This window comes from Chthonomonas sp. (assembly GCF_035294165.1).
Taxonomy (GTDB): domain Bacteria; phylum Armatimonadota; class Chthonomonadetes; order Chthonomonadales; family Chthonomonadaceae; genus Chthonomonas.
In genome coordinates this window covers 1-57,671 of sequence record NZ_DATGLN010000207.1, presented here as the reverse complement: position 1 = coordinate 57,671, position 57,671 = coordinate 1, and the positions used below count along the sequence as shown (strand labels likewise).

At 54.4% G+C, this 57,671-nt stretch carries 41 protein-coding genes (1 of these 41 running past the window's edge); 26 read left to right on the top strand and 15 right to left on the bottom strand.

The features are described 5' to 3' along the window. On the bottom strand, positions 1 to 361 hold the beginning of the coding sequence (locus VKV29_RS11405) for an aminotransferase class I/II-fold pyridoxal phosphate-dependent enzyme (RefSeq protein WP_324201433.1). 833 nt of this gene lie to the left of the window's left edge; 361 of the gene's 1,194 nt are visible here — the first part of the coding sequence; its start codon is at positions 359 to 361; its stop codon lies off the left edge, out of view. 272 nt (positions 362 to 633) lie between these two features. Between VKV29_RS11405 and VKV29_RS11400 the strand changes: the two genes are divergently transcribed. Both VKV29_RS11400 and VKV29_RS11395 read left to right on the top strand, forming a co-directional pair. Continuing rightward, positions 634 to 1,959, top strand: coding sequence for a sulfatase (locus VKV29_RS11400; RefSeq protein WP_324201432.1), 1,326 nt, complete (start codon positions 634 to 636; stop codon positions 1,957 to 1,959). Between the two features lie 76 nt (positions 1,960 to 2,035). Then, positions 2,036 to 4,462, top strand: a complete 2,427-nt coding sequence (locus VKV29_RS11395) for a hypothetical protein (protein WP_324201431.1) — start codon at positions 2,036 to 2,038, stop codon at positions 4,460 to 4,462. Here the strand turns inward: VKV29_RS11395 and VKV29_RS11390 are convergent. After that, positions 4,433 to 4,999: an HAD family hydrolase gene (locus tag VKV29_RS11390; protein ID WP_324201430.1), complete on the bottom strand. Its 567-nt coding sequence runs from the start codon at positions 4,997 to 4,999 to the stop codon at positions 4,433 to 4,435. The two genes, VKV29_RS11395 and VKV29_RS11390, sit on opposite strands and share 30 nt — an antisense overlap. A 240-nt stretch (positions 5,000 to 5,239) precedes the next feature. On the opposite strand from VKV29_RS11390, the gene VKV29_RS11385 reads away from it, so the two are divergent. The 4 genes from VKV29_RS11385 to VKV29_RS11370 all read left to right on the top strand — a co-directional run bounded on the left by VKV29_RS11385 (position 5,240) and on the right by VKV29_RS11370 (position 11,011). Beyond that, complete coding sequence (locus VKV29_RS11385) at positions 5,240 to 6,061, top strand: S-methyl-5'-thioadenosine phosphorylase (protein WP_324201429.1); 822 nt, start codon at positions 5,240 to 5,242, stop codon at positions 6,059 to 6,061. Positions 6,062 to 6,064: 3 nt separating this feature from the next. After that, positions 6,065 to 7,144 (top strand): S-methyl-5-thioribose-1-phosphate isomerase, encoded by a 1,080-nt coding sequence (gene mtnA, locus VKV29_RS11380; RefSeq protein ID WP_324201428.1) that lies wholly within the window; start codon positions 6,065 to 6,067, stop codon positions 7,142 to 7,144. A 68-nt stretch (positions 7,145 to 7,212) separates the two neighbouring features. Further along, positions 7,213 to 10,386, top strand: a complete 3,174-nt coding sequence (locus tag VKV29_RS11375; RefSeq protein WP_324201427.1) for a type ISP restriction/modification enzyme — start codon at positions 7,213 to 7,215, stop codon at positions 10,384 to 10,386. Positions 10,387 to 10,495: 109 nt separating this feature from the next. Continuing rightward, positions 10,496 to 11,011 (top strand): adenine phosphoribosyltransferase, encoded by a 516-nt coding sequence (locus VKV29_RS11370; RefSeq protein WP_324201426.1) that lies wholly within the window; start codon positions 10,496 to 10,498, stop codon positions 11,009 to 11,011. 183 nt (positions 11,012 to 11,194) lie between these two features. Here the strand turns inward: VKV29_RS11370 and VKV29_RS11365 are convergent, their stop codons facing one another. Genes VKV29_RS11365 through VKV29_RS11355 form a run of 3 tightly spaced genes read right to left on the bottom strand, consistent with a single transcriptional unit; the run spans position 11,195 to position 16,975 of the window. After that, positions 11,195 to 12,385 (bottom strand): D-galactonate dehydratase family protein, encoded by a 1,191-nt coding sequence (locus tag VKV29_RS11365; protein ID WP_324201425.1) that lies wholly within the window; start codon positions 12,383 to 12,385, stop codon positions 11,195 to 11,197. Between the two features lie 14 nt (positions 12,386 to 12,399). Next, positions 12,400 to 14,808: a glycoside hydrolase family 127 protein gene (locus VKV29_RS11360; RefSeq protein ID WP_324201424.1), complete on the bottom strand. Its 2,409-nt coding sequence runs from the start codon at positions 14,806 to 14,808 to the stop codon at positions 12,400 to 12,402. Continuing rightward, positions 14,747 to 16,975, bottom strand: a complete 2,229-nt coding sequence (locus tag VKV29_RS11355; RefSeq protein ID WP_324201423.1) for a glycoside hydrolase family 2 protein — start codon at positions 16,973 to 16,975, stop codon at positions 14,747 to 14,749. Before VKV29_RS11355 ends, VKV29_RS11360 begins: the two co-directional genes overlap by 62 nt. A 346-nt stretch (positions 16,976 to 17,321) precedes the next feature. Between VKV29_RS11355 and VKV29_RS11350 the strand changes: the two genes are divergently transcribed. The 4 genes from VKV29_RS11350 to VKV29_RS11335 all read left to right on the top strand — a co-directional run bounded on the left by VKV29_RS11350 (position 17,322) and on the right by VKV29_RS11335 (position 21,691). Further along, on the top strand, positions 17,322 to 17,963 hold the full coding sequence (locus VKV29_RS11350) for an anthrax toxin lethal factor-related metalloendopeptidase (RefSeq protein WP_324201422.1): 642 nt from the start codon (positions 17,322 to 17,324) through the stop codon (positions 17,961 to 17,963). Positions 17,964 to 18,069: 106 nt separating this feature from the next. Beyond that, on the top strand, positions 18,070 to 19,116 hold the full coding sequence (locus tag VKV29_RS11345) for a WD40 repeat domain-containing protein (protein WP_324201421.1): 1,047 nt from the start codon (positions 18,070 to 18,072) through the stop codon (positions 19,114 to 19,116). 5 nt (positions 19,117 to 19,121) lie between these two features. Further along, positions 19,122 to 19,907: a type III pantothenate kinase gene (locus VKV29_RS11340; protein ID WP_324201420.1), complete on the top strand. Its 786-nt coding sequence runs from the start codon at positions 19,122 to 19,124 to the stop codon at positions 19,905 to 19,907. A gap of 113 nt (positions 19,908 to 20,020) precedes the next feature. Then, positions 20,021 to 21,691, top strand: coding sequence for a glycoside hydrolase family 44 protein (locus VKV29_RS11335; RefSeq protein ID WP_324201419.1), 1,671 nt, complete (start codon positions 20,021 to 20,023; stop codon positions 21,689 to 21,691). 21 nt (positions 21,692 to 21,712) lie between these two features. On the opposite strand, the gene VKV29_RS11330 is transcribed toward VKV29_RS11335, so the two are convergent. The 4 genes from VKV29_RS11330 to VKV29_RS11315 form a co-directional block, all read right to left on the bottom strand. Further along, positions 21,713 to 24,292, bottom strand: coding sequence for a hypothetical protein (locus VKV29_RS11330; protein ID WP_324201418.1), 2,580 nt, complete (start codon positions 24,290 to 24,292; stop codon positions 21,713 to 21,715). Positions 24,293 to 24,323: 31 nt separating this feature from the next. Then, positions 24,324 to 24,686, bottom strand: a complete 363-nt coding sequence (locus tag VKV29_RS11325; protein ID WP_324201417.1) for an ASCH domain-containing protein — start codon at positions 24,684 to 24,686, stop codon at positions 24,324 to 24,326. A gap of 117 nt (positions 24,687 to 24,803) precedes the next feature. Continuing rightward, on the bottom strand, positions 24,804 to 26,657 hold the full coding sequence (gene argS / locus VKV29_RS11320; protein ID WP_324201416.1) for an arginine--tRNA ligase: 1,854 nt from the start codon (positions 26,655 to 26,657) through the stop codon (positions 24,804 to 24,806). Between the two features lie 42 nt (positions 26,658 to 26,699). Continuing rightward, entirely contained in the window at positions 26,700 to 27,935 is a 1,236-nt protein-coding gene (locus tag VKV29_RS11315; protein ID WP_324201415.1) for a DUF1385 domain-containing protein, read from the bottom strand. Between the two features lie 189 nt (positions 27,936 to 28,124). Between VKV29_RS11315 and VKV29_RS11310 the strand changes: the two genes are divergently transcribed. The 4 genes from VKV29_RS11310 to holA are packed head-to-tail and all read left to right on the top strand — an operon-like array spanning position 28,125 to position 33,727. Beyond that, positions 28,125 to 29,069: a MoxR family ATPase gene (locus VKV29_RS11310; RefSeq protein ID WP_324201414.1), complete on the top strand. Its 945-nt coding sequence runs from the start codon at positions 28,125 to 28,127 to the stop codon at positions 29,067 to 29,069. Positions 29,070 to 29,102: 33 nt separating this feature from the next. Continuing rightward, positions 29,103 to 30,365, top strand: coding sequence for a DUF58 domain-containing protein (locus VKV29_RS11305; protein WP_324201413.1), 1,263 nt, complete (start codon positions 29,103 to 29,105; stop codon positions 30,363 to 30,365). Continuing rightward, positions 30,334 to 32,568: a transglutaminase TgpA family protein gene (locus VKV29_RS11300; protein ID WP_324201412.1), complete on the top strand. Its 2,235-nt coding sequence runs from the start codon at positions 30,334 to 30,336 to the stop codon at positions 32,566 to 32,568. Before VKV29_RS11305 ends, VKV29_RS11300 begins: the two co-directional genes overlap by 32 nt. Positions 32,569 to 32,572: 4 nt before the next feature. Then, complete coding sequence (gene holA / locus VKV29_RS11295) at positions 32,573 to 33,727, top strand: DNA polymerase III subunit delta (RefSeq protein WP_324201411.1); 1,155 nt, start codon at positions 32,573 to 32,575, stop codon at positions 33,725 to 33,727. 33 nt (positions 33,728 to 33,760) lie between these two features. Here the strand turns inward: holA and rpsT are convergent, their stop codons facing one another. Together rpsT and VKV29_RS11285 are read right to left on the bottom strand one after the other, a co-directional pair. Then, the gene (gene rpsT, locus VKV29_RS11290; protein ID WP_324201410.1) at positions 33,761 to 34,051 is read right to left on the bottom strand and encodes a 30S ribosomal protein S20; all 291 of its coding nucleotides are present in this window, start codon (positions 34,049 to 34,051) and stop codon (positions 33,761 to 33,763) included. Between the two features lie 91 nt (positions 34,052 to 34,142). Continuing rightward, a complete protein-coding gene (locus VKV29_RS11285) occupies positions 34,143 to 36,302 on the bottom strand; it encodes a hypothetical protein (protein WP_324201409.1) in 2,160 nt (719 codons plus the stop codon). 178 nt (positions 36,303 to 36,480) lie between these two features. On the opposite strand from VKV29_RS11285, the gene VKV29_RS11280 reads away from it, so the two are divergent. The 5 genes from VKV29_RS11280 (at position 36,481) to VKV29_RS11260 (ending at position 44,419) form a co-directional block, all read left to right on the top strand. Further along, positions 36,481 to 37,461, top strand: coding sequence for an N-acetylglucosamine kinase (locus tag VKV29_RS11280; RefSeq protein ID WP_324201408.1), 981 nt, complete (start codon positions 36,481 to 36,483; stop codon positions 37,459 to 37,461). A gap of 80 nt (positions 37,462 to 37,541) precedes the next feature. Beyond that, complete coding sequence (locus VKV29_RS11275) at positions 37,542 to 39,176, top strand: Hsp70 family protein (RefSeq protein ID WP_324201407.1); 1,635 nt, start codon at positions 37,542 to 37,544, stop codon at positions 39,174 to 39,176. Positions 39,177 to 39,208: 32 nt separating this feature from the next. Beyond that, a complete protein-coding gene (locus VKV29_RS11270) occupies positions 39,209 to 40,993 on the top strand; it encodes a tetratricopeptide repeat protein (RefSeq protein WP_324201406.1) in 1,785 nt (594 codons plus the stop codon). 19 nt (positions 40,994 to 41,012) lie between these two features. After that, positions 41,013 to 41,969, top strand: coding sequence for a TIGR01777 family oxidoreductase (locus VKV29_RS11265; protein ID WP_324201405.1), 957 nt, complete (start codon positions 41,013 to 41,015; stop codon positions 41,967 to 41,969). 254 nt (positions 41,970 to 42,223) lie between these two features. Beyond that, positions 42,224 to 44,419, top strand: a complete 2,196-nt coding sequence (locus VKV29_RS11260; RefSeq protein ID WP_324201404.1) for a GH116 family glycosyl-hydrolase — start codon at positions 42,224 to 42,226, stop codon at positions 44,417 to 44,419. A 136-nt stretch (positions 44,420 to 44,555) separates the two neighbouring features. Here the strand turns inward: VKV29_RS11260 and VKV29_RS11255 are convergent, their stop codons facing one another. Then, the gene (locus VKV29_RS11255) at positions 44,556 to 45,704 is read right to left on the bottom strand and encodes a GntR family transcriptional regulator (RefSeq protein ID WP_324201403.1); all 1,149 of its coding nucleotides are present in this window, start codon (positions 45,702 to 45,704) and stop codon (positions 44,556 to 44,558) included. A gap of 274 nt (positions 45,705 to 45,978) precedes the next feature. Here VKV29_RS11255 and VKV29_RS11250 point away from each other — a divergent pair, with 274 nt between their 5' ends. The 6 genes from VKV29_RS11250 to VKV29_RS11225 all read left to right on the top strand — a co-directional run bounded on the left by VKV29_RS11250 (position 45,979) and on the right by VKV29_RS11225 (position 52,697). Then, complete coding sequence (locus tag VKV29_RS11250; protein ID WP_324201402.1) at positions 45,979 to 47,100, top strand: Zn-dependent alcohol dehydrogenase; 1,122 nt, start codon at positions 45,979 to 45,981, stop codon at positions 47,098 to 47,100. Positions 47,101 to 47,118: 18 nt separating this feature from the next. Then, entirely contained in the window at positions 47,119 to 48,228 is a 1,110-nt protein-coding gene (locus tag VKV29_RS11245; protein WP_324201401.1) for a DUF2252 family protein, read from the top strand. A 108-nt stretch (positions 48,229 to 48,336) separates the two neighbouring features. After that, positions 48,337 to 49,434 (top strand): 3-phosphoserine/phosphohydroxythreonine transaminase, encoded by a 1,098-nt coding sequence (serC, locus tag VKV29_RS11240; RefSeq protein ID WP_324201400.1) that lies wholly within the window; start codon positions 48,337 to 48,339, stop codon positions 49,432 to 49,434. A gap of 10 nt (positions 49,435 to 49,444) precedes the next feature. Next, complete coding sequence (pepV, locus tag VKV29_RS11235) at positions 49,445 to 50,845, top strand: dipeptidase PepV (RefSeq protein ID WP_324201399.1); 1,401 nt, start codon at positions 49,445 to 49,447, stop codon at positions 50,843 to 50,845. A gap of 210 nt (positions 50,846 to 51,055) precedes the next feature. Further along, positions 51,056 to 51,889, top strand: coding sequence for a phytanoyl-CoA dioxygenase family protein (locus VKV29_RS11230; RefSeq protein WP_324201398.1), 834 nt, complete (start codon positions 51,056 to 51,058; stop codon positions 51,887 to 51,889). A 28-nt stretch (positions 51,890 to 51,917) separates the two neighbouring features. Further along, a complete protein-coding gene (locus VKV29_RS11225; protein ID WP_324201397.1) occupies positions 51,918 to 52,697 on the top strand; it encodes a DUF1080 domain-containing protein in 780 nt (259 codons plus the stop codon). A gap of 84 nt (positions 52,698 to 52,781) precedes the next feature. On the opposite strand, the gene VKV29_RS11220 is transcribed toward VKV29_RS11225, so the two are convergent. From VKV29_RS11220 to cobA, 3 genes are all read right to left on the bottom strand, one after another. Then, positions 52,782 to 54,134, bottom strand: coding sequence for a GAF domain-containing sensor histidine kinase (locus tag VKV29_RS11220; protein WP_324201396.1), 1,353 nt, complete (start codon positions 54,132 to 54,134; stop codon positions 52,782 to 52,784). A gap of 136 nt (positions 54,135 to 54,270) precedes the next feature. After that, a complete protein-coding gene (gene hemB / locus VKV29_RS11215; protein WP_324201395.1) occupies positions 54,271 to 55,266 on the bottom strand; it encodes a porphobilinogen synthase in 996 nt (331 codons plus the stop codon). A gap of 4 nt (positions 55,267 to 55,270) precedes the next feature. After that, positions 55,271 to 56,863, bottom strand: a complete 1,593-nt coding sequence (gene cobA, locus VKV29_RS11210) for a uroporphyrinogen-III C-methyltransferase (RefSeq protein WP_324201394.1) — start codon at positions 56,861 to 56,863, stop codon at positions 55,271 to 55,273. 158 nt (positions 56,864 to 57,021) lie between these two features. Between cobA and VKV29_RS11205 the strand changes: the two genes are divergently transcribed. Next, on the top strand, positions 57,022 to 57,671 hold a 650-nt coding region (locus tag VKV29_RS11205), incomplete at its 3' end, for a hypothetical protein (RefSeq protein WP_324201393.1).

The following is a 57,671-nucleotide window of genomic DNA, read 5'->3' as shown; positions in this document are numbered from 1 at the left end:
CGGGGTTTATCAACACCCGCAACGCCAAATCCAGCGCTTCCGACACGCCAACCGTAATCAAGCACTCGCTTTCTGGGTCGTAACGCACACCATGTCGGCGCTCCAGCAAGGCGCAAATACCTTCCCGCAGCTTTGGCAAACCGCTGTTGCCCGTGTAAGAGGTGCGGCCTTCCTCAAGGGCACGGATACCGGCCTCACGAATAACCTGCGGAGTCACAAAATCCGGCTCGCCAACCCCCAAAGAGATTACCCCTTCCATCTGACTCGCGATATCAAAAAAGCGACGAATGCCAGAGGGTGGGCAACCGGCAATTACTCTATTCAACGGTCTTTTGGGTGATGTTCCACGCGCTACGGCCATTGCAATCTTCTGTCCCCTTAGGCGCCTGAACTGCTTTGCAGGCTACGGAACGCCTTTTGATGATGCCTACCAGACCTCGACGGGCTTTATCCTCTGCAAAGTATACCCGCTCATTTCGCCTATTTCGCACCAGTGTCTAACCTATCATGCAAAGTGTTGCAAAACCAACTTTTGGGTGCTAAATATTAGTACGAAGAAAAACCGCCTCAAGTGTTATAATGTAGGTGAATTTCAGCATATGGCGGCGTTGTGCCCCTCCCAATGAGAGATAAATGAACGTTCTCCTTATCGTCATAGACACCCTAAGAGCCGACCACCTTGGCTGCTATGGTTACCCACTCGCTACTTCGCCCAACATAGACCGACTCGCCGCACAAGGAGCCAGGTTTACCCATTGCTTCGCCCCCGGCATCCCCACAACACCCGCTCATACCACCATTTACACAGGCCTTCACCCCATTAGCCACAACATCGTTTGCCATGGTGGCCAAGTAGACCTCGATCGAAAAATTCCCGTTCTGCCCGAACTGCTCCAACAGGCTAACTATACTACCGCTGCCGTAGATAATCTTTACGATATAAAACCTTGGCTTGCTCGCGGCTATGAGTTCTACATTAACCCCAGCTTCCGTCATAAATTGCGTCTACTCGTATCATGTGAAGAGATCAACGCGCGGGCTATCCCTTGGCTGCGTCAACATAAAACAGAAACGTTCTTCCTCTTCCTCCACTATTGGGAGCCACATACCCCCTACCTCCCTCCCCAGCGCTATAGGATGTTTTACCCGTCGGATAAAGACCCTTTCTCAGGCCCCGATACGATGGAACCGGTAAGACGTCAGCCGATCTGGGGCATGTTTCATGACATCTGGTTTAAAAAATTAGGCCCTGTCCGTGACGTAAACTATATCTCTTCGCTCTATGATGCCGAAATACGCCATGTGGATGAAGGCATCGGTCAACTCCTAGATGCTCTTACCGAAGAAAACCTCGACCAAAACACCCTTGTTATCCTCACCGGGGACCATGGCGAAAGCCTTACCGAACACGACATCTACTTTGAACACCACGGACTCTACGATCAGACCATCCATGTCCCCCTCATCATGCGACATCCAAACTACATCAGGCCGAATACGGTTATTTCAGAGATGGTACAACACCTCGATATTGCACCCACAGTGCTCTCCGCCGTAGGGGCTAACCCGCCACCTCACATGGAAGGCAAAAGCTTTTGGCAACCCCTCATCGAAAACCGCCCTTTTCAAGGATGGGATCGCATCATTAGTTGCGAAAACACATGGCAATCGAAATGGGCACTTCGTACCCGCGACCGCAAGCTGATCCTTGCCCGTCGTCCCGACCGGCATGGCATGCCGCCCATCGAGCTGTACGATCTCGCTCAAGACCCAGCAGAATCTCGGAATTTGGCCGACTCCCACGCCGATGAAGCTCATGCCCTGCAAGAGGAATTAGAGTGCTGGATATCCCAAGAACTGGCGCGAATTGGCCGTACAGAAGACCCACTACTTGCTCAACCTATCTCTCTAGGTCAAAAATGGGATGCCTGGGTACGGATCGGCCAAGAGACCCGGTAGCTGGTCACTACTTTCTGCCTCTTTCGTAAAGAATATGTCATAATGTGGCTGTCGCTGTGTTCCCCCTATATGCCCTATGCCTATCGCCGTATCCTTAGCACTGATCAAGATTTGGGCCTTATTCTCACCCTTACAGAATCAACCCCCTGTAAGCTCCGCTACACCACCTCCTTCCGCCTTCGTCCGCCCACCATCAGCGCCGCCTCAACAATCCTTTCAAATTCACCTAGAAGGCCCCTTCAACATCAGTCCGGATGGCGTCTACCATGTCAGCGGCGGCATCTCTATTAACTATCTCGGTACCACCATCAGCGCAGATAGAATGGATGGAAGTTTTAAAAACGGCTTCCTCTTCAGCGGCAATGCGCGTATCGAACGAAATGGAATAGTTGCTACAGCCGATACCATCTTCTTCTATCCCCCCGATGGAAGCTTCCGACTAGGCAACCCACATGGCATGCTTACCCCATCCCTGTTCAGCGGAAATATCTACTCGCCTATCTTTATAAAGGGCCAGACACTTGAAGGCAACCAGTCCGGTTACCTATTTGGCCAAAGTCTCTCGGCCACCACCTGCACCCAGCCCACCCCGCACTATCAACTGCAGATAAGCTCGGCGGAGCTAGTGCCCTACCAAAAGCTAACGCTCCGAAAGGTAAGCATCTTCTTTTTTGGGGTGAAACTCATTACGCTGCCAGAACTTGTAATTCCCCTCAATCAACGTCTTCCAAAACGCCCGCGCACCAACTACCTTCCGGAGTTCGGTCAAAATATAGACGAGGGCTACTTCGCCCGCTTCCCTTACGCCTTCGCAGAAGGACGGGATGCCGCCGGCCTCTTCCGCCTCGACATCACACAAAAGCGCGGTATTGGCTATCGCTTCGAACAAGAGTATCTCGCCGGCAAGCAGACCCCACAAACATCGCCGACAAGCGGAGCCTACTCGGCAGATAACGGCGTGTTCGTCTCTGCCTACGGCTACGGCACCATAGGCAACCGTCTTCCGCGGCTCGGAACCGGACTCGGCCCGACTAATGGTGGGCTTTTTACTCTTCAAGGCTACCTATCCCAAGGCTTCAACACCAACTTCAGCGCAAGCTTCAAACACCAGCAGAACATCGGCAGCAACAACCGCTTTGCTATCGACTCGGAACTGCAACGCAATAGCTACGCCTTTGGCTCGGGCACCATTCGCTACGACACCCAAACCACCCGCTTCGATTTTAACCACACCGACCCTCTGCACGGCACGGATGGCGACCTTACACTTAATCTCGCCACCAGCTTCTCACCCGGTTTCTTTAGCCGTCAACTTACCGGCAGCCTTAAACAAGACTTTCTCTTCGGCTCCTCCGGCAGCACACATAATAGTCTGTCCTTCGACTTAGAGCTTTCCGATCTTCTCTCCGGTGGCTCGGGCTTTTCCTCAAAATCGGAACGACTTGATGAAAACTTCAGCTATCAACATGACGCGCGTGAGTACGCTCTCTCTCTGGTGGCAAACGGTTCTACCCCCATTGGTACCCAAACAGGGGGCTCGTTCGGTGTGCTGCAAAAGCTGCCGGAGCTTAAAATGGACTTCAATACATACCGTTTCCGAGGGGGGTGGCTACGAAAACTGCCGCTAACTCTCGATTTGGGTGTAGGGCAGTACTCCGAACCCGGCTCCGAAGTGAATACCGATCGCGTGCTTTTAGGCCTCAACACACAGCCCATTACTCTTCTAACGGGACGAACCGAACTCACAACGGCCCTCGGTTTCGAGCAACGCTTCTACGGCGATGGAGCCGCCGAATATCGCCTCCACGACGACATGCATCTACGCCAACACATTGCGGGCCGCTCCGGCTTCGACATAGATTACGTCTACGATCAGCCGGAAGGGGCTACCCCTTTCTACTTCGACCAACTGCGACGCTCCCATTATCTCTCTTTCGATGGTGGCTACCTGGATGACCCTCATTTCCAATTCACAGCGCGAGTCGGCTACGATCTCACCCACACGCCGGGTACCCTGCCCTGGCAATCGCTCTCTACACGCCTTATGTGGCGCCCAACTCCCTCGGTTCGCTTTGATGCAACCCAGGTCTACGACCCGAATCGCGGGCGCTTCTTTGCCCTCGTCAACCAGCTAAGCCTACGCGGAAAAAACGATTTCGGTCTCGACATCCTCGCCAACATAGACCCACAGCAACCGGGACTTCGACGTAAAATTACCCAACTGAACACCCAATTCTCTATCCCTATCGGGCGCTCGTGGCGCATTAACGGCCTCTACCTCTACAGTGGTCTAACGGGGAGCTTCACCGGACAAAACCTCCAAATCATCCACGACTGGGATTGTCTCGAGATGAGCCTAACCTACACCAATAACGTCGGCGGCTTCCGCCCGGAATGCGCCTTCTATCTCTCTATTCGCATCACCGCCTTCCCCTTCTTCCGCGCCTTCGGCTATGGCCCCGCCGGTCAGGCTCTAGGAACCGGTATCGGTAGCCTCTACTGAAAGTATCCATTCGACGGCGTTCCATAGATCGGCACAGACACATTCGGGTTGCGGTGCGGGAAAGCGACAAGGCTCGTAAGCCCGCGTGTGTCCACTTAAAACCAGCACGGTCCGACATCCTACCGACGCCCCGGCGGCAATGTCCTTCGGTGAATCCCCTATCATGTAGCTTCGATGCAGATCAATATCGTGCTCCGCGGCAGCGCGTAAGAGCATCCCCGGAGCCGGTTTGCGACAGGAGCATCCCTCCTCCGGACGATGAGGGCAGAAATATACCGCATCTATCCTTCCTCCCTCCAAGGCGACTTCCGACTGTAACCGTGTATGAACTTCTGCCAAATCGTCTAAGGTCATCAATCCTCGCCCAACGGCAGATTGATTGGTTACAATCATCACTCTAAAGTTCGCTCGATTCAACCGTTCTATAGCCTCGCCCACCCTCGGCAACATCCTCAGCAACTCGGGACGGGTCACGTAGTCGCCTCCCTCCACGCTCAGCACCCCATCCCTATCCAGAAAAACCGCTCTTGTTATCACTGTGCTCCCTCTCTTCTAGTGCAAAACCGATGAACTGCTGAATCTTACCGTCATGAAACGATTTTCGGTCAACGCACCGCCTCTTCGCATGCTTCGACGCTTCAGAAAAGAGCACCGAGTCGAATCCATTCCCCAACACCCTGCAATCCCCATTCCCCCAAAAGTTTGTCGTGAGCGGGTAAAATAGACGCCGTCTACTATTCTTCATCCCATAGATTTAGAGGAGCTTTTTACTGTAGGATGCCTTCTGATAACACAACCCCTACCGCGGAGATCGGGGTCTTCGGCGGCAGCGGTTTTTACTCTCTCTTTGACAAGGTAGAGGAGATCGCTGTGGATACTCCGTTCGGCCCTCCAAGCGATAGTATCTTCCTTGCCACCCTCTCGGATCGTCGAGTAGCCTTTCTTCCGCGACATGGGCGCCACCATACCATTCCTCCACACGCCATCAACTATCGGGCGAATATATGGGCGATGAAACGACTTGGCGTACGCTTTCTCATCAGCCCTTGTGCTGCCGGCAGCTTGCAAAGCCACATTAAACCCGGCGACTTCGTGGTGTGCGATCAGTATGTAGATCGTACCCGTAACCGGAAAGATACCTTCTACGACGGTCCAGAGGTATATCATGTCTCAAGCGCCGATCCCTATTGCCCTCATCTGCGCAAACTTGCTATCGAGGTCATCCGAGAACAAGGTATCCCCGTCCATGAGCGCGGAACGGTGGTGGTCATTCAAGGCCCTCGCTTCTCCACAAAAGCCGAAAGTCGCTGGTTCACTCAAGCCGGATGGGAAGTGATTAACATGACCCAATATCCGGAAGCCTACTTGGCTCTCGAACAAAATATCGCCGTGGTGAATATCTCCCTTATTACAGACTACGATAGCGGCCTAGTGGCCGAAGGTGAGGTAGCACCGGTGACCCAAAAGGAAGTCTACGAAACCTTTCTGAAAAACGCGGAACGCATCAAGAAAGTTGTCAAGGAGTTGGTGCAGAGAATTCCGCTCGATCTAGACAGCCCTTGTCATCACGCGCTAGATCATGCCAAAGTTGAGGCTTGAACGATGTCGGCACAACGGCTCGGAACAACTCTGCAAACGGTGGACTGGCGCGAGGGACGCCTAGTTTTAATAGACCAAAACGCCCTTCCCCATCGCCTTACGTACATTACCTACACCGATTGGCGGGATGTTGTAGAGGCCATTCGCACTATGGTCGTTCGAGGTGCCCCCGCCATCGGTTGCACGGCCGCCTTAGGCATGGCGCTCGGTGCACAAAATAGTCCCCCGTTCGATACCGGCGACGCGCTCCTCGCTCACCTCGACACGATGGCTCAAGCGTTTCGTTCGGCTCGCCCAACCGCGGTGAACCTTTTTTGGGCTGTAGACCGCATTCTTGCCGTCGCACGCGAGGCTTCTGATAGTGCGGAACATATCCGTCAGGCCGTTCTAGATGAAGCCCTTCGCATGCTTGAGGAGGATATCCAAGTTAATAGACGCCTCGGCTATCATGGCGCCCAACTCCTTCCCCAGCACGCCAGTGTGCTTACCCACTGCAATGCCGGCGCTCTCGCTACGGTGGGCTACGGCACCGCCCTCGGAGTCGTTCGGGCTGCTGTGGAACTAGGCAAAACGGTGGAGGTTTTTGCCGATGAAACGCGACCGCGCCTGCAAGGAATGAAGCTCACCGCCTGGGAGTTGGCTCAGGATTCGATTCCTGTTACCATCATTGCCGACAATATGGCCGCCGTGCTCATGCGAGAAGGAAAGATTGACTGCGTGATCGTCGGGGCCGACCGCATCGCCGCCAATGGGGATACGGCCAACAAAATCGGTACCTACGGCCTTGCCGTCCTCGCGCACTATCACGGCGTTCCGTTCTACGTGGCTGCGCCCGTTTCCACCTTCGATCTCCGCCTCCCCTCAGGAAACCTTATTCCCATCGAGCAGCGAGACCCGCAAGAGGTTACCCACATTCAAGGAAATCGCATCGCCCCAGAGGGCGTCCCAGCGCTAAACCCGGCCTTTGATGTTACCCCCGCCGAGCTTATCCACGCCTTCATCACCGAAATTGGCGTTCTCTATCCACCCTTCGATTCTCTCCACGAACGCCTCACCAACGATTCGAACTCATATGAGCCTTAAACGAACGATTCCTCCGAGGGCTTGTAAGCGCCCCCTCCGCTTAACCTCCTTCCGATGGGAGCGTTGCCATGGACGATAACCGCTCCTTATTCGAAGACTACCTGCAGCAACTGGCCAAAGTGGCCGCCCAAGGCGATGCCCGTGAAGAGAGCTTCTACTTCGCCCTTCAGGCCATGCTAGAGGCCTTTGCGCAAACAATCCATCGAGACGTGGTAGTGACCGCGCTTCCTCGCCCCACAGACGCGGGAAACCCCGACTTTCGTGTTTGGGATGGAAGCCAACATATCATCGGCTATATAGAGGCGAAGCGACCAACGGAGGAACACCTCGACAAAATCGAGAATTCAGGCCAACTTGAGCGCTACCGGGCAACGTTTCCGAACCTCATTCTCACGAATTTTCTTGAGTTCCGCCTCTACAGAGACGGTAAAAAGGTAGAGACAGCCCTTCTCGCGCGCCCTGCGGTTCTCAATACGTTGCGCATAGCGCCTCCTACAGAAAATCCAGCGTCTCTCTACGCGCTACTTGAACGCTTTTTCAGTTTTGTCACCCCCAAAGTCTATAGTGCCGCATCTCTCGCGGCGGAGTTGGCCAAACGAACTCGTTTCCTACGAACTGTTGCCGAAGAACAGCTCAAACGGGAAGAAGCGGCTCCCGGCGAACTGTACAGCTTCTACGAGGCGTTCAAAACCTTCCTCATTGCCGACCTAACACCGGAAGCTTTTGCCGACCTGTTCGCCCAAACGATTACCTACGGACTTTTTGCAGCAAGAACACGCACCACGGATAACTTCCAGCGTCGTTCCGCAGCCGAACATATCCCTCATACCATAGGCGTCTTACGCAAGCTGTTTCAATTTATCTCCTCGGCCGACCCTCCGACCGAACTGATCTGGTGCGTAGATGACATCGTGGAGGTTCTCTCGGTCGCCGATGTCAACGAGATACTCGACCGCTATTACCAAGAAGGCAAAGGCAACGACCCTATCATCCACTTCTACGAAACCTTCCTTTCAGAATACGACCCTCAGGAGCGAGAGCGCCGCGGCGTCTACTACACCCCTGAACCGGTTGTTTCTTACATTGTTCGTTCGCTTCACGGGCTGCTTAAAGACCGTCTCCAAGAGCCTGAAGGCTTGGCCTCAAACAATATCACTCTGCTAGACCCTGCCGCAGGAACGATGACGTTTGTCGCCCAGGCTACTCAGCAGGCCGTCTCCGAGTTTCAAGAAAGGTACGGAGCCGGCGCCCTTACCGATTTCATTCGGAACCATATCCTAAAAAACTTCTTTGCATTCGAGTTAATGATGGCCCCCTACGCCGTCGGCCACCTCAAAATGAACTTCCTTCTTAAAGAGCTTGGTTACATCCTTTCTAACGACGAGCGCGTGCGTTTTTATCTTACAAATGCTCTGGATATTGAAGAGCTTGAGACAAGCCGACTTCCCTTCTTCTCCGCCCTCGCCGCCGAATCGCAGCAGGCGCTCGAGATCAAGAAGCAGACCCCCATTCTCGTCATTCTCGGAAACCCACCCTATTCCGGTGAGTCGACCAATCAAGGAGCATGGATAAGAAGCCTCATTGAAGCCTACAAACAGGTGGACGGGCGGCCTCTTGGAGAGAAAAACCCCAAATGGCTACAGGACGATTATGTTAAATTCTTGCGTTTCGCCCAGTGGAAAATCGAGCAGGCCGGCTGCGGCGTTGTAGGCATGATCTCAAACCACGCCTACCTCGATAACCCGACATTCCGCGGTATGCGTCAAAGCCTGCTACGCACCTATGATGAGATTTACATTCTGAACCTTCACGGCAACACAAGAAAGCGCGAAACCTGCCCGGACGGCTCGCCCGATCAGAACGTGTTCGATATTCAACAAGGCGTAGCCATTGCGCTCTTCGTGAAGCAACACAGGCAGACAGACCATGAGGAAGGCAAGGCAGAAGCAAAGATATACTATGCGGACCTGTGGGGTTCTCGCGAATCCAAGTACGCATGGCTTAGCTCAAATCACCTTAACAGCACACCATGGCAACCGCTGCAGCCTTCCCCTCCCCTCTACTTTTTCGTTCCGCGCAATAATGATCTAGAAGCTATTTATCAACGATACCCTTCTCTACCTGAAATTTTTCCGGTCTACAGCGTTGGCATCGTAACCGCCCGCGACCGTCTGACCATTCACCGGACTCCGGAAGAGGTTTGGAACACGGTTACCAACTTCGTGCGCCTCGAGCCGGAATTGGCCCGCCAAGCCTACCGCCTCGGCAAAGATGCCCGAGACTGGAAAGTGGAATGGGCGCAAAAAGATTTAAGCGATTCGGGGCCATCAAAGCAGCACATTGTGCCAATCCTCTACCGTCCCTTCGATGTGTGCTATACATACTATACTGGCATCTCTAGGGGTTTCCATTGTAGACCCCGTTTAGAAGTCATGCAACATTTGCTCATAGGACAGAACTTAGGTTTGATAACCCATGCACGAGAAGAGCTTAGCATTCCTTGGTCACATGCTCTCATTACGACAAGCCCTGTTGAACACGGAGCTCTGTCCTCAAAAACAACGAACTATCTCTTCCCACTCTATCTCTATCATAACGGCGAACAAACCCATCTCTTCGATCAACACAACGATCTACAACGGACGCCGAACTTAAATGCCACACTAACAACAACCTTAACGCAAGCCTACGGACGATCGCCCTTACCCGAAGAGATATTTCACTATATCTACGCGGTTCTCTATGCGCCCACCTATCGAGAAAGATACTATGCGTTTCTTCAAAGTGACTTTCCGAGAGTGCCCTTTCCTACACGTTCCGACCTTTTCTCGCGCTATGCCGATCTCGGCGCACGGCTCGTTCAGATTCATCTGCTACGATCTACCGAACTGAACCCTCCACTCTGTAAATATCACGGGGAGGGCAACCATCTTGTGCAACAGACTGGGGCTACCGGCTTGCGCTATGATCCCGTGGAACAGAGGGCTTACATTAACGCACATCAGTATTTCGCACCGATACCCCAGAAAGTCTGGGAGTATCCTATAGGAGGCTACCAGGTCTGCGAGAAATGGCTGAAAGAAAGGCAGGGCCACCGTCTCTCACTCGATGAGATTCAAACCTTCTGCCGAATCGTCACCGCTCTCGATCGAACAATAGGGTTACAACAAGAAATAGATGCCCTCTATGAAGAGATAGAGACGTGCCATATCGAACCGATTAAGGCAGGCGGAACTCCCTAAAGATCGGCCCAATACAACACAACAATCATTACGAAATAGGAAAGGAGGTAAACGCGGGTTCCTCGGCAGTAAGAATCGAGTTCCCGCACAGTTCTCTATGGAAAAACTTTTGGCTGAAGCTCTTGTGCGTGACGTGCCGGACTTTCCAAAACCGGGCATCCTTTTTAAGGATATTACACCGGTTTTGCAAGACTATGACGCCCTCAAGCAGGTCATAGATAAGATGACCGAACAGAGTCGACCGCTAAAGGTGGACGTGGTGGTGGGCATTGAGGCGCGAGGGTTCATCTTTGGTGCCCCGCTGGCGCTCGAGTTGGAGGTGGGCTTTGTGCCGCTGCGCAAACTCGGAAAACTGCCCTACAATCGGCTCGTAGAAGAGTACGCCCTCGAATACGGCACAAATACAGTGGAGATTCATACCGACTCCATCAAACCGGGCCAAAGAGTGCTTATTGTGGACGACGTACTCGCGACCGGAGGCACAGCAGCCGCAGCCGCTCGGCTTGTGGAACGAGCCAGCGGGCAGGTAGCAGGCCTTTGCTTCCTCATCGAGCTAGACTTTCTTGAGGGGCGAAAAGCGCTCGAAAACTACCCTATCATCAGCCTTATTCACTATCAAGAATAGCTTCTAAACGACCCGAAGGCATGGAATATCATGCCTTCGGCTACAGATGCTGGGCGACTACCGTTGGTCAAACCGTGCCCCAATAGGACGCAGGGCTTAAAAGGGTAGGCACAAGGCCTACCCTTACATCCTTCTTATGGCAACCCTGTGGGATAGGTATGAGCGGCCATCCGGCCGCTCGTTTCAGTAAACATGCATCGTGCCGTCAGCGCGACGTACGATGGGCATGAAGGCCCGCTTATAGGGATATTTTTGTAGCTTCGCGGTATCTATCTCAATCCCTAAACCGGGGCGCTCGTTGGGGTAAAGAAAGCCTTGTCGCATCTCCGGTATCCCCTCTATAACATCATAGACCGGCTCCGGAAACCGTGTCCACTCCTGAATACCAAAATTCGGGATCGCTATCTGCAACGCCACAGAAGCCGCCTGCGCCACAGGCCCAATATCCGCTGCCCCGTGAAAAGCACTTCGCACATTGAAAGGCTCTGCCAGCACCATGATCTTTCGCGCTTCCGTCAAGCCACCTACGTGCAGGGGCTTAATGCGAATGTAATCTACCCACCGATTCATAAAAACCGGTAGACAGTCCCAACGCGACGTAAATATCTCTCCGATGGCTAAGGGAGTCGTCGAGGCAGCACGCACGAGCGGCCAGCTCTCCCGATGCTCCGGCATAAGCGGGTCTTCAAGATAGAATAGGCGATATGGCTCTAACTCCTTGGCGAGCCGTGCTGCCTGAATAGGGTCAAGTTGTTCGTGCACATCGTGCAGCAGTTCTATCTCCATGCCGAGTTTGCTTCGCAAGTGGGCGAACAGCTTGGGCACTTGCAGCAAGTAGGGCGTTGGCTCGTAGAGGCTCGTTGACGGAGCCTCCGGATGCAACGGGGGCAGCTCTCCAATAACTCCTGCCCCACCGTATGGGCCTACCTGACATCGAACCGCGCGAAATCCCTGCTCTATAAGCTTGCGAGCGTTATCTTCACACTCCTTTTCATCCCGACCACCCGCATGGCTATAACACATCACCCCATCCCGTGCCCGCCCGCCAAGAAGCTGATAAACCGGTAAGTTGGCGATTTTACCCTTTATGTCCCAAAGCGCTAGGTCTATCGCAGCCAGCGCTGCCATGAAGATAGGGCCGCCACGCCAATATCCCTGCCGATAGATCAGATGCCAAATGTCCTCAATGCGCTGAGGGTCTCGTCCAATAAGTAATGGAGTAATATGTTGGATGGTAGAAGCCACAATCGGCTCACTCCCATTGAGTGTGCCCTCACCAACACCCCACAGCCCCGAAGTGTCCGTCAATACTTTGATAAATAGATAGTTTCTACCCGGACATGCCAGATAGACCTCAATATCGCTTATCTTCATAAGAGAGCCACCACCTACCTTTCTCTTAGCACCGACTGCGAGGGAGATACTTGGCGCCGAATCTCACATCGGAAAACACCACCAGCGATCGCATTGGGATGAGCTTGAAAAGTGACCGTGATGCCCTGTTTTCCACGTGTCAGGTCGAACGGGATGGGATAATCTACTTCAAAGAAAGCGCCTGGGTGATTGTGAAGTAAGGTCTGAGTCGCCAACTTTTGCCCATCTACAAGAATATCAAAAACACGCTCGCCCCCCTCATCTCCCCAATACATGCACGTAAGCACCATGGGCTGGTGGGGCAACACTTTCAATTGCCAGGAAAAAGAGCCGGTAGCATCACGCCACTGCCCTCCGTTGAAAACACCGGTATTGCTGTCGTGAGCTTGCACATGATGCGCCTGCTCCGAGTTTATATCACCGGGCTGAACTCTATCTACAACCAGTGCCTCCCGCTGTGCCCGCTCCGCCAGGGCCGCTTTAAAGCGAGCGTATTGCGGGCTGGCCTTGTCTATCAATCTCCAATAGACCCCATAGGCCTGATGGATCACCCTGTAGAGCGGAATGAAGGTGATAGCAGGATCGGTCCCAATGCTTTTGTAGACTAGGGGCTGGCCCGCAACGGGCTGTAACATGGCGGGCGCGGCAAGGTTGTTGATGGGGATATAACCGGCCGTTAGAGGCAGACCATGCTCATCTAACAGGTAAGTCTCTCGCACCTCTGGCGTGATAATGCCGGCCAAAACGATCGGCCCCACCATAAAGGCCACCATATTCTTATCGTCCGGCATAGACACGGTGTGGAGTGTCATGGGCATCTTCACCTCAACCGTATCGCCGTCGCGCCACAACCGCTCTATGGGAAGATAAGAACCAGGTTTTACCGCAAACATTAACGGTTTTCCGTCTACCCATACCCGATAATCTGCTGTCGTCCACGCCGGAACCCGAAGGGTGAGTGTCAGTCTTGTAGGTCTGCGCACGCGAAACAGCAGCTTGGTGGTATCCGATTCTGGAAAGTCCGTCTCTTGAATGAGGCGCAGGCCCTTCTGCTGCCAATCTAGCTCTGACGGAATGAACAAATTAACATAAAGACCATCTGAGCTGTGAAAATAGATACTATCGTTCAGCTTCGCAAACGATTCGACACCCGTGCCGTAACAACACCAAAACGAATGGGTAGGGGTTCCCCACTGTTTTGCATTACCGGCAGCGAGCGGTGTGTAGTAGATCATCATGCCGGTTTGGGGGTCTTGCGCCTCAAGGATACCATTGTAGAGGGCTCGCTCATAAAAATCCGCGTACTTCTCATCTGCCGTCCAGGTGAATAGGGTACGAGTGACCTTCAGCATGTTGTAGGTTGTACACGTCTCCTGATTATTGGCGACAAGAGTATTTGCCAATCGGTCGGGCGGGCCCCAAAACTCTCCTGCATTGCTTCCACCGGTTGCATAAGAGCGTGTTTGCGTCACCAGATTCCAAAAGTAGCTTACGATAGAGCGGTAAGTCGGGTCTCTGAACAGCTCATAGCGCCTTGCCGCCCCCAATATCTTCGGAATATGCGTATTTGCGTGGATACCGGTGAGGTCATCGTGGTGAAGGGCTAGAGGCCCTAAGAAAGAGGCCTGATCGAAACGATGGGCCAAAACGAGATCGTTTGGATTGTGGGTCAACGTATAGAGCCGGTAGAGCACGGCAGGCATTCCGCCAAACTCCACCTGCAAAACACGATCCATCTGCCAAGGTGCGAGCCGGTCGGTGCGCTGTTTAAAGTAGGCCGCCATGCGTTCTGCTATCCGCAAAGCCTGCTTATTGCCGCAAAGCGTATAAGCATCCACAAGGCCGGCCATGATCTTATGAATGGTGTAGTAGGGCGCCCAAACGGGTTTACCGGCCTCTAACCTGTCGAAAAACGAGGTAGGAAAAGCGGAAAGATACTCGCCCCCTAACGCCTTCTGACATTTTGCCAACTCCGCCACCAGGTAATCTACACGCTGTCTGAACGCCTCATCTCCTGTAGCTCTGTAGAGCAAGGAACAGGCAGAAAGGTAGTGTCCCACAAAGTGGCCTCGTACTTCACAATCGGGTGCCTCCCAACCGCCTAATGGTCGCCCCGGATGCGGCAATCCTGCATTAACGCGAAAGTTATAGAGCAGCCGGTCAGGATCAAGGGAAAGTAGATAGTGCGCATCCGCTTCACGAGCCGTAAGAAACGGGCTTGGCAGCAGTCGAACGTCGCGCATATCAAACGGCTGAACGACTCCCGGCCAGAAGGAGTGCGGCAGCACCTTCTCCCCGCTTGCTGCCGCTTCCCCTCCCAAGCCTACAATCAGGTACAAAATGCCGATGGCGCCAAGCACGCTACCTGGAATGCACCGTCTGCTCAACTCCACCCCCCTCTCCAACAAACTCCACATCCACATACTGACCTCCCGTCGTCTGGTGGCAGTGTACTGCCAATAGGTTTGGCCCGGGATGCAGGGTTTTGAGAGCCTCCGGTCGTATCGGAACGACCTCATACTCTGTGAGAAAGCCAGGTTCCTCAAACGCGAGGACACCATTGATGTAGACCTGTACATCCTCATCGTGATGCAGCAGCAATAGAGGATGTTTCAAAAGATCGGCCTTCAGGTCTACCGTGCGCCGCAACCAGATGTCGTCCGTGTTCCATTCGGTATGAACGATAGCTCCCGGCGTGCCCTGCGTGCCGAACCCTGCCGCCCCCTCTTTCCATCCCGAATCGTCGAAGCCAGGTTTGAACCACCCCTCTCCAGGTCTCTGAGTAGTATATCTCCAAAGAATGGTCTTCGTCAGCACGGCAGGCTCGGGTAAGGGAGGGACATTATCGAATTTGCCCTGGTTTACCTCCGTCATGATCTTCGGGTTCATCTTGATCTCGGCGCGGTCGTAGGTCATAATCCCGTTGCACTCCGTCTCCACATCGCTTAACTGGGTATAAACCGCCGCACACAACCCCGGATTGTCGCGTAACTGCCATACCTTTTGCAGCAGTTGAGCGTAACGCAACGTGAGCATCTCGCGATTTGGCAGTCCCTGATAGCCCCAAGATTTCTGCGACCACGTGTGCCCCTTCACCGCAAAACCAAGCCCGCCAAACTCCCCAAGCACAGCGGCGCGATTCGGCTCCGGCTTAGGACTACCCGGCCCCGGATAGTTGTGCATGTCAATTACATCGCCAACCCTCTCATCCGTCCATCCACTCGCATTATCTACCAGACGAGAGGGGTCTAGCTCTTTTATCATGGAGACAATGCGAGCCGTATCAAACTGCCCCCATCCCTCGTTAAACGGCACCCACATGATGATGCAAGGATGGTTCCAGTGTGTCTGGATCATCGCGCTGAGTTCGTGTTCGAACTGCCGGTCGCGCCGTGCCAAAATCTCTGGGTCTAAATTCGCCGGGCGGCCAGCACTGGGCATGTCTTGCCACACCAAGATGCCCAGACGGTCGCAGAGAGAATACCAGACGTCCGGCTCGACCTTCACATGCTTGCGCAAAAGGTTAAAACCAAGCCGCTTGATCGTCTCTAAATCGTAGCGCATAGCAGCCTCACTCGGCGCCGTGTATAGCCCATCGGGCCAAAACCCTTGGTCTAACAGACCGATCTGAAAAATCGGCCTGTTATTCAGCAGGATGCGCGTAATGCCTTTTTCATCCGGCCCTATCGAGATCTTGCGCATCCCAAAGTAACTCTTCACCCTGTCCACGGCGCCGTCGGAGTTGCGAAGCGTTACCGTTAGTCCATAAAGAAACGGGTCGTCAGGTGACCATAATTTTTCATTGGGAATAGTAAGCGTTAGCTCCGCATTTGGCGCTCCTGAACCCCGTGCCACCACACTGTTCTGCTCCGTTGCCTGCGCTTCAACCTCATAGCCGGTTGTAGGGCCGTTAACGAACACCGTTAGGTGTAGTTGAGAGTGGTCTATATCGGGGACGATCTTGAGATCGGAAATATAGGTATGGGGTACCGGTTCAAGCCAAACGGTTTGCCAAATCCCTGTGGTCGGTGTGTACATAATACCGCCGGGGTGCAGTGTCTGCTTCCCATGCGGTTGCAGTCCACCCTCTTCACCGTCCGTCGGATCGTAAACCGAAACCAGCAGGTCTTGTGGCCCGCCTGACTTTAGCGCCTCCGTGATGTCGAACGTAAACGGATCGTAGCCCCCTCGGTGGGTACCGATCTTTTTCCCGTTTACCCATACGTTCGTCTCCCAATCCACAGCCCCAAAATGCAGCAACACACGCTTCCGATGCCAGCTCGATGGCACCTCGAAAACGCGGTGATACCACACACGCTCATCCGGCGAGACCGAGCGCATCACTCCCGAAAGCGCCGACTCCACAGGGAAAGGCACCAAAATGTGACCATCGGCCGTTCCCGACCAGGAAGCATCCTTCGGGGTAATGGCATACTCCCAAAGCCCATTGAGATTCTGCCAAACACTTCTCTCCATTTGCGGTCGTGGATACTCTGGATGATCGTTTGTTGGCGACACCGAGTCGGTCCACCGCGTTTTCAGAGGGCCTGTAGCCGCGTGCCATTCCTCCCCTTTTACATTGCTCTGCATGAATACTCCTCCTAAAAGCAAGATTGTCAATGCGCCTACGAACTTGGCAAACCGGTAAAACCCACGATCCATCTCGGCGACTCCGTGATAAAGTTTGTGGGCGACCTCGCCCTATGCAAGCGGTCGTTTGATAGAGAATACCCGAAAGTATTCTCTTAAAGGCAACATTTCTACACACTGCGAATAAAAATTAGCCATCGGCTGCCCCTTTTCCTTCCCACCGTCCATACCCAGCCTGCCCTTAAGCAAAGTGCCCCCATGACCGAAAATAGACACAACCTCCATTGCCGACGGTGCTATTTGCTGGGTAAGCACGCTCATTTCGATGACGTTGAAGGATACGACAATGACATCACAAAACCGAATAATGCGCTTCTCTATCGGAACTCTTTTTATTGCCACCCTGTTGGCCGGATTAACACGAACCACACCGGCCCCGGCCGAACTCCGCTTCTATGATGATGCCCCTCATGCCGCGGAATGGCAGGCCTTCTACAACCAATTGCCTGCCGTTTGGAAAACCGACAAGATCATCATCGTGCAAGAGGTCTCGCATCAGCAGCTCACACAGATTTTCAAAGAGGCCTATGGTGCAGTCCCTGCCAACTCCGATGGCATAGATGGTTGCTATCAGTTCGGTGGCGAGCGAATAGATGCCGACGCAACTATCAGCCTCTTAAATACACTCCACGGAGATGCCGCCATCGAGGTCTTCGCCCACGAATACGGGCACTTCGTGTGGGATCAGCTTCTGAATCATGCCCAGCGCGAGGCTTACCGCCAACTTTGGCAGCAACAAAAAGCCCAACATCATCTCATCACCGGCTATGCAGCAACCTCGCCTGAGGAGGGATTTGCAGAAACTTTCGCTTACTTCTTTTGTAATCGTAAGGAGCTTGACGCCAAAGCTCGCTCCTCAGAAATCTTTCTATCCGATCTTCTAGATACCTCCGGCGGCAAGAGACAGGTGGCGCAATCTCATTCTTGACTCTTATTTGAGAAAACGACATAATAAAAGTCAACTTCGAGGCCGGTACTCTTCTTTGTACCGGCATTCTTTGTAGCCTTCACGTTCTGAAAAAGGAGAAAGATTCGTGCGAAACCTTTCGCGCTTCGTTGCCTTTTGCGCGCTGGCTCTGGCACCCATCTCTGCGGCCGCGCAGGTTTGGAGCCCCGATGCCAAACAGCTGATCATCGAGGGTGCACCTCCCTTACGCATGGACTTTACTTCGGCTGCTGCAGCCGTTGCGCCCACCCCTACCCCTTTGTTGCCCAATAACGCGCCTGGCACTCTTTTTGCCTTCTCTCCAGATGGTAAAACGCTCGCCTATCGTAATGGTAGCGGCGATCTGGTGCTTATGGACATACCTACCGGCAGAACTATCCCTTTGGAAAGCCGCCTAGAGGCTCCTGTGAGTTGGGCACCGGACTCTAAAACGCTTGCAGCGGTCTGCCGCAACGATTCCGGCCAACTCATCCTGCATATAGACTACCGAGAGGGAGGTTATCGCATAAAGCCCATTGTACTCCCTTTCCATAACTTGGCCAGCACCTGCCTGCCTGTACAGTGGGTGCCAGAAACCGATAACGTCCTGCTTGCGGGCGGAGACGGCACGAAGCGAGACCTCTGGCTTGTAGACGCCGGTATTCCAACACACCTGACACAAACCGGCGATGTGCTCGGTTTCGTGGTTTCGCCAGACGGTAGCCGCGTGCTTTGGATACGCCGTAGCCCCAACACCCACTATATCCTTTTCTCGCTCTACGAACTTATCATCAACGCACGTAGTCTGCGCAAACTCGATTTTCCCAATCGCCTTCCACAAGTCAATCCTAATCCGCACAACGCCGTAGATTCCGTGACACAGGCTGTGCTCTCGACCGACCTAACCCATATCGCTTTCACCACCCTTCAACACAAGTCGCCCGATACAGTAACGGTCTGGCTCACTGATATCAAAGGGAGCACAGTTCAGAAGGTTACCACGCTTACCTCACCTCCGACAACCCCGCCCTCCTTCTCACCAGAAGGGCACCTGCTTGCCGTTCTTGGAAGACAGAAGCAAACCCCTGTGCTCGTACTCTTCGACCTGCAAGCCAACCTCGGTCGAACGATAGCGCTGACCCCACCAGGACAGTAGCCGCTATGCTGCTTGCACTCGATGTCGGAAACACCAATATCGTCTTCGGAGTCTATCCGAATCATCAAGACCCCATCATCGGCCCTTGGCGGCTTCATACCGATCGCGATCGCACCGCCGACGAGCACGGTTTGCTTATCAAAGCGCTGCTCGAACACAATGGGCTTCATCTTAGCGATATCGATCATGTGGCGCTATCGAGTGTCGTTCCCACAATGAATGACACTTTGGTGGAGTTGGCACAACGCTATTTCGGCGTGCAGCCTTTCATCGTCACGCCTCATGTCCAACTCGGTATCACCATCCACTACTCGCCACCCTCCGATGTGGGAGCCGACCGCCTCTGCAATGCGGTGGGCGCCTTCGCGCGCTATGGTGGCCCCGCTATCGTGGTAGACTTCGGAACGGCCACCACATTCGATGCCATTGCACCTAATGGCGACTATTTAGGAGGGGCCATCTTGCCCGGCATCGGCATCTCAATGGATGCGCTTTTTCGCCAAGCCTCCCGCCTTTTCCGGGTGGAATTTGTCGCTCCCCCAAAAGCTGTCGGAACCAATACCGTTCATGCCATTCAAAGTGGTCTCGTCTTCGGTTATGCCGGCCAAACCGATGCCATGGTAGAGAGAATACGCAGTGAAATCGGGCAGAATGCCCGCGTCATCGCAACAGGAGGCTTGGCGGAGCTGATCCACGGCGCAAGCCAAACGATTGAGATCGTTGACCAACTTGTTACCCTTGACGGTCTCCGTATTTTATTCGAGCGGAACCACCCAGACGGCCCGAAGTAGGCCCGCCGTTTTTGGAACCCGGTGGGGTAGAATATCTGTTGTTCTAAGTAAAGCGCTTTACTTACCTTATCACGCCCGTCTCAAATCCATTCAGATAAACCTTGGAGGTAACCATGTCCTCGCGAAAACGTCCCGCGGCACGAAACGCCCAGATTTCACGGCGAACATTGCTTGCAGGCGCTGTCGGTGGGTTCCTCGCGCCGCTCGCGCTTCAGATTCGTTCTCGCTCCCAAGGCCCGGCTTTACAGGTCAATGTAGTGCTTCAGCGTCACCCCATCAACCCACACATCTACGGCATCAACGGATATGGTATTGATCCTAGCCTGGCTAAAGAGATCAGGTTGCCGGCCACGCGATGGGGTGGCGATAGCACCACCCGCTATAATTGGAAAGTAGACGCCTCCAACGCCGGAGCAGACTGGTTCTTTATGGCAGGGGATGGTAAAGACAACCCTGTGCCGGGTCAATCCTCCGATGAATACGTACAACACGCACTCTCAGTAGGAGCCAGCCCCATCATCACCATCCCTATCATCCAGTATATCAATAAGGTCTCACAGTGGGACTGCTCCTTCCCTGTCTCCATCTTTGGCCCGCAACAAGCGGTCAACCCCTACGTGCATCCCATCGTCAACGGCAAACAGACCGATGCCGGTAATGGCGTTCGCCCCGATGGAAGCCTGATTACCTTAACTACCGACCAAATCCTGCGCATTCACATCGTCAATACTCCCGACTTCCAAAAAACGTGGATACGGCACCTAGTCCAAAAGTTTGGTACGGCAGCTCATGGCGGAGTACCAATCTATCAGATGGACAACGAGCCGTTCGGTTGGTCGAACACCCACCGCGACGTCCATCCCAACCAGCCTACCTATACCGAGATCGTGGAAAGGACGATCCCCTTCGCGAAAGCCGTGAAAGAGGTAGACCCAACGGCCAAAGTTCTCGGCCCTGGCGATTTCGGTTTTGCAGCCTATCGCGGATCGCCGGAGAAAAACCCAGGCAACCTTTGGAACGTCCAGTACTATCTGCAGGCGCTACATCAGGCCTCGGAACAAGCCGGTATACGTCTGCTAGACTACCTCGACGAACACTACTATCCCACCAAAGATGATGGACTTCCCGATAACGACAACGACCCCGCAGTACAAGCCTGGCGTCTGCGGGCCACGCGCTCGCTTTGGGACCCCACCTACGTCGAAAAAGACTGGATAGGGAAGTACTTCGGCCCTATTGCGCTTATTCCCTCCATGAAAAAGTGGGTAAGCCAGTTCTTCCCCGGATGCAAAATATCCATCACCGAATATAATTTCGGCGCCCTCAACACCCTCAACGGAGCGCTGGCGCAGGCGGATGTGCTCGGCATCTTCGGACGTGAAGGGCTAGAGCTTGCCACCCTATGGGGTTCCCCCAAGGCAACCGATCCCGGCGCCTATGCCTTTCGTATCTACCGCAACTACGACGGGAAGGGAAACGCCTATGGAGACATCTGGGTACAGTCGGTTAGTGCGAACCAAGAGGAGCTTGCAATCTACGGAGCCCAGCGCTTGAAGGATCACGCCTTAACGCTGGTGATCATCAACAAAACCGCTAGCGACCTCACCAGCCAGCTTCATCTCACCGGTTTTCACCCGAAGAGCACGGCGGAGGTCTATCGCTACAGCGGCGCCAACCTACAGGCCATTGAGCGTCAACCCAATCTAACCGTCTCCAACACGGGCTTCCAGGCCACCTATCCGGCCAACTCCATAACGCTTATCGTGCTTCATCCTAAAGAGTAGGGGCGGGTTTGAAACCCGCCCCTACTTTGCCTGGATTCCTATTGTTTTCAAGAACTTAGGTATGTCGGTGGCTGGCAGGGGCACAGGGCGTATCGTAGTGCGCGGTGTAAACGGTAAGGAGGACGGCGTAACGAGCAGAGCGTCAATAGAGAAAGTGTAGAGTTTCGTCTCCGGCGCCGGGTCGGCAACCTTGACCGAGAGCGCGTGCGATCCCTGCGATAGGGACACGCGACCTAAATACATCCAACCGAAATACCCACTAAGATAACGCGGCCCCGCCGGCGTCGTTGCGGCCGGAGGTTGAGGAGGTTGATGATCGATGTACCAAGTAAATGGAGACGTTTGCGGCCCCGGAATCGTGCCGGCGAGCCAAATATCGTAATCGCCGGTTGCATTAACATCAAAAGTATATCGTGCTGCGTACTCATGGATGATCTGCAAAGGCTCCTCGGGAGTTGAAAGTCGCAGATAGGCTCCGCCAGAGGCACCTGCATTCTGCGCAATCTCGGTGAAATTATCTAGAGCAGGGTTCTCGCCCTCGATCCAAACAAAAGGACTAATCGCCGCCGCTAGCCCCTCCACGGCAGGGCGCACCGCCGTATAGGCACCTAGATAGTCTTTGCGCCGAAGAAGCATCGCTGCCTGATCACGCTGTAACTCTCCAAGTGCCCGATCGGCCTTGCTGGCGTGGGGCACCAGCATCGTCACCAAGGTTACGGCATCGGTGGCCGCCTCTGTTGGGATTGGGCTTTCCCCCACACCGGTAAACACGAGCGGCATATTCCCAAAGCGAACTTCGATGAGGTCTTTCCCCACAATTTTAACGGGAACGGAGGCACCATCCGGCGTAAAGGCGCGTGCTATGCGCGGGTCTGGAACTTGGAGGCGAACCATACGAGGTCCCAAAAGCGAAACCAAAACGGTCTCCGATCCGCTAGGAAGATGGATGGTGTAGCCGCTAAACGAAGGCCACCAGTCATCGAGTGTCCCCTGAACCGGGGCCGGTATCCAAAATACCGATTCGTCTCCAGGCACCTGTCCGGTAAACGCAGGGCCAGGCGATTGAAAGGGATAGTATAGCACCCGTGGGGTCTGCAGAGCGGCAATAGGCGAATCGGTTAGCGTATGTGCTGCCCGCTTAAGCCAGTCGAGATGAGCCGGTGTGACGCCGGTAACGAAAAAGCCTTTAAAACCGAGGTTTTGTAGGTTTGCCAGCTGTCCCAACAGATCGGTGTAGGATGCATAGCTACCGGAGGCCTGCATAGCAGGCACTCCGATGAGCCATCGCGGAGGACGACTTAGCGAAGCCAAACTGTAGAGTGGTGCCATCAAGCGATTGAGGGAAGGTGGCTCTTCAGGTGAAAAAGCTGCAGCCAATCCATCGGGCGGCGAAGAGTCGTTCAACGAAACGTAAGAAAGGCTTTGCAATCCACCACTATATACAACCGGCACGTTGGCCACATAGCGCTGCAACTCATCGGCGATGGTTTTTAACGCATACCGCAGAGTTTGAGCACGCCAGTCGGAGAAATCGTCCCACCATGTGGAGAGAGTAGGCTGTGTTACACGATAGGTGTCACCCGTTGTAGGATCGTAGAAGTAGGGAAAACCACGGCCTAAAGACCATAACGGGATCAGACGTGCCATCTCTTGGAGAGAGGAAAAGCTTTTCGAGAGCTGCCATTTTGCCGTTAAAGCATCGGGCGTGCCGTATTTTCGCGAGAGGTAGCTTTCCCATGATATCCGAAACATTTCGGAGTTAGGCACCATAAAAAGGGCTTCATCGCTCAAACCCAGAGTTGGCCCTAGGGGGTCAAGAAAAAAACGCAGGCCTGCCCCAAAATGGATTTGTCGTAGCAGGCCTAGAAGGTGGTCACGATAGCTATCGAACTCCCCCCACACGTCCGGCAGGCCCACTCCGTCTGCATCTCGGGTGAGCGTTAGCAAAGGCAACAGCAAGGCGACAGGATGCGCCGTTCCATGAAAATCATCCAGCGATATGCTTGCCACTCCACCATTGATCGAGGCCATTCCTTCCCCGATAAGCCTGCTATCGGCTGCAGCATCTACTACAAAATAGGCTGCCGATTGCGCATGGCTCACCTGCCACAAAGCCATATTGCGGTTTGGATCATCAAATCGGTACACGGCCGGGCGCACTTCAAAACCGGTGAGTGGCCGCTCAATCCCCGTCCCAAACTCAATGCCATAATGGAAACCTCTCGCCTCCATGGCATCTATGAGCCGCTGTAACGCCGATGGAGGCACCTCTACAAGAGAGCTTGGTGGGGTTATCAACACATCGCTAATGCCCTGTGCTTTGAGCGCATCGAGATAGGTCTCATCCGAATGCCAGGCAGAGGACGTGTCCTCCTTGAAAGAGGCGGGAGCGAAGGCAATGCCCACGGGCATGTAAGGCACATTGTTCCAATTGAGTGCGTTACTTGCCGTTACTTGCCATGTAAACGCCGTCGAGGAGGCTGCAGGCCGATAGGTTCCTGTACGAAAACGGTCCGAGCTTACCGCCTGGGCGCGGCCATATAGACCGGAGAGTTGCAGGCAAAGAAACCCAAGTGCGCATAGAAGATGGCGTTTGTGCATAACTATCCCGATACCACACAGAAGCCTTTCCTTAAGTAGGTAGCGGATACTCTTCTACCGGCGAAAAGTGCACTACTGTAACCGTGTCTTCAACGGAGATATCGCTTGAATAGATACGCCTGAGAAGAGCCACAACATCATCCACAGAGCGAAACTCCGGGTTCTCCTTTTGAATCTCTCTTGGCGAGAGAGCATCTATCGTCTTGACCTCAACCCTATCCAATATGGCAGTGAAGAGCTTCTGACGCTTTCCGAAACGCGGCCCTATCGTCACCCAAACGATCATCCCAGCTTTATACTTATCGGTCTTATCTCCAAGACGGATCGTCACGGTTTTACGACCGGTACGTAAAGCCTCCTCATAGTACTCCGAATAGAAGTTGAGCGCATACATAGCGTATGAGATATCCTCTTTGTCCTCTTCAACGGTTTATAGAGACCCTACTGCCTTCTCGCGAAAGCGTCGGCCTCTAGCAAAGTCGGCGTGTGAGCCTAAAGTTTAGCACAAAACTTAAGAGCCGTCAATTTCACGCCCATCCTCTGCTGCGTTGTTGTCGGCGCGCTCCATTCGTTCGGGTGCGGAAACACCCAATAGGCCCAACAGGTTATTCAGCACTATCCGAGCGCAATTCACCAGCGCCAGTCGCGCCTGCACAAGAGAACGCTCCGGCTCTTCCTGGGAATTAGGCAAGACCCGACAGTTCTCATAAAACAGGTTCAACAGGCTTGCCAAATCTATTGCGTAGCGCGTTAAGCGATGGGGGGCAAAACGCTCGGAGGCCGTTGCCACCTCCTCAGGATAGTCGGCCAGCTTTCGTAAAACGTCTAGCTCTCGCGGATGGGTCAGCAGATTCCGGTCTACCTGCGCTGCCGGCAATATGGCTATGCCCATCTCTTCTGCTCTCCGGAGAATACTGCACAGCCGTGCATGCGCATACTGAACATAATACACGGGGTTTTCGTTCGATTGACGCTTGGCCAGCTCCACATCCACGGTGGCGGGAGTCTCGTAGGAGTTCAGAAGGAAATAGAAGCGTGCCGCGTCGCGCCCGATCTCATCTACCAGGTCTTCCTTCAGTTCGATGATGGCACCTTTTCGCTTGCCTCCAATAATGGCCTCTCCATCGCGCATAAGCGAAACCATTTGAGTAAGAATAATATATAGCCGGTCTACAGGATAACCAAGGGCCGCTATAGAAGCCCGCAAACGCGCGACATAGCCGTGATGATCGGCCCCAAAAATGTCTACGAGATGGGTAAAGCCACGCTCAAACTTGTCTCTATGATAGGCTGCATCCGCTGCGATATAGGTGGCCTTTTCATTTGAACGCACCAACACCCTGTCTTCATCATCGCCGAAGGCAGATGTCCTCAGCCAAAGTGCCCCATCCTTGCGATAGGTATATCCACGCTCGGTAAAGAGGCGGATGACCTCATCCACCGCTCCCGATTCGTACAGACTACTCTCGAAGAACCAACGATCGAAGAAAACCCCAAACGCCTCTAACGCCTGTCTTTGTAACTCCAGGATAATACGCAACGTGGCTTCCCGAAAATACCGATCTCTCTCTTCTGCCTCGCTACTCGCGGTCTCTTCGTCTCCAAGCAGCTCCTTAGCTACCGTGGTCTCATACCGGTTTCCGATCTCCTCTACAATACGTCGGGCAATGTCGCGCACATACTCACCCAAGTAGCCATTACTAGGGAAGGGAATGATCGGCTTACTCGCATCCCCAGATTGAGGCTCACTCTCCACATCTCCTTCCGGCATAGCGATGGGATAGCCAAGCTCTTGCAAGTAGCGAACCTTCACCGTCCGCGCAAAAAGCTCCAACTGAAGCGAGTTGAGCGCATCGTTTACATAGAACTCGCGATGCACCTCGGCCCCCTCTGCCGCAAATAAGTTGGCCAGCACATCGCCTAGCGCCGCCGCACGGCCGTTTACAACGCTGATCGGGCCGGTTGGGTTCGCGCTAACAAACTCCAAAAGAATCTTCTGACCCACTCGCGCCTGAGAGCGCCCGTAGTCTTTTCCCAACTCTTCAATGCGCACCAAGGTGCCATAGAGCCAGTCCGGGTTCAAAAACAGGTTAAGAAAGCCCGGTCCTGCCACCTCCACACGATCAATAAGCTTGTCGGGGTCCTCAATATGCCGCCGAATGATCTCGGCAATCGCCCGACTATCTGCCAGGTTGGTGGATTTACGCAGAGTCAACGCCAGATTGCTCGAATAGTCCCCGAACTGCTTTGATGGGGGCATTTCGAGTTTTACCGTAAAATCGTCCGTTGTTAGGTTTAACTCACCGGCCTCACGCGCTGCCAAAACGGCCTGCTTGAGGATATTTGCCAGCCTTTCCGTAATCACCGAATAGCCACTCCTCGAAAAAGATAAAAAACGAACGAACTCCTAGCGCAGAAACGCGCTTAGGAAGGGAACGTAAGAGATAATAAGGGCAACGATTCCCATTCCGATAAGGGCTTGCAGCAGCCCCATACACCATATTTTTCGGAGAATATGCGGCCGCATTGGATAGCTCTGCAAGTAACGTTCGATCAGTTCTTGCCCGGCTTGAATGCCCTTCTCCAACTGATGCACGCTCGCCGGACGCGTGGTGAACCAGGCCTGCAAAAAAGCCCCTACACGACGCCATGTGAAGAGCGTCACCACCCCCGCAAGCACGATGGCGGCATCCTGAAGCCAAGGGAAGCAACTGGCAAGCTCCGCCACAAAGGCAAATATCCCCATCGCCGCCACCAGATTCGTGCCACAGCGCGGATGCACTCGAGGCATCCTCCGAACGACCGCCACAACAAGAGGCTCCTGACGTTCTATGGCGTGAACCGTTTGGTGCTCTGCTGCATGATAGCCTGCCAACACCGAAAATCGCATCAAAAGGAGATAAGGAAAAATCACCACGCTACGCACACACACCGCACAAGCCGACCACCACGGATGCGCCTCCTGAAGTGCGGCATTCATATTGAAAACCCAACGCGGGATGAACGGGATTACAAGGGCTAGTCGCTCTAATCCCCAACTCGAAAGCCACAGGCTTCCCAAAATGAGCAGACCCATAAAAGCCCCAGTTGCCACAAGAGCCAGATTGGATGCTCCTGCCTGGATTCGACCATCGGTAAGGTAGACCCCAAACAGCGTGGCCATCCCCCCAATAGGCGGAAGTTGCGGACGCAACATCGGCTCGGGAAAGAACAGGTCGAGGGGATGAATATAGCCAAGACAGTAGCCCGTCTGGTCTACTACCGGTAGTGCCGGTAGGGCTTGGTCTAAACGGCTATGCCAGCGCTTGCGTAACGTATCTAGAGGGGTCTCCGGTGCTACAGTCTCCTCGGCCGGCTCGATAAAGTCGCCCACAGAGGCCCACTTTACCTCATCGTCTAGTCCTCTCTCTTTGACATAACGCAACAGGGTCTCGCGCCTAACCAGGCCCATTAGATGGCCGTCAAGCGTTACCGGCAAGGCTTCTACCCCGTAGGTTCGCATGAGATGCAAAGTCCGCTCCACACTATCCTCTGGAGCCGGTAGTGGCCCTTGACGCAACAGCCCCCTCAGCGTTAGCGGCCAGCGTTCTTTGGTTGCTAACGACGCATTATGATCCAAAAACCCAATATCACGATCTGACATGGAGATCTATCATCTAAAAAGCGATTAGCGCCGATAAAGGCGGCGCTTTTGAAATTATACCTCATGCGGCCTTCATTGAAGAAGAAAACTTGCCTTTGCAATTCGTATCGGAGTATATATTTCTGGCAAATCTCTGTAATTTGCCGATCGAATCTATCCTCACGACCAGACTTCAGAAAGGGTTGCGACTTGACACCTGAAGACCTCGCACAAAAGGCTCGGCAGATCGCCAATGCCGTGGAAACGGCCATAATCGGCAAAAGCGAAGTGGTCGAGTTGGCGCTTGCAGTGCTGCTGGCCGAAGGCCATCTGCTCATCGAAGATATCCCCGGTGTGGGCAAAACCACGCTCGCCAAAGCGTTAGCGCGCGCTTTGGGCATCTCCTTTAAACGCATTCAGTTCACCCCCGATCTCCTCCCTGCCGACATCACTGGTTCCTCCGTCTATAACCAAAAACAGGGAGAGTTCGAGGTGCGCCCCGGCCCGCTCTTCGCCAATATCGTGCTCGCCGATGAGATCAATCGGACAACCCCTAAAACTCAGGCCGCACTCCTCGAATCGATGGAGGAACGCCAAGTTACCATTGATGGCAACTCTATTCCCCTCCCCTCTCCATTCTTTGTCATCGCCACCCAGAATAATATCGAAATGGCCGGCACCTATCCCCTCCCCGAAGCCCAACTCGATCGCTTTATGGCGCGCCTGGCTATGGGTTACCCCGATCGCGCTGCAGAACGTCGTATTCTATCTCAGCAACAACATGCCCGTCCTTTAGAGCAGATCGAACCTGTCACCAATGCAGAAGAGATCGTCGCTATCCAAAAACAGGTGCGTCAGGTTCATGTGGATGCGAGCCTTCAAGAATATGTGCTCGATATTGTAAACTATACACGAAATCAGCCACAAGTGGTGTTGGGAGCTAGTACGCGTGGTGCCCTGTCCCTGATGCACGCCGGGCAGGCATTAGCGGCCATAAGAGGCCGCACCTATGTGAAACCGGATGACATCAAGGCACTTGCTGTGGCCGTGCTCGCTCATCGTATTATCGTAAGACCGGAATTCCGACTTCGGGGTACAACGCCTCAAAGTTGCGTAGAAGAGGCCCTACAACGTATTCGCGTGCCGGTTGACTAGAGAGCGCCTTGTTGAGGAAGGATAGTACAGCGCATGCAGCATAGCAAATGGATTGTGCTCGGTTTCGGAGCGCTCTGCCTGATTACTGTGGCCACGGTGATCCCGCCGGCCCAGCATCTCTACTATATGGCTGCCATCCTTATCACCCTGCCCGCTATCTCCTACTTTGCAGGTTGGGCTATGCTGCGCGGGCTTACATTTCAAAGAGAACTGCCTTCTGCTGCCATGGAAGAGGAGGAGATCGATATTGTCTATGTGGTTTCGAACGACACCCGTTTCATGCGCTTTTTTCTCAGCACCTATGAGGAGTTTCCGCCCTGGCTTGCACCCGTTGAGGAGGAGCCGCTCTTTAATGTGCCCGCAAAGGGCACCGTTCGTGTTGCTCGTCGGGTACGCTGCCTACGCCGTGGCGTCTATAACGCAAACAGCTTTCATATCTCCGCGATGGATCCGCTCGGCGTATTCGCATTTACGCAGTCGGTGGCAACAGAGGGCGAACTCGTCGTCTATCCTTCCCCATATCAACTTCCTCAAACGGTTATAGGCGGCGGCGAACAGTTTGGGCTACAACAGATCGTGGCCTCTTTTCGTCAGGGCACAAGCGTAGACCTTTCCGGCGTCAGGCCCTATGTGCCGGGAGACCCCCTTCGCCGAATTCATTGGCGCCAGACCGCCCGAACGGGTCAGCTTAATGTGGTGGAGTTCGAGGAGATGCAATCCTCGCGTTTGGTCTTGCTCCTCGATGCTCATCGTGGCTGTGATAAAGGCACCGAACCTCTGACCCCACTGGAGTATATGATCAAAGTCGCTGCGGCGCTGCTTACGGAAGCCCTCGAAGCCGGAGCCTGGAGCCGGCTGTGTATTACCGATGGACGCGTGCCGGCCGGCTTCCTCGATACCGGAGGAAATCGAGGCCAGACCCACCGCCATCTCTTGCTCGGTGAGCTGGCTCGGGTAGAGGCTAGCGGTGAACTCTTGCCAAGCGATGTTATCTCCACCATCTATCCCTCGCTTACGCCGGGCCTTGTTCTCGTGCTTATTACCACAACGGAAGACCCTGCCCTCCCACAAGTGCTTTCCGACATCGTCACAACACTCGGCATTCGCGCCTTTGTTATCGGCTTTGATGTCTCCTCCTTTCCCGGTCATCCCCCAACAACCGGCAACTTCCATAACTTCCTCTCCTCTCTCGCCGCGGCCAAAGCGCAAACCCTCCTGCTTAGCTATCAAGCAGAAGCAGGGCTTGTTATAAAGGAGCACCTCTATGAACCCAGAAGCCACGCCTCGCGCCGTTGAGGCAACTTCGTCGGAAACCGTTCAAGAACGCCCAAGTATCCTACTCTATCTTGCAGGACTAGCCGTCACGCTTAGCGGCCTGTTTGCGGTGAACTACACCTACAATGGCCCCGGAGCACAGCTTATCTATCTTCTCGCTATATTTGGCTACACCTCTAGCTACTTCCTTCGACGTCGCGGCGTCAAAACGCTTTCCGTTGGGCTGCTCCTCCTTATGATAGGCCTCGCTTTTGTTACCTTTGTGAATCCTTCCACCCTCCCCTTTTTTAATCAAGACCAGAACGATGATCGTATTCTCGGACTGCTGCAGCTTTTTGTCTGGGCATCCATTCTCCACAGTTATACTCTCCTCAACGACTCGACCGTCCTCTTTGCCTGCGTGCCTTGCATGACCATGCTTGCTCTGGTGAGCGCTCGAAATCCCGACCCGGTCATCCACCAAGACTTTCTTGTCTTCGTGGCGGCTTCCATTTTCCTCCTGATCCACGAAAACTACCTGCGAACCACCCATACGCGCATCTTCACGGCTCCAAAACAGCGTCGTTCGCTCTATTCCGGGCAGATCGCTCTCGCGCTGGCTTGCCTATTTAGTACCCTGGTGCTCTCGAATATCGTTGCTACACCCTTGCGCGCGATGGGGCAAGCCCTCTTCGGAGCTATTTTCCAACAATCTCCCTACTATCAACGCTACATACCGCTTTCGAACTCAATGAGCACCCAAGTGCAGGTTAGTGAGAGAAACCATGTCCGTGTTGCCAGCGGGCCCGTTGCAAGCAGCGATCAGCCGCTTTTTGAGGTAACCTCCCCACGTCCACTCTACTGGCGCGGAGAGGTTTTAACCTTCTACGATGGTATCGGTTTTGAAGCTGCATCTGGCTCATCGTCCACCGAACAGCTATTTCCTGAAGAACAGTCCGACACGCAACGCATTCAGCAATATGAGGACATTACAGGCCCTATGGGGCCTAGGGATACATCGCCCCATCATTTCGTCCTGCCGCAAAGCCCGATGGAATTAGACGACACACAAATGCAACATAGCATGGAGATCAAGCAGCAAGTGCGTGTTGTGGGTGGGACGATTTTCCAAATCTATGGGGCCGGCAATATTCGCTCACTGGACTTACCCTATAACACGCTGGCCTACGATCAACTCTCAGAAAAACTGAGCGCGCCCGATCCGCTGCACATTCAGACTACCTATACCGTCGTCTCACGCGTGCCCACCGAGGATCCGTCCATACTGCGTAAGGCATCCTCTTCAATCAACGATATTCCTTCCATTATCCGAGATACTTGCCTTCAAACCGCGGTGAATGGGCATACCGACCCGGCCTTACGTCAACTTGCTCACCAGATCACCCAAGGGCTTCACAATAACTACGACAAAGCTTCTGCCATTCGAGCCTATATCGCCAATCATTGCAAATACAATCTGCATGCTCCGCCGGCACCTGCCGATCAAGATGTGGTGGACTACTTCCTCTTTAAGTCGCGCCAGGGCTATTGCGATAGTTTTGGCGCTGCCATGGTCATGTTATGCCGTTATGCAGGTATCCCGGCGCGTTTGGCTTCTGGCTTCATCACCGGCGAAGTGCGCGGCGATAATACCTACCTTGTACGAGAGAAAGATAAGCATATTTGGGCGGAAGTTTTCTTCCCTCAAATCGGTTGGGTTCCCTTCGATGCCACGGAGGGCGCTCAAGAGGTTACGACCTCCCCTGGACTAATGGGCCACATCAAGGATTTTCTTTCGTGGTGCTTCGCGCATGGCACTCTGCCCGCCTTAATCTCTTGCACCGTGATCGCTCTCTTGCTCTTTGTGCTGTGGAACGAACTAGGACGACGCCTCCACCGGCACCGTCGGGCCGCACTGCTCGCACCCGAACGCTTTGCGACAAACCGCAACGTCATCGCTCACTATCTGGAGCTTTGCAATTTCCTCGCCCGTAAAGGCCTCCCGCGCGGCTCTGCTATGACCCCCGACGAGTATCTTCACGCGCTTACACGAACCCTCGGAGATGGGGACTGGCAACCCCTTATGCTGGCCATCACCCAACTCTATATTGAGGCGCGCTACAGCCCTCGTGAACTGTCAACGGAAGAGGTGAATCGGATGAAACAGCACGTCTTTCAACTACGCACCCTACTGCGCCACTATACAGCCTCTGCATCTAGGGTAACGGCACCAGCCACCGCCTGAGCAGATGAATAGAGAGATTGTTTACAACCCCAACAGTCCACAACAGCTTTGGCAAAAGCAGGTGCTCCCGATCTATCTTTTCTGGGGGTCGGCTGACAAGCTTAAAGAGGAGGCCATCGCCGCACTAAAACACCATCTCATCGAACCGTCTTTTGCCGAGTTTGATTATGAGGCCCTAGACGCCTCCGCCAGCCCCCTCGATGCCATCCTCGCCGCTGCATGTCAGGCCCCGTTCGGCTCTAGGCGACGGCTTGTTGTCGTGCATGGAGCGGAGATTTGGCGCGAAAAGGCGCATTCCAATGATGCCGATAGGCTGGCCGAAGCTATCTCCCATCTTCCAGACTCTTGCTGTCTGGCCATCATCGTCGCTGCACAGAGCGATGAGGACAAACGCAAGATAGTCCTTACCCCCCGCCTTGATAAGGCTATAGGAGAAAAAGGAGCTTTGGTTTCATGCCGAGCGCCTTCGGCTGATGCCGTAAAAAAGTGGCTCCTACAAAAGGCACAGCAGGAAAACAAATCCTTCGAGCCGGAAGCGCTCGATTTCCTCCTAACCACCACCGGCCACGAACTGTATGCGCTTGAACAGGAGTTGGCTAAGCTGTTCGCCTATAGCGGCACACGCCCTGTGATCACCCGAGCCGATGTACAAACGCTTGCCACCGATACCCCAGAAGATGTTATCTTCGCCGCGGTTGATGCCGTCGTCAAACGTCAAACGGAACTAGCGCTCCAACTCCTCGCCGAACTTCATCGCTTCGAGCCGAAACCGCAGGCCGTAGCCGCAAAGTTTCTTGCGCTGCTTGCCCGCCAGTTCCGCCTGTTATGGCAGGCCAAGCTGTTGATTGAGCTACGCATTACCCCCAACCAGGTTTCGCATCTGCCGGACGCTGTCGCAGCAGAACTGCCTAAAGAGGCTTCCATAACCGGTGTGTCCTGGAAAGCTCGAGAGCTATTCGAATTGGCAAAACAGTGGTCGTGGCACCACTTAGCTGCCGCCATGGATCAACTCTTAGAGTGCGACACAGCGAATAAAGGTGCGGCAGTCCTCGATATCGGGCTTTTCGGAGCCGACCCGGCCCGTAACCTCCAGATTCTCGTTCTGTCCCTCGCATCTTCAACCACATCAACAACAAACCCCACTACCTCTAAACGATAGTGGGGCTATTACCGGAAGCGATGCGCAGTCCTATCAAGATGCGCTTTGACTGGCCTGCTGTAACTGTTTATGATAGTACTTCATGAGCCGAGACTTACGCCGCGCAGCCTGGTTTTTATGGATGATGCCGCGCTCGGCGGTTTTATCAATCACCTTATAGGCAAGCTGCAGGGCCTTCGTAATCTCCTCTTCTGCAGCGCCGCTGTCTATGGCAAGACGCGCCTTCTTGATAAAAGTTTTCATGGCCGACTTGGCCGCCACGTTCCTCAAATGGTTTTTGCGTGACTTGATAACATCCTTTTTAACCGATTTAATGTTGGGCAAAGAAGCTCCCCCCTTACCGCTTAGAGCGTATTGTATCTAGGTTCGTTTTTGAAGTATACCGCATCAAACCTCTCTTCTGCAAGTTAAGCCATTACGAAAGCCTACCGGATAGTTCATCCGGTCGCTTGCCCCCTTCGCACAACACCAATCCTAACCCCTGCTGCGCTAACAGGGCCGCCGCAGGGACGCCGGCATCGTTGAACAACAGGGCACAGACAACGCCTCCATAAAATCCCAGCCACATCGCGCGTTCCACAACTCCTCGCTGCGCCCGCTGTAAACGATGGAGATACCCCGTGGCCATAAGACTGCCCAGCAAAACGACCGTCCACGGACTATGGAATAAAAGAAACACTTCCATCCTCAGTTTTCGCAAAACGACTACACCAAAGCTTCCACCGCCCTCACCTTTTAATGCTCGTGCTAGATGCGATTCATTAGCACCATGAAAATGAAGGTCTATTAACGCCAACCCTCCGAACAGAAGAAGTGCTAGCACACCAAGCAAAGCCATCTCTTTCCAGCCAACCCGCTCTTTTATCGAGGCGCATAGGGCAAGACCGAATGCTCCAATCCCTGTTGGTATCGCCCCGACCTTTGCACCCCATTGTGGCCATGCCACAACAAATAAGATAATAACATAGACTACCACTGCTTTCAGCCATTTTCCCTTTTCCCTTATCAGCCATGGTAGCATCACCAACGCGGCTCCGAACAAGGCACCCATGTACTCGTTGCCAATCCCAAAAAATCGTGCCCCCTCCATAATCGAGTAGCTCATCCAAGCCTGTCGCAGAAGATGAGAGCCGGTCAGCAGATCGCCAACCACGCATACTACGAAAACGCCGGCCATTGCCCTAAATACCAACACGACGTCTCGTTGGGTACGCGACATCCATTCCGCTAGAGCAGCAAGGCCTATCAAGCAAATCCCTAAGGCGATTCCTGCGGTGATCTCATTGAAAGCAAACAACGTCGGGAGCACAAGCAAGAGAAAAGGCAAAAGTCCTATTATCAATCCAAAAACCGATGGCGAGAGCATTCGCCGCTTCCAACATACCACGCCGCCCAAAATACACAACAACTGTAGGGTGGGCAAGCCTCCATAAAGATTCTGCAACTCGGCATGGGTCACAAGCAACCTAAAATAATCGCAAAAACTCTTGGCGGAGAAGCTTCGCCCTGCTTTAAACTCCCAAGCACGACCCACAGCACTGTGAGGTATGCGAGGCAAGTCAAGCTGTCGTGCTATCGTAGGCAAGAGATCGGTATTCAATCCAAGCCCATCCCACCGTGTAGAAGGGGGAAAGATCGTTCCATGGGGAACTCTCTCACCTATTAAAAGCACCGGCGCTAAACGCTCACCTGCCGTTGCATTGGAGCTTGGGCCTGGAGCACAGCACCAGAAAATGGCGTCGGGACGGCTTCGCACCCACTCGATCACGCCCTGCATCAACCTACCTAACCGCTCTAATGCTTCCTGACGATATGTGACAGCCATAGAAGGGAGACAAGAAATGGCCTCCTCCGTCGCTCTCTGCAGATCAAAGAAGCTGATAACAACCAAGTGTGTGTTTGGTGGCAGTTGATTGAAGGAGCGGAGTATTCTGTCAACATCCGCCTCTGCCCCTTCCGGTGCCAGGAGATTTGCCTTTGCACAAAAGAGTCGAGGCCCTGCAAAGTCCACGTAGCCCTCCGCATCCATGGTCACAAGCAAAGCCTCATTCGCACGGAAGCTGCTGTCGGCATCCGCAATGGCTGCGGTCGTGCCGCCAGAGCGATGCACAAGCGTACCCAAGAGACCGACACCTACCGGATACCCGATTCGTCTGTTGACCTCATAGCACTGCCTCAGCAAGGCCGCATTCAACGCGCTACCCTCTCTATTAATAGGCGTAGGGGGATATTCTGCCCAAATGCCATTAGGCGGTGCCACTGCTCGGCCGCCCGCACCTAGGCTCAACAACAGCGAAGCAAGGCGATCGGTGCCCTGTGCATTCAGCAGGCTGCGCGGCACGTTGGATGCAGCGCGACACACCATCCAGCCCAGTACTCCCTTCGACGAAAACACCTCCATAGCCGGGCAGAGAGGTAGTGCTATTAAATCGGCACAGGTAAGGTCGGGGACAATAAGCAGAACAATACGCGGCGTCGCCGTGCAACTTTGCGGCAATACAAGCAACAGGCAGAACGCCAACCAGCCCACAATCCGTTTTCTGATAGATAAGCGATAAATGGAATCCGTACTCATGAACGCTTCGGAAATTTCCTTTCGCGAAGTTTCTCGCACATTCATTCTAGCCCTATTATAATGGGGTTCCATACTTCACCGCCATTTTTCCTCTTGCTACGAGCGCTTGCTAAAGCAGGAATCCTGAGGTCTTGAAGTGAATTGGTAGAGGAATACGCTGCAGAGATGAGGAGTAAAGATGCGCCTTGTGTTGGGTGTAGATGGAGGGCAAACGCGTACTTTGGCCGTCATAGCCGATGAAACGGGCAAACTGCTCGGTTTTGGCGTCGGCGGCCCTGCCAACCACATTCACGAGCCGGGTGGCATCGAGCGCGTACAACGCTCCCTCACCGACGCCATTCAGGGCGCTTTTAACAGTGCCGCGCTGCCTCATGGTCGTCTCGCTGCCGCCTGCTTAGGAATGACCGGTGGCTCTGCAGCAATGGAGGCCCTCTGTACCCCACTCGTGCCCGCAGAACAGATAATCTTTGGCCACGATACGCGCATTGCATTTTATTCCGTCACGTTTGGCAGCCCAGGCGTTGTCGTTATTGGAGGCACCGGCTCGGTTGCCTACGGCGTCAACGCACAGGGGGAAGAGGCCCTTGTCGGCGGTTGGGGTTATCTTATGGGCGATGAAGGAAGCGGCTACTGGATCGCCCTGAAGGCGCTTAATGCCTGCTGTCGCGCTGCCGACGGCATCCTCCCGCCCACTCTCCTACAACCGCTTATTCTAAGACACCTTGAGGTGGAGAACTTAAAGCAGCTTCATACACTCCTCTATTCCGGCAAGCTGTCCCGCCCCGACATCGCCGCTCTTTCGGAAGTCGTTGGGATGGCGGCAGCCCAAGGCGATGCCATAGCGCAACAAATCTTGCGCGAGGCCGGTCGGGAGCTTGCTCTACTTGCGGTTACCGCTATCTGCCGATTGGGCATGGAGAAACAAGAGGTCACCGTCGGCACTATCGGCGGTGTCTTTCGCGCAGGTCGCTCCATCCTTCGTCCCTTCCGCACTGCCATTAAGCGCAGAGCCCCTTATGCCTGTATAACCTCTGCTCGTCTACCGGCTGCGGTGGGAGCCGCACTCATCGCGTTGGAGGCAATAGGCGTTCCTCCCTCCGAACCGCTCCTTCATCACCTCAGACAAAGTTTAAAAAAGAGGCACCTCTTGAAGTCTTGAGCCGTTTTGTGCGTAAATAAGAAATAGGCGGCAATAATTAAAAAGACGCGCATATTGATGCGGGCGCGCATGAAGGTGGTATGGAAACACATTGGGCTATTGATTTAGGAACAACCAATACACTCATCGCCAAGTGGGTTGGAACCCACGCGGTCACTATCGCCCTAGAAGACCTGGTGGATTACGAGCCGGCTTGGCAAACGCCTCTCATCCCGTCGGCCATCTTTTTTCAAGATACACAGCGGGCTATTATCGGAAAGCCAGCCCTTGCCTCTCGTGAAATTCTGCACGGTCTCGATCTGCAAGGGTTAGGCCCGCTCGCGCGTTCCTTCAAGAGAACTCTGGCCCGTGCAAGCCAACAGGCCGTCGCGCAGGTAGGTTCCGAGACTATTTCGGCTCGCCAATGCGCCACCACCTTTTTACGCGAACTGCTGGCCGCCACCGCCGAATACGAACGCCAAAAATCGGACCCACACCGCACGCGCCTGCAACGCTTTATTCGCCTCTTACGATGGTGGCGTAAGGAAGGACAGGTAACCGATCTCACAATGACGGTGCCTGTGGAGAGCTATGAGCCGTATCGGGCTGAACTCTACCAGATCGCCCGCAAACTTGGTGTCAGCCGTTTCCGCACCCTCGATGAGCCGGTGGCCGCAGCCCTCGGCTACGGCATTGACCTCAGCGACGAAAAGCATCTGCTTGTTGTGGATTTCGGCGGAGGCACGCTCGACCTTGCCGTCGTTCGAACGCACCCCACCCATCCCTCCGGCCGTGATGCCTCCCAACATCGCGCCACCCTCCTGGCCGGTCGTGGCGCCGAACTCGGCGGCGAAACGGTAGACCAATGGCTGGCCGACTTCGCCTGCCAAAAGCTACGCGCGCATCAAATGGCTCTGCGCCCCGTGCTTCTTGCCCAAGCCGAAGCCGTTAAAAAAGACCTTAGCAACAAGGCCTCCATCGCCGATAGCAGCTTCTTCCTCCTACAAGGTGCCGGGCGTATCGAAATTACGCGCCAAGAGTTTATTGACCTGCTCGAAGAACGCGGCCTCTACCGCACACTCGAGGTGCTAACCGACGCGGTGCTAGACGACTGTCGTCATGAACTTGATGAGGCCGACATTGATGCCGTCCTTCTGGTTGGGGGTTCTACGCTTCTCCCCGGCGTCCGTGACCTTTTCGAGAAGCTTTTCGGGCCTCAGCGTGTTCACTACTGGGAGCCGTTCGAGGCCGTAGTAAAGGGAGCTGCTATTTTTGGGGCCGGATATAGCGTAGACCAGATCATCCATCATGACTACGCCATCCGCGTCTATAACGATGCGGAACAGAAAGCCGAATATGAGCGTCTGATCCGAAGGGGCACAAGCTACCCTACCCCGGTGCCTTTTGAGACACGCTACTACGCCGTAACTGAAGGCCAACAACTGTTCCGCCTACCCGTCTGCGAGGTTGGCTACGCAGGGCGTATGAATCTGCCATGGAAGCGCCGTAGCAACGGCAATGAGTACTGGATACCTACCGAGGCCGAAGAGGCCGAATGTGTTATCACTCTCAACGAGGGCGATACTCTGCGTCTTATACCGCCAGGACAAGGGCCTCAGGCCCGCCTGCGAATCGATTTCTCAATAGATAGCAATCGCTATCTCTGTGCAACGATTCACGATCTGCTGAAACAGCGCGACCTGCGTACGGATGAACGCGTTGTAAAACTGCGCTGATCACCAAAAAAGGAACATAAAGGAGATGGCCGATGCCCACTCAAAGAGAGGCAGGCCTGCGTGCACTGAAACAAGGGGATTTTGAAAGGGCGCGTGTGTTGTTGGAAAGCGCCTGTTGGCAGTACCCCGAAGACTTCAAGGCACACTACCTACTCGGTGCCGTTTATTATAACTGCCGGCGCTACGACCAGGCCGTCTCGGCTCTACAGAGAGCCGTGTTTCTTAAGCCGCATTCGCCCCAAGCCCACTACAACCTCGGCATTGCCCTGGAACGCATAGGCAAATGGGATGATGCGGCCAATGAGGTGCGCAAAGCGCTTGAACTCGACCCACGCTATGAGGTTGCCTCCGGCACCCTACGCAAATGGGCACGCGCCGGTAAAATCTCTCTAACTCCTGAAGAAGAAGCCAAACTGTTGGCCGGCCTGCCACGCAACTGGCTAACTCCACAAAATGCCGACACAACAGCCTCTCCTGCGAATTTATCTTCCGAAGCAGTGCAGAGTTCCCTAGGCTCCGAACCTCAGGACGCAACCACCTCCTCACAAGCAGCCATGCTTCCGCCCTTCATCGAGACCGCATCTTCGATGCAGGATAGTATCAGTCCGCCTCTCGATCAACCGATTACCGCTCAGGATACACCCCCAGATTTGTCATCTGCAAATCCGTCCAATCTTGCCGACGATTCCGCAATGGTCACCGAGACGACCACCCAACCGGAAGAGGCACAGATTCAGCCCTCCTTAGAGGAGATCAAAGGTGATTCTCTGCAGACGGATATCCCCACCCCTCAAGCAACCCTGTTAACGCCACCACCCATCGAATGGTCTCAGCCCGACGAGGTGACGTTGTTGCCCGAACCGCCCGACCCTGTTCTCGTGCAGGAAGCCTTAGAGAGCGAGGATGTTACCACAACCACCCCCCCGCCCATTCTCTCTGAAGTGGTTTCCACTCCTGCAGCGCTCCTAGAAAAACCTGCCAGCAACATGGAACCAGCAGAGCCATCAGCCACAGCGGCATCTGAAGAGGGATCAGCCCCGCCTGAAACAAAAGAGCCTTCCGATGTGAATATCCTCGACCTGCTTGCCCCACCGGAGGTGTTCGAGCTACCCACCCCCGAATCACTCCCAACACACCCTGTACCTCCGCCGATTATTGAGGAACAGGAAGAGGGATCGAATCTCGCCATGGCTTCTGCACCGACAGATTCTGCCCTCAAAGAGGAGAGCAGCCCTACCGCTACCGATTCGGAGCCACCTGTCGTCGCTCACACCGGCCCCACAGTGCTCGAAACAGAGACGACTTCCCCCTCTATCGTATCCCCGCAAGCCGAGTCATCGTCTGTATCATCGGAACCTTCGATCGGCGAGCCGCTTCTCGAACACACCCCCCACGATGCCGTACAAGAGGCGGCTCCCTCCCCCACCCACGAGCCATCTCAATCGGCAGATGCGCCTGAAGAGGCTGTAAGTGCCGAGATTCCACCGCAAGTTCAACCCAAATCGCGCCAAGCAAAAGCACGGGTCTCGGTCGAAGATGACACGGAGGACTATAGCTACTTTGTGCCCGTTCCTTGCCAAGAGGCCACCGAAGCGTTACAAATCGCCATCGCCAGCCTCATCCTCTTTGTAATAGGCGTTATCCTAGGCCCCATCGCCATTCGCAAAGCTATCGAGGCCAAACGCTGGATCGCCGCCAGCCCCTACTTCACAGGCGCCACGCAGGCGAACATCGCCCTCGTACTCGGCGTTCTTAGCACCGTCATTTCCCTGCTCTTCTGCATTCACTACGCCCCTTCCCTATTCTCGACTCATTAGAGAGGATCACATTGTTTCTATGCACATTCTCGTCACGGGCGCAACCGGTTTTCTGGGTAAAGCCCTCTGCGCTCAACTGCTGCAGGATGGACACACCCTATCGGTTGTAACACGCCACCCTGAGGGGGTTCATCATCTTTTTGGAGCGAACACCAAAAGCGTCAGCTGGAACGATAAAGAAGCCCTTCGCACAGCTTTAGAAGAGGCTCAGGCCGTGGTCAACTTAGCCGGTGCTTCTATCGCCGGCAGGCGTTGGAACGCAGCCTACAAGGAGGAGCTGGTGCGCTCTCGTGTGGAGACCACACATACCCTTGTGGAGTGCATGCACGACTGTAAACACCCCCCTTCTACCCTGATCTCCGCCTCGGCCGTTGGTTATTACGGAGACTGTAACGATAAGATGGTCACAGAAGAGCGCCCAGCCGGCTCCGATTTCTTGGCAGAGCTTTGTCTTCAGTGGGAGACCGAGGCCAACCGTGCCCGCCAATGCAAGGCTCGTGTGGCGACGATGCGCCTAGCTACCGTGCTTGGCCCCGGCGGCGCCTTAGCGAAGATGCTTCGGCCTTTCCCCTCTATCCCCTTCAACCCATGGAAACTCGGTTTAGGAGGCCCGTTCGGATCGGGGAAGCAGTGGATGCCATGGATCCATCTTGAAGATGCTGTCGGCCTCTTCCTCTGGGCACTTCAGGAAGATCGCCTCGATGGCCCGTGCAACGCCGTAGCGCCCGAAACGATCAGCAACCTAGAATTTGCCCGCGCCCTCTCAGCCATCTATGGCAAGCGGCCCTTCTTTCCGATCCCTTCTTTTGTGCTGCACATCCTTTTAGGAGAGTTTGCCGATTCGCTGCTCGCCAGCCAGCGGGTTATTCCCACCGTAGCAAAACGCCTTGGCTATACCTACCGGTATCCCGAGCTTATTCCGGCCCTAAAACAGAGCGTAACGGCATTGGAAAGAAAATCAGTTGGTCAGGCCTAACTAATTTGGTAGTAGGTGAATAGGCTACGATGTTACCGTTGATCTCATAATATATTTATTTTGCCGTTTATGTAGCCCTGCTGATTTTAAGCCCCTGTTATATCAAGTTAATGCGGCTCAGGCTAGCACTATGCCTCTTCAAAGCCCCGCATCGATCTGAAAAATGTATTCGAGAAGGAGTTACCGATTTCTAGATCTCACTAGCAGTGTATACTAACTCTGCTTCCAAAGTTGTCGTGGAGGGGGAGGAAGGCATGCAAAGGGTCTATCGTCGGATTCTCATTTTGGTCGCCGTTGCTCTGGTGCACTTAGCATTGTCTGTCCAAGCCGTATTGGCGGCAAACAGTCGTTCCTATCCGATGATGCTTGGGGGCATCGGGTCGGGTGCCGTTTTGCTCGATAACACGGGAACGATTTCCGCTGCCGCACCTATTCCAGGCCGTCTCCGCGGGTTCTCACCCGATGAAAAAGGCTTTCTTGCAGCACGCATTCGCATTGGGGACGAAACGCATGCCTTCACCCTCTCTTCTCAGAGTGTGAAGCAAATCCCTTGCCTGCCTTCCTTAATCAGCACTCCTGGATTTCCTATCTCCGAGTTTGAAGTGCCAAGCACCGACTCGCCGGTAGCGACCCAACTTCGCATCTTCTCCCCCTTCATCCCTCACGATCTGCCCAATTCCACGCTGCCGGCAGTCGCCTTTATTGTCACCTTTCACAATCCGCTGCCCATTGCGGCCGAGGTGAGCGCGCTCATCTCATGCCCATCGCTCTTCGTAGCCCCCGACCAGGCCGAGGTATTACCTGCCTCTAACGGCTTCTTTGGAGCGCATATCACCAGCGCACAGGGTGAAACGGCGGTCTATACCTACCCCCAAAGAGGAGACGCCACCGTAACCTCCCTATGCTGGAACGGATCAGAGCAAACGGTAGGTTGGTGGCGCTCCTTTGTAAATACAGGGAACCTCACGGGAGCGCAGCAGCTTCATGGGGTCGCCAAACCTGCAATTGCCCTTGCCGTACATCTGACCCTAGTACCCCACGATCAGGTACAAATTCCCTTCGTATTAGCCTGGTACGCCCATACGCCCCAATCGTTCTACTACGCTACCCTCCTCCCGAACGCCACGGCTATAGCCCAACGACTGCTTGCAAACTGGCTTGCTCTCTATGCCCTCACCGCGGAGTGGCAGGACAACCTTAAGTTTTCAAACCTTCCAAGTCCTCTCATTCAGAGGCTCGGAGACTGCCTTCAACCGCTGCTTACCGAAGCGACTATAGACCACGACGGTTTTCTAAGCATTCCTTATAGAGATACACGCCTTGAAACGGGCGCACTCAGCCCTATGGAAGATGCGATCACCAAAAGATTATCGCTCTCTCTTCCTCTACTTGATCTCTATCCAGACCTGATAGCCAAAGAAATCGAAAGTCTGGGAACAGCCTTTCGGCAACACAAAGATTATGCCGACGCCGTCCCACTGCTGCTGCTCAGCGACGCTTACGTCCGACAAACCGGTAACCTCTTTCTACTTCAAAACGAGAGGCCCATCCTCCGCGATGCCTCTCAAGTGCTCGATTCTGCCTCTCAACCCTCACACAGCCTGTGGAGATGGGGAGCCCTTTCAGCGGCGGCCTCTCTGGCAAGCCTCCTCAACGATCAAGACCTTGCGCATCATCTGCTTCAATCGTTTGCTCAGGAGACGCAAACGATTGGCAACATTTTCCGCAATCCCAAAACTTCACCCGAGCCCTCCCTTGTGAACCCTTCCTACTGGCTAGTGCCGGCCGCGCTCCTCCATGCTTTCGACGCAAATCTCTCTTTACCTATCCTATCCATTCCGTTCACATACCCTAGCGTAGTTCCCATTAACTACACTCTCTTTCCCGCTTATCTCTACGTCCTTATCATGCAAAACCATCCCGATGCCGGACTACACTATTCTCTTCTCTACCACTCTATCGAGACGAACAATCCTCTAGAATGCATTCTTTGGGGCTTACTCGATGGGTTGTCCGGTTTTCGTATAGACCAAGTTACCGAAAGCGTCTGGCTTCTGCCCGATATCCCCGGTGACTGGCCGCGCTTGGAATGCCCTATCTTCTCTGCTAATCTTTGGGCAACTCTTCATTACACACCTACGGCCCGAGGCGAAAACATACGGCTCTACATCGCACGCCTTTTCGCTCCAGGGCCACTCGCCTATCCCCCTAACTCCGAACTGCTTTCCAAACTCCCTCCACCACATCTCGTCATCAGGTCACTCTTCATACCGGCACCTCCTCCTGGCCTGCATCACCCGCCTACAAGTCTTCCAGAAGTCCATCTCAGCCTAGCCCAACGCCCACTCGGTTTTCAATTAAAGCCCGTTAATCCTTCTGTTCTTTGCCTGCAACTCGACGCTCCCCTACAATTAACTGCCGGCGATACGCTCGATATTGAAGTCCACTAAGTAGGGGCGGGTTTGAAACCCGCCCCTATGATACCGAAGACAAACCTGCTTAACCGCTCGCGCTCAATGGCGGCTTACAGCGGGTTCTATAGGGTCAATTCCCTCTTACTCCCCTCTGGCCTAGGTGCAATGCCGATTAGCCTGCTAGGGCCGGTTGGAGCAGATTTTGAGGCTCGATAACCTCAAATACCCCACGCGCCGCCCAACCATACTGAGAGGTAAGGCGCGGCAGAAGGTACATAGGCACCTTGCGCATAATCGGCGGACGCTTCACCTGCCCATGCTGGCGTTCCCACAGCAGATCGGCGGCCTCCCGACCGATCTGTTCCCAAGGCATGTAGAGCGTGGTGAGGAAATGGGCACCGCCGATGGCGGTGTTATCGAACCCTACTAAGGCCGGCCATCTTACCGTCGGCACATCGCTGTTGCGCAAAACAGAAAGTACACCGAGCGCTATTCGATCATTGGCTGCGACGATCGCAGTGATCTCACCTATCCGGCGTAGTAGAGCCTCCCCAAGTTCGACACCAACGTGAAACATCGCCTCCCCCGTCCACGTCGGCACCTTGGAAGGGTGAAACGCAAGCCCTTGAGGGCTAAGCCCGCTTGCTTCTAACGCTTCACACCACCCCTCCTCACGCAACGTAGACCATTCAAAGCCCGGATGCATATTCGTGGAGGGATGTGCCCCTAAAAAGGCGATTTGGCGATGTCCCAACCGAATAAGATGGTTGGTCGCCATCCGCCCTCCTTCAAACTCATCAAAGGTCACCACATCGCCTAATCCATCGGTCGCATGAGAGGCAAAGGTTACATTTGGTAGAGCCTCGTGGTCGAAATAGGCGAAGATTTCCCTGTTCTCCGGCGAGGAGATATCGCCAAAAACACCCAAAATGGCGGGAAGCTGCCCCTGATGAAAAAGCTCTCTCACCTGCGCCGGGCGCATGGCCAGAGTGGCCGCACCCAGTTGAGCCATGCGCATCTCGAATCCATGTTGAGCGGCCAGAGGAATGCCCTCCTGGACGAGCCACAGATAGAACCCTTCAAGAGGAACAGGCCGCCTTCGCACGAAAGTCCCCACGCGAGAGACCGTGCACAGCAATCCCTCTTCCACCAGAGTTTGCATAGCACGATGGGTAACATTGACCGAAATGTTATATTTTTTTGCCAACTCCTTCATGGGAGGCAGTGTCTCACCGGGTTGTAAACTGCCAGAACGCACCGCCTCACGCAAATCCTGAATGAGCGCGTTCCGACGTCGTTCCACCTCTCTTCGTGTTGCCATAACTTACACTCTCCAAAGGTACTACTTCGCGTACTTTGGGTCTTAACGGTATACGCGAAAATTCACATAGTTTAAAACAGTTAGTTTTTCCTAAAAAGTTCCATCACCCACACAGCCTCTCTCCAAAAGAGGCTCCTTATTAGGAAATACCTGTATCGAAAGACTCTTTTAACGCCAAAAAGTTTCGCCATTTCCCAACGTAGCGAAATGCAGGACATCGGCATGCCCCCGTTGAAGTTATAAGATAAACAGATCAAGGAGGAGGAAGGAGAATATGTCGAGCCGTCAAGGAAAAGCGGTACTACTGAACGCACCCGACACACCCGCCGTTGTCGAGGATGTCCTCGTAGACCCACCCGGCCCCAATGAGGTTCTTGTGAGAATCGTCGCCAGCGGGGTCTGTCATACAGACCTCACGGTGAAAAATCTGAAAGGTATGGGCATGCCCTTCCCCATCGTACTCGGCCATGAGGGCGCCGGTTACGTCGAAGAGGTAGGGGAAGGGGTAACCCATCTCGCGCCAGGCGACCCGGTGGTACTTGCCTACCGCGCTCCCTGTGAACAGTGCCCGGCCTGCCGTCGGGGAGACCCACGCCACTGCTATGTGGCCCTACGTCCTAAACAACGCATTCATCGCAAGCGCGATGGTGCTCTCTGCTCGCAAGTGCTTCGCTGCGGCACCTTCAGCACCTATACAGTGGTTCATGCTAAAGCTGCTATCAAAGTGCCTTCGGATATGCCCCTCGACAAGGCTTGTCTTATTGCATGTGGGGTGGTCACCGGCGTGGGTGCCACCTTCAACACCACACCAGTCTTCGCCGGCTCGCGCGTGGCCGTTATCGGCTGTGGAGGCGTGGGGTTAAGCGTCATTCAGGGTGCGAAGCTAGCCCATGCTCGCCAGATCATCGCCGTAGACATTAACCCGACGAAGCTGGAATGGGCACGAAAGTTCGGCGCCACGCACACCGTCAACGCACGTGAGACTGACCCCGTTGCCGCCGTGCGCTCCCTCACCGAAGATGGCTACGACGGAGGGGTAGAGTTTGCCTTCGAGGCCACCGGCATCCCCTCCTGCATCGAACAGGCCGTGCGCATGCTTGCCTATGGAGGCACCGCAACAACAATTGGCCTTCCAGCAGCCACCGATAGCGTTACGCTCAATTTGGGCGATATGGCAACCGGTGTCTATTGGAACAAAGCTGCCCTGCGGGTTTGCCATGCCGGCGACACGCTTCCTTCACACGATTTTCCTCTCCTAGCCCAACTCTACCTACAAAAACAGCTTAATCTCGATGACATGGTCACCCGAATTATCGGGCTAGAGGACGTGGAAGACGCCTTCCATGAGATGGAAACAGGCAATGTAATCCGCTCGGTCATTAAACTTCCTGCCTAAAGGAGGCAACTTCACCGGGTGAAGATACAACGAGCAACACAACTCTACAATGAATGGATGGCCCTCTATACTGTGCCGGTGGAATCGGACCTGCAACTTAAATACAAGGCCATGGCCTCCGGCGCGTTCCCTTTTTTACGCGCCACCTTCTATCGCTGGATGCAACGTTGGCCGAAGGTTTGCTCCGAGTTTGCTAAAGCGCCCGTTGTGCTTGCCGTTGGCGACCTCCATGTGGAAAACTTCGGCACCTGGCGTGACGCCGAGGGACGGCTTGTTTGGGGAATCAACGATTTCGACGAGACGGCGCACTTTCCTTACACCATCGACCTCACCCGACTCGCAACAAGCGCTCTATTGGCCATCGAGGAGAACCACCTCCATCTCACCGCCGACACGGCCTGCGCGGCCATCCTGGAAGGCTATCTCGAAAGCCTTGAAAAAGGCGGGCGCCCTTATGTCCTTGCAGAAGCGCACGGTTGGCTACGCCGTTTAAGCACCGGCGAGCTGCGTAACCCGGAGAAGTTCTTCCAAAAAATAGACGCCCTACCTGATCCGGAAGGGCCTATTCCCGAAAGCGCCCTGGTGGCCCTGGAACATCTTTTACCGGCAAATGGGCTAGCTTACAAGCTGAAACGGCGCATCGCAGGACTTGGTAGCCTCGGACGCCCGCGCTATGCGGCTATCGCGGAATGGGAAGGGGGTCTGGTGGTTCGCGAAGCGAAAGCACTCCTTCCCTCCGCGGCCCTCTGGGCAGCAGGGCTGGAGCGCGCTCCAGAAATCTACTACCAGGCTATTCTCGATCGCTCTGTGCGCTGCCGCGATCCCTTCGTCCGCCTCGAAGGGCACTGGATCGTCCGCCGCCTCGCGCCCGATTGCTCACGGATCGAGCTAGCTCAGTTGCCGCAGGAGCGTGATGAACGAAGGCTTCTCCATGCCATGGGCTTTGAGACGGCCAACGTTCACCTTGGCTCCGCAAACTGCTTAGCAGATGTCCTTCCACACGCCAAACAGCTTAAAGCCGCTCAACTCCGCTCCGCAGCCCAAGCGATGGCAGAAGCTACCCTCGACGATTGGCAGAAATGGCGCCAGAACCCCTTCCCTGAGAAAAAAACGACGAAGTTACGTTAGAGCATCGTTGCGCAACCTCTTTTTGGGGTATTGGTATTAAGAGGAAAATCGTGCCGCCAGCAACGGCATGTATCGAGTATCACTTTAGATTAGAACAGGGAGCTTTCCATGGAAAGAATCTATAACTTTAGCGCCGGCCCCGCCATGTTGCCCCTAACTGTGCTCGAAGAAGCCAGTAAAGGCGTGCTCGAAATACAAAACTCGGGCATGTCCATTCTAGAGGTCAGCCATCGGGGCAAACACTACGAAGCCATTCACCACGATACCATCCAACGTGTGCTCTCCGTGCTTAACCTGTCACCCGATGAATTCGATGTGCTCTTTTTGGGTGGAGGGGCGAGCCTTCAGTTTGCCATGCTCCCAATGAACTTCCTTCGCGCCGGTCAAACGGCCGACTACGTCAACACCGGCGAATGGGCAGTTAAAGCCATCGCAGAGGCAAAACGCTTTGGTACGGTGAACATTGCCGGTACCTCAGAAGATAGCCGCTATTCCTACATCCCTACCGACCTGCACCTCTCTCCAGACGCACGCTATGTCCATATCACTACGAACAATACAATCGAAGGCACCGAATGGCATATCCTACCGGAGACAAACGGCGTGCCGCTGGTGGCCGACTGCTCCTCCGACATCTTTGCACGCGAACTAGACTATTCGCGTTTCCACCTCTTCTATGCCGGCGCTCAAAAAAACGCCGGCCCCGCGGGCGTTACCCTTGTGGTGGCGAGAAAAGAGTTTCTGCAACAAGCTGCTGACGATGTGCCCGTTATCCTCTCCTATAAAACCCACGCGAAGGCGAATTCGCTCTATAATACGCCCCCCGTATTCGCCATCTATGTGATGAACCTAGTTCTGAAATGGATCGAGGCTCAGGGAGGCCTCAAAGCCATTGAAGCGAATAATCGCCAGAAAGCTGCGCTTATCTACGACGCCCTCGATGCGCACCCCGATGTCTACGAACCCACCGTAACGCAAAAGGCCGATCGCTCCCTTATGAATGTGACCTTCCGGCTCAAAAACACGGAATGGGAAACGGCTTTCCTAGAAGGCGCCAAGGCGAGAAGAATGGATGGCTTGAAAGGCCACCGATCCGTAGGAGGGTTTCGCGCCTCCATCTACAATGCATTTCCTTTAGAAGGCTGTCAGGCGCTTGCGGACTATCTCCATGCATTCGCCTCCAACCCCACATCAAAAGCGAGCTAAGAGGCAGGAAATGGATCAAGCTATAGAAAAACTTCATCGTTGGATAGATGAACATCAAAGTGAAATCGTCGAGACACTTCAGGGGGTTTTACGCATCCCAAGCGTGGAAGGACCACCGGAACCCAATGCCCCCTATGGCCGTGCCGTCCGTGAGGCTCTCGACTATACCCTCGAACTGAGTCGCAAACTGGGCTTTCGCGTGCGCGATATTGACGGCCACGCGGGAGATGCGGAGTTCGGTGAAGGCTCCGAATACATAGGGGTATTAGGGCATCTCGACGTTGTTCCTGAAGGAGATGGATGGCATCACCCACCCTACGGCGCCGAAATAGAAGACGGCTACATCTACGCGCGGGGCGCCTCTGACGATAAAGGCCCAACCTATGCTGCGCTCTACGCAGCGAAAGCGCTCATGGAAAGTGGCTTACCGCTTCGTCGCCGCGTCCGCATTATCTTCGGCTGCAATGAGGAGAGCGGTTTTGGTTGCATGCATCATTACTTCGATGTAACTAAGCAAGAGCGCCCACTTTACGGGTTCACGCCCGATGCCTCCTTCCCGCTTATCTATGCCGAGAAAGGCATCGTGAATCTTACTCTTTCCAAACCCCTCCCGAAGAACAACACAGGTCTCTACATCGCCCATGCTCAGGGAGGCCGTCGTCCCAATATGGTGCCCGACCACGCAAGCGCCCTCCTTGCCGGCAGCGATGAAGCGCTGCATAAGGCAGAAACCCTGCTACGCCGCTACTGGGATCGTAACATTACGTTCAGCCATACCGATGGAGGTATCAAAATAGAGGCCATCGGCAAATCGGCACACGGCAGCCACCCTACCGCCGGCGACAATGCCATCGTGCGGCTTGCCCGCGTCTTATGCGAGCTCGAGTTGCCGGAACGCTCCCTATGGCTCGATTGGGTCGTGCACGCCTCCGATACAGCCGGCAGTGGCCTAGGGATCGCCCACCGGGACGATGTGTCCGGCCCTCTTACCTCCAACCTCGGCGTCTTGGAATACAAGGAGGAACGGGTTTCTCTTACCTACAATATCCGCTATCCTGTTACCTGGCCGCTAGACAGTCTTCTCGCTCAGGGACGCCCATTTTGGGAGAAGGAGGGATGGACCTACGAGGTTACTCAAGGCCATGCACCTCTCTATGTGCCCCTTGATCAAGAACCGGTAGCCACTCTTCTGCGCGTCTATCGTGAAGAGACCGGAGATACGAAAAGCCAACCCGGCACGATGGGTGGAGGAACCTATGCACGGGCCACACCGCGCACCGTTGCCTATGGCGCCGCTTTTCCCGATGGGAAAGACGGCCCCGCTCACGAGCCGGACGAGCGCATTGCGATCCAGTCCGTACTGAAAGCGGCAAAAATCTACGCTCATGCCCTGTACGAACTCGCGAAATGATTCTGTCCAGAGCGAATACCAAAACAAAAGGCTGCGTGCGATAACAACACGCAGCCCAAACCCTATCAAAACACAACTTACTTTGCAAGGAGTTGTCGTCTTACGAGTGGTTAGACGATCCTCTTGCTAAGAAAGTTCAGATCGAAGTGGGTAGGAAACATCCTGGACAATGGAGAACATAATGCGGATAACCCTAAGAGGAGCGCAAAAATGATCACGTCTGCTGAGACCTTACCCGATCTCTCCTCACCCTATCCGCTCACAAAAGAGCAGATAGAGGCCTACCAGCGGGATGGCCACATCCTGCTACGAGGCGTATGCTCACCCGAAGAAATAGCCGTTTACGGCCCCATCATCCGTGAGGCAGCGTATCGCTACAACACCCAAAATCTACCCATCGAACAACGCGACACCTACGGTAAAGCGTTCCTTCAAATTATGAACCTCTGGGTGCGAGACGAGCGGGTTCGCAAATATGTTCTGGCCCGCCGTTTTGCGCGCATCGCCGCGGAGCTAATGGGCGTGGAGGGCGTCCGTATCTATCACGATCAAGCTCTCTTTAAGGAGGCCGGTGGTGGCCCAACCCCATGGCACCAGGATTTCTACTATTGGCCTCTCGATACCGACAAAACCATCACCATGTGGATGCCATTAGTAGATGCCGACGAGACGATGGGCACCATGACCTTTGCTTCCGGCTCTCACACCCAAGGCTTTCTCGGACACTTCGAGATCAGCGATACCTCCGAAGAGTACTTTAGAAACTTCGTAGCCGAACATGGCTTTCCACTTCACTCGGCAGGTGCTATGAAGGCGGGCGATGCCACGTTCCATGCCGGTGCCACCCTCCATTCTGCTCCCGGCAACAAAAGCGATCGCACCCGTGAGGTGATGACCATCATCTACTTTGCCGACGGCGTTCGTGTGATGGAGAAGCCCGACAATAAAAACCGTTGGCTTGATCTTGAAACCTGGCTCCCAGGTGTGAAACCCGGAGAGCTAGCGGTGAGCGAATTAAATCCCCTAGTCTACCGAAAGGAGTAACCAACCTATTCCAGGAGTGAGTCTGTTTATGAACAAGGCACAACTTGTACGCATAGGGCGGCTCTTAAGCCCCTTGCTTTTGGCTGGTCTGTTTTTTGCCACCATGCACGCCCATTCGCTGCCTCGGCAGACGGCCGAGCCGGCCCCAAAGCCGGTGCAAAGCCCACCGGTACCCCCTCCACCCGGAGCGAAGAATGTGGTCTACCTCTTCACCGGTAAGCCCAACGAAATCGCCGAAAACTGGGTCTACCGGGGCAGTCACCAACCCGCCCAGTGGATATTCGACCATGGCGCCATGAGACCACGGGGTGGGGACATCATCTCGAAACAGACCTTTACCGACTTCCATCTTCACGTTGAGTTCTGGGAGCCGTATATGCCTAACGCCCATGGGCAGGAGAGAGGAAATAGTGGCGTTGCCCCCTATGGCCTCTACGAAATTCAGGTGCTCGACTCCTATGGCATCCCCGATCCGGGAACCGGAGATTGTGGGGCCGTCTATGGCCAGACTGCTCCGCTCCTTAATGCCTGCAAGCCCCCACTGCAATGGCAAACCTATGACATTATCTTCCGTGCGCCACGATGGGATGCCAGTGGAAAGAAAACGGAAGATGCACGGGTTACCGTCCTTCAAAATGGGATTGTGGTTCAAAACAACACCATAATTCCTGAACCTACCGGCATCGCCTACGGTCGTAAGGAGCACCCCGGTCCAGGGCCTATCTTACTCCAAGACCACGGTTCGCCGGTCCGCTTCCGCAATGTCTGGGTTATCCCTCTACCTGAGCATGGTGCAACACACTATTAAAGTGCCGGCAAATAAAAACCCCTCTTGAACACGTTTTCAGGAGGGGTTTTCTTATGTCCAGAGCGACTTTAGAAACGAGACGATCTAGGAACCGTTTTTATTGGACTGTAAGGGCAGGCGCACGGTGAAAGTGCTGCCTTGCCCGCGTGCACTTTCTACCGAGATCGTGCCCTTGTGAAGGTCTACAAGGTGCTTCACCAGGTAAAGCCCTAAACCGGTTCCCTGAATGTTGCGAATCTCCTCCCGCTCAAGCCGCTCGTAGGGACGAAAGAGTCGAGCACATTCTTCTTGTGTCATGCCGATCCCTTGATCTTTCACCTGCACAACCAGCGTATCTGCCTCTTTTCTTGCCGTAATGCGTACTTCGCCACCCTGCGGTGAGTATTTGAGGGCATTACTGATAAGATTCGAGAAGATCATCGTCAGCTTATCCTCATCTGCCTCAATGGTGTTGGGCACATCATCGGCAACATCGAGGACAAGCTGATGACGATCGGTGTAGAACTTATAATAGCGATAACGGTTCACCAATCGCCCCAGAACAGCGCGAATATCTACTTCGCGTATCGCTAGTGTCAACGGCCGTCCCGCCTCAAGGCGAGATACATCGAGCAGCTCGTTGATCATGTCCAGCAAACGATCGGCGTCCGCCTCAATAGCACGATAAAACTCCTGTTTGGTCTCCTCATCTAGCGTATGGTCGGTATCGCTCAAAATTGTCTGGACGTAGCCTCGAATAGTGGTCAGAGGATTGCGTAGCTCATGCGCTACGAAGCCGATAAAGTCCGATTTTAGCCGATTGGCCTCTTCCATGGCCAAACGTCGCGTCTCTTGTTTATGAAGTTCATCTTGTAAGCGCAACCGCTCTTCTAAGGAACGACGTAGATTCTCGTAAAGTCGTGCGTTTTCCAGGGCAATGGCCGCCTGGTTAGAAAAAGCTTGCAGCATTTGAAGATGCTCTTCAGAAAATACACCCGTTTTCAAACGATTGTCGAGATAAATAACACCAAGCAGTTTGTCACGTACCAACAGAGGCACGCAAAGTACAGAGCGCAGGTTGTGAAACTGCACGCTTTGGCGCGAGGCAAAGCGCGGGTCCTCCATCGCGTTGTAAGAGATCACCGGCTGCCGTGTGGTCAGCACGCTTTCCACGATGGTTTTGCTGATCTCCGCCTGGTTGCCTCCCTCTCTCCCAGAAAAAGCCGCCTCCAGCGCAGCCCGGTCAATTTGGTACATGGCCTCTCCCCAGACTTTTCCGGTGGCCACATCTACCAAAAGAATGAACCCTCTTTCTGCCCCGACAAATTTGATTACCTGCTCCATCGCTATATCGAGAACCTGCTTAAGCTCAAGAGTCGAGTTCATGAGCTGGCCAAGTTCGAGCAACTTCTCTAAGTAGTTCTCCTGCGAAGGCGATTTCGCTGTTGTCTCCGCCATTCCACTCACTCCTTATTTCTCTATATCCTTAAAGAATCGGCCTATAAATTAAGAAACCGTATCCGTACTCAGAAATGTTCCCTTCCTTTGAGAGCTTGATAAGAAAAAAGGCCACTTAACCGATTACGGAGTTCATCTAGTATTCGGTTTTGCCAAGTTTTTCTCGCCGACGCCGGGCGTAATCCAGCGCATGATAGGTTAGGATGATGTCGGCTCCTGCGCGTTTGAAGGCCGTCAAAATCTCCTCTACGATGCGCTCCTCATCTACCCAACCGTTCATCGCCGCGGCCTTCACAAGGCTATACTCCCCCGAAACATTGTAAACGGCCAGCGGCACATCGAAGCGCTGGCGTGCGGCTCGCAACACATCAAGATAGGCCAGCCCCGGCTTCACCATCACAATGTCGGCACCCTCGCGAATATCCAGCGCTATCTCCCGCATCGCCTCACGTAGGTTAGGGGGGTCCATTTGATAGCTTCGCCGATCGCCAAACTGCGGGGCGCTTCCTGCGGCCTCGCGGAAGGGACCGTAGAAACCGCTTGCATATTTCGCACTATAGGCCATGATCCCTATCTGCGTAAAACCGTTCGCATCAAGCGCCTCACGAATAGCGGCCACACGCCCATCCATCATATCCGAAGGAGCAACGATATCCGCCCCGGCTTCCGCATAGCAAACCGCAGCACGCGCCAACAACTCCAAAGTGGCATCGTTTTGCACCTCACCTTCTTTAACCACTCCACAATGCCCGTGCGATGTATACTCACAAAGGCATACGTCGGGCACAATGAGCAGCGAATCGCCGAAATTTTTGCGCAAAGCGCGAATGGCACGGGGCACTATGCTTGTTGGCTGATAAGCTTGGCTTCCTACCTCATCCTTCTCTAGAGGAATGCCAAACAGCATCACCGCTTCAAGGCCTGCTCGTATCGCCTCCTCCACTTTTCTACAGAGGTCGTCTATGGTGTAGCGCCAAATTCCCGGCATCGAGGCTATCTCTCGGCTCTCTGCCTCCTCTGTAACAAACATCGGGTAAATAAGGTCACTCGGCCGTACCCATGTTTCTCGCACAAGTCGCCGCAAGGCCTCCGTACGCCGTAACCGACGTGGACGCTCGATCAGCCTATCCATCGCCTTAGCCTCTCTTTGCAAAGTAGCTCTCTAAAGCCTTCACAAGCCCCGCCATGGTGTGCTCCTCAGCTACTATTGTCGGTTCAAAACCATATTCTTTCAACGTCTGTCCGGTCACCGGCCCAATCACCGCCAGACATACCCCCTTGAGATATGCTCCGAGTTTGCTCTCAGCCGACCCGATAGCGAGCGCCTGCATGAGATTCTTTACGGTGGAAGAGGCAGTGAAGGTTATAGCGTCTATATTCCCCGCCATCAAGTCCTCTAGCAGAGTCCCAGGTTGCTCCATAGCCACCGTCTCATAAACGGGTATGACATCCACCATTGCCCCCATAGCACGCAGCCGCTCCGGCAACACCTCCCGCGCCTCTCTGGCACGTGGTAAGAATACCCGTTTGCCCCTCATCTCCATATCTGGCCATTGGTCTACCAACGCTTCGGCCACAGCCTCCGTGGGCACGAAATCGGCGCGTATTCCCAGCTTCTCACGCAAAACGCTGGCCGTCGCCGGCCCAATCGCCGCGACTTTGGTCATAGCGAAAGCACGTGCATCTAGCTCTAAAGCCTCGAGGCGCTCGGCAATCACAGGAACCGTATTTACACTGGTGATAACCATCCAAGCGTAGCGCGCCAAACTCCGTAAGGCCTCATCCAACTTGGTCATATCCTCTAACTTTTCGATCCGGATGGTAGGATACTCCAGCACTTCAGCGCCGCGCGCCCTTAACATATCCACAAGGCCACTTGCCTGTTCCCGTGCCCGCGTAACCACGATCCGCTTTCCAAAAAGCGGTTGTCGCTTCGGATCGTCAAACCACCGTAACCGTTCCCTTAGACGTACCACCTCACCGACCACGCAAACGGCCGGAGGTCTCAAGTCCGCTTCGCGTACGCGATCCACAATGTTGGCCAGTGTGCCGCTAACCACCCTCTGCTGGGGCCAAGTTCCCCATTGTACCAAAGCGATGGGGGTCTCCGGCTCTCGTCCATGCTCTTGCAAACGCGCCACGATCTCGGGCAGCGCCTCAACCCCCATTAAAAAAATGAGCGTATCTGCGGCGCGCGCCAACCGCGCCCAATCCCTACGTCCCTCTGCCTGCCCGGCCGTACGCCGCCCCGACTCCTTAGCGTCCTCCCTTTCGTGGCCGGTGATCACGCAGAACGAGGAGGCCGCATCACGATGTGTCACAGGAATGCCGGCATAGGCCGGTGCCGCAATGGCCGACGTGATTCCGGGCACCACAACAAAAGGCACTCCTGCCGTTCGGCAAGCCTCTGCCTCCTCTCCACCACGCCCAAAGACAAAAGGATCGCCTCCCTTCAAACGAGCTACTCGTTTGCCTTCCTGTGCATGTCGAATGAGAAGCGCATTGATCTCCTCCTGAGTTAGAGTATGCCTTGCGCTGGCCTTCCCAACAAAGACACGTAACGCCTCCGCCCTCGCATAGTCCAACACAGCCGGATGCACCAACCTATCGTAAACCACCACATCCGCCTGCGCCAACAGCTCCCGTCCGCGCAGCGTCAACAGACCGGGATCTCCCGGCCCTGCGCCGATCAGATAGACGATCCCTTGCTTGTTTTCTGGCTCTAACACCACTTAATACCCTTGTTGACTGTCCTAAGCAGTATACCATCCTGAACTCGATGGAATGTGGCGTTCATCGGTGAGGAGGCGTTTATCTTCCCTCCGCCTAAAGTCGGAATTAGGTGTATAATAACCCTTAAAGCTAGCCTTTTGGAAGAGATCGCTCTATGTATCCAAACATCCAAGAAGTCCTGCTGCCCTTCCAACCAAACAAAATATCTTTTGAGAAGCTCCTCCTCAAGGAAGCATACCCCGCATCCGTCTCCGGCTTCAGCTTCTTCTTCTTTAAACACCATACCCTCGAACACGGACACTTCTCCTCTTTCCTCCCCCCACAATACCTCGACACCTTCACCTGGGATACCGATGACCACTGGACGGATTTCTGTGCCTTTGTCGGCCCGCGAATATCCGACCGACAAACCTTGCTGGAACTCGAAAGCCAGACTATGCGGGCACAAGACTATCACCATCAACGCATCGTCTCCCAATGGCTTGCCCACCACCCCCAAGCCTGCATCCTCTGGCAGTACGGCGACCCCTATCTCCCAAAACAGATTGACCCCTTTAACTACCTCCTCTCCTACGATGCCGACCTCTATCTGCTCCTCACCCACCAACAGTTCCGTACCTACGGAGAGGATACCATCGGCAGAACACGAGCTGTCAACTTCGCCGGTTACCCCACCTTCTTTGTTCTCACCCTCCTCCCACCCCATTTCCCCCCACAACCCAGCCCCGCTGCCCTCACCATTCCCCCCGATGTCCTCGAATTTATGGCCGCCCACACCCAACTCCTCGGACTGGCAGAGGTCTT

What these genes read in the sequence shown, in the direction of transcription:
- VKV29_RS11400 (WP_324201432.1), top strand. Translation starts at nt 634, where the DNA reads ATGAACGTTCTCCTTATCGTCATAGACACCCTAAGAGCCGACCACCTT.
- VKV29_RS11395 (WP_324201431.1), top strand. Translation starts at nt 2,036, where the DNA reads ATGCCTATCGCCGTATCCTTAGCACTGATCAAGATTTGGGCCTTATTC.
- VKV29_RS11385 (WP_324201429.1), top strand. Translation starts at nt 5,240, where the DNA reads ATGCCTTCTGATAACACAACCCCTACCGCGGAGATCGGGGTCTTCGGC.
- mtnA (WP_324201428.1), top strand. Translation starts at nt 6,065, where the DNA reads ATGTCGGCACAACGGCTCGGAACAACTCTGCAAACGGTGGACTGGCGC.
- VKV29_RS11375 (WP_324201427.1), top strand. Translation starts at nt 7,213, where the DNA reads ATGGACGATAACCGCTCCTTATTCGAAGACTACCTGCAGCAACTGGCC.
- VKV29_RS11365 (WP_324201425.1), bottom strand. Translation starts at nt 12,385, where the DNA reads ATGAAGATAAGCGATATTGAGGTCTATCTGGCATGTCCGGGTAGAAAC.
- VKV29_RS11360 (WP_324201424.1), bottom strand. Translation starts at nt 14,808, where the DNA reads ATGTGGATGTGGAGTTTGTTGGAGAGGGGGGTGGAGTTGAGCAGACGG.
- VKV29_RS11355 (WP_324201423.1), bottom strand. Translation starts at nt 16,975, where the DNA reads ATGCAGAGCAATGTAAAAGGGGAGGAATGGCACGCGGCTACAGGCCCT.
- VKV29_RS11350 (WP_324201422.1), top strand. Translation starts at nt 17,322, where the DNA reads ATGACATCACAAAACCGAATAATGCGCTTCTCTATCGGAACTCTTTTT.
- VKV29_RS11340 (WP_324201420.1), top strand. Translation starts at nt 19,122, where the DNA reads ATGCTGCTTGCACTCGATGTCGGAAACACCAATATCGTCTTCGGAGTC.
- VKV29_RS11335 (WP_324201419.1), top strand. Translation starts at nt 20,021, where the DNA reads ATGTCCTCGCGAAAACGTCCCGCGGCACGAAACGCCCAGATTTCACGG.
- VKV29_RS11330 (WP_324201418.1), bottom strand. Translation starts at nt 24,292, where the DNA reads ATGCACAAACGCCATCTTCTATGCGCACTTGGGTTTCTTTGCCTGCAA.
- VKV29_RS11325 (WP_324201417.1), bottom strand. Translation starts at nt 24,686, where the DNA reads ATGTATGCGCTCAACTTCTATTCGGAGTACTATGAGGAGGCTTTACGT.
- VKV29_RS11315 (WP_324201415.1), bottom strand. Translation starts at nt 27,935, where the DNA reads ATGTCAGATCGTGATATTGGGTTTTTGGATCATAATGCGTCGTTAGCA.
- VKV29_RS11305 (WP_324201413.1), top strand. Translation starts at nt 29,103, where the DNA reads ATGCAGCATAGCAAATGGATTGTGCTCGGTTTCGGAGCGCTCTGCCTG.
- VKV29_RS11300 (WP_324201412.1), top strand. Translation starts at nt 30,334, where the DNA reads ATGAACCCAGAAGCCACGCCTCGCGCCGTTGAGGCAACTTCGTCGGAA.
- holA (WP_324201411.1), top strand. Translation starts at nt 32,573, where the DNA reads ATGAATAGAGAGATTGTTTACAACCCCAACAGTCCACAACAGCTTTGG.
- VKV29_RS11285 (WP_324201409.1), bottom strand. Translation starts at nt 36,302, where the DNA reads ATGAGTACGGATTCCATTTATCGCTTATCTATCAGAAAACGGATTGTG.
- VKV29_RS11280 (WP_324201408.1), top strand. Translation starts at nt 36,481, where the DNA reads ATGCGCCTTGTGTTGGGTGTAGATGGAGGGCAAACGCGTACTTTGGCC.
- VKV29_RS11275 (WP_324201407.1), top strand. Translation starts at nt 37,542, where the DNA reads ATGGAAACACATTGGGCTATTGATTTAGGAACAACCAATACACTCATC.
- VKV29_RS11270 (WP_324201406.1), top strand. Translation starts at nt 39,209, where the DNA reads ATGCCCACTCAAAGAGAGGCAGGCCTGCGTGCACTGAAACAAGGGGAT.
- VKV29_RS11265 (WP_324201405.1), top strand. Translation starts at nt 41,013, where the DNA reads ATGCACATTCTCGTCACGGGCGCAACCGGTTTTCTGGGTAAAGCCCTC.
- VKV29_RS11260 (WP_324201404.1), top strand. Translation starts at nt 42,224, where the DNA reads ATGCAAAGGGTCTATCGTCGGATTCTCATTTTGGTCGCCGTTGCTCTG.
- VKV29_RS11255 (WP_324201403.1), bottom strand. Translation starts at nt 45,704, where the DNA reads ATGGCAACACGAAGAGAGGTGGAACGACGTCGGAACGCGCTCATTCAG.
- VKV29_RS11250 (WP_324201402.1), top strand. Translation starts at nt 45,979, where the DNA reads ATGTCGAGCCGTCAAGGAAAAGCGGTACTACTGAACGCACCCGACACA.
- serC (WP_324201400.1), top strand. Translation starts at nt 48,337, where the DNA reads ATGGAAAGAATCTATAACTTTAGCGCCGGCCCCGCCATGTTGCCCCTA.
- pepV (WP_324201399.1), top strand. Translation starts at nt 49,445, where the DNA reads ATGGATCAAGCTATAGAAAAACTTCATCGTTGGATAGATGAACATCAA.
- VKV29_RS11230 (WP_324201398.1), top strand. Translation starts at nt 51,056, where the DNA reads ATGATCACGTCTGCTGAGACCTTACCCGATCTCTCCTCACCCTATCCG.
- VKV29_RS11225 (WP_324201397.1), top strand. Translation starts at nt 51,918, where the DNA reads ATGAACAAGGCACAACTTGTACGCATAGGGCGGCTCTTAAGCCCCTTG.
- VKV29_RS11220 (WP_324201396.1), bottom strand. Translation starts at nt 54,134, where the DNA reads ATGGCGGAGACAACAGCGAAATCGCCTTCGCAGGAGAACTACTTAGAG.
- hemB (WP_324201395.1), bottom strand. Translation starts at nt 55,266, where the DNA reads ATGGATAGGCTGATCGAGCGTCCACGTCGGTTACGGCGTACGGAGGCC.